53 protein-coding genes are annotated in these 56149 nt (G+C 63.9%); 30 read left to right on the top strand and 23 right to left on the bottom strand.

Annotated elements, in window-relative coordinates; all coding sequences use genetic code 11:
* Nucleotides 1-224: 224 nt before the first annotated feature.
* The 7 genes from ACH82I_RS09545 to ACH82I_RS09515 form a co-directional block, all read right to left on the bottom strand.
* Entirely contained in the window at nucleotides 225-1001 is a 777-nt protein-coding gene (locus ACH82I_RS09545; RefSeq protein WP_413332157.1) for an SDR family NAD(P)-dependent oxidoreductase, read from the bottom strand.
* A 27-nt stretch (nucleotides 1002-1028) separates the two neighbouring features.
* Entirely contained in the window at nucleotides 1029-2423 is a 1395-nt protein-coding gene (locus ACH82I_RS09540; protein ID WP_413332155.1) for a purine-cytosine permease family protein, read from the bottom strand.
* Between the two features lie 111 nt (nucleotides 2424-2534).
* Nucleotides 2535-4043: an aldehyde dehydrogenase family protein gene (locus tag ACH82I_RS09535; RefSeq protein WP_413332153.1), complete on the bottom strand. Its 1509-nt coding sequence runs from the start codon at nucleotides 4041-4043 to the stop codon at nucleotides 2535-2537.
* A gap of 66 nt (nucleotides 4044-4109) precedes the next feature.
* On the bottom strand, nucleotides 4110-5480 hold the full coding sequence (locus tag ACH82I_RS09530; protein WP_413332151.1) for an MFS transporter: 1371 nt from the start codon (nucleotides 5478-5480) through the stop codon (nucleotides 4110-4112).
* Between the two features lie 86 nt (nucleotides 5481-5566).
* Nucleotides 5567-6766, bottom strand: a complete 1200-nt coding sequence (locus ACH82I_RS09525; protein ID WP_413332149.1) for a M20 family metallopeptidase — start codon at nucleotides 6764-6766, stop codon at nucleotides 5567-5569.
* Nucleotides 6763-7446, bottom strand: coding sequence for a DUF1028 domain-containing protein (locus tag ACH82I_RS09520; RefSeq protein WP_413332147.1), 684 nt, complete (start codon nucleotides 7444-7446; stop codon nucleotides 6763-6765). Before ACH82I_RS09520 ends, ACH82I_RS09525 begins: the two co-directional genes overlap by 4 nt.
* Nucleotides 7443-7901, bottom strand: coding sequence for a RidA family protein (locus ACH82I_RS09515; protein ID WP_244223240.1), 459 nt, complete (start codon nucleotides 7899-7901; stop codon nucleotides 7443-7445). The genes ACH82I_RS09520 and ACH82I_RS09515 overlap by 4 nt, the downstream gene beginning before the upstream one ends.
* A 156-nt stretch (nucleotides 7902-8057) precedes the next feature.
* Between ACH82I_RS09515 and ACH82I_RS09510 the strand changes: the two genes are divergently transcribed.
* From ACH82I_RS09510 to ACH82I_RS09500, 3 genes are all read left to right on the top strand, one after another.
* Entirely contained in the window at nucleotides 8058-8990 is a 933-nt protein-coding gene (locus ACH82I_RS09510) for a LysR substrate-binding domain-containing protein (protein WP_413332144.1), read from the top strand.
* 222 nt (nucleotides 8991-9212) lie between these two features.
* Nucleotides 9213-10505, top strand: coding sequence for a flavin-containing monooxygenase (locus tag ACH82I_RS09505; RefSeq protein WP_413332142.1), 1293 nt, complete (start codon nucleotides 9213-9215; stop codon nucleotides 10503-10505).
* Entirely contained in the window at nucleotides 10505-12025 is a 1521-nt protein-coding gene (locus ACH82I_RS09500) for an aspartate ammonia-lyase (RefSeq protein ID WP_413332140.1), read from the top strand. Before ACH82I_RS09505 ends, ACH82I_RS09500 begins: the two co-directional genes overlap by 1 nt.
* A 54-nt stretch (nucleotides 12026-12079) precedes the next feature.
* Here the strand turns inward: ACH82I_RS09500 and ACH82I_RS09495 are convergent, their stop codons facing one another.
* Entirely contained in the window at nucleotides 12080-13126 is a 1047-nt protein-coding gene (locus ACH82I_RS09495) for a DUF2891 family protein (protein ID WP_413332138.1), read from the bottom strand.
* Between the two features lie 101 nt (nucleotides 13127-13227).
* Between ACH82I_RS09495 and ACH82I_RS09490 the strand changes: the two genes are divergently transcribed.
* The gene (locus tag ACH82I_RS09490; RefSeq protein WP_413332136.1) at nucleotides 13228-13548 is read left to right on the top strand and encodes a CHY zinc finger protein; all 321 of its coding nucleotides are present in this window, start codon (nucleotides 13228-13230) and stop codon (nucleotides 13546-13548) included.
* On the opposite strand, the gene ACH82I_RS09485 is transcribed toward ACH82I_RS09490, so the two are convergent.
* Nucleotides 13533-13991 carry a VOC family protein gene (locus ACH82I_RS09485; RefSeq protein WP_413332134.1) on the bottom strand — a complete coding sequence of 153 codons (459 nt, stop codon included), beginning with the start codon at nucleotides 13989-13991 and terminating at the stop codon, nucleotides 13533-13535. The two genes, ACH82I_RS09490 and ACH82I_RS09485, sit on opposite strands and share 16 nt — an antisense overlap.
* A 120-nt stretch (nucleotides 13992-14111) precedes the next feature.
* Here ACH82I_RS09485 and ACH82I_RS09480 point away from each other — a divergent pair, with 120 nt between their 5' ends.
* Genes ACH82I_RS09480 through ACH82I_RS09470 form a run of 3 tightly spaced genes read left to right on the top strand, consistent with a single transcriptional unit; the run spans nucleotide 14112 to nucleotide 16709 of the window.
* Nucleotides 14112-15074, top strand: coding sequence for a helix-turn-helix transcriptional regulator (locus ACH82I_RS09480; protein ID WP_413332132.1), 963 nt, complete (start codon nucleotides 14112-14114; stop codon nucleotides 15072-15074).
* Nucleotides 15071-15649: a YdeI/OmpD-associated family protein gene (locus ACH82I_RS09475; protein ID WP_413332130.1), complete on the top strand. Its 579-nt coding sequence runs from the start codon at nucleotides 15071-15073 to the stop codon at nucleotides 15647-15649. The genes ACH82I_RS09480 and ACH82I_RS09475 overlap by 4 nt, the downstream gene beginning before the upstream one ends.
* Nucleotides 15650-15695: 46 nt before the next feature.
* Nucleotides 15696-16709, top strand: a complete 1014-nt coding sequence (locus ACH82I_RS09470) for a cation diffusion facilitator family transporter (protein ID WP_413332128.1) — start codon at nucleotides 15696-15698, stop codon at nucleotides 16707-16709.
* Between the two features lie 95 nt (nucleotides 16710-16804).
* Here the strand turns inward: ACH82I_RS09470 and ACH82I_RS09465 are convergent, their stop codons facing one another.
* From ACH82I_RS09465 to ACH82I_RS09445, 5 genes are all read right to left on the bottom strand, one after another.
* On the bottom strand, nucleotides 16805-17998 hold the full coding sequence (locus tag ACH82I_RS09465) for a Fic family protein (RefSeq protein WP_413332126.1): 1194 nt from the start codon (nucleotides 17996-17998) through the stop codon (nucleotides 16805-16807).
* A 116-nt stretch (nucleotides 17999-18114) separates the two neighbouring features.
* Nucleotides 18115-18879 (bottom strand): enoyl-CoA hydratase, encoded by a 765-nt coding sequence (locus tag ACH82I_RS09460; protein WP_413332124.1) that lies wholly within the window; start codon nucleotides 18877-18879, stop codon nucleotides 18115-18117.
* Nucleotides 18876-20117, bottom strand: coding sequence for a CaiB/BaiF CoA transferase family protein (locus ACH82I_RS09455; protein ID WP_413332122.1), 1242 nt, complete (start codon nucleotides 20115-20117; stop codon nucleotides 18876-18878). The genes ACH82I_RS09460 and ACH82I_RS09455 overlap by 4 nt, the downstream gene beginning before the upstream one ends.
* Before the next feature lie 62 nt (nucleotides 20118-20179).
* The gene (locus ACH82I_RS09450; protein ID WP_413332120.1) at nucleotides 20180-23122 is read right to left on the bottom strand and encodes an FAD-binding and (Fe-S)-binding domain-containing protein; all 2943 of its coding nucleotides are present in this window, start codon (nucleotides 23120-23122) and stop codon (nucleotides 20180-20182) included.
* A 107-nt stretch (nucleotides 23123-23229) separates the two neighbouring features.
* On the bottom strand, nucleotides 23230-24393 hold the full coding sequence (locus ACH82I_RS09445) for a pyridoxal-phosphate-dependent aminotransferase family protein (protein WP_413332118.1): 1164 nt from the start codon (nucleotides 24391-24393) through the stop codon (nucleotides 23230-23232).
* A 217-nt stretch (nucleotides 24394-24610) separates the two neighbouring features.
* Between ACH82I_RS09445 and ACH82I_RS09440 the strand changes: the two genes are divergently transcribed.
* From ACH82I_RS09440 to ACH82I_RS09415, 6 genes are all read left to right on the top strand, one after another.
* Complete coding sequence (locus tag ACH82I_RS09440; RefSeq protein ID WP_413332116.1) at nucleotides 24611-26044, top strand: SLC13 family permease; 1434 nt, start codon at nucleotides 24611-24613, stop codon at nucleotides 26042-26044.
* A gap of 21 nt (nucleotides 26045-26065) precedes the next feature.
* Nucleotides 26066-26557, top strand: coding sequence for a helix-turn-helix domain-containing protein (locus ACH82I_RS09435; protein WP_413332114.1), 492 nt, complete (start codon nucleotides 26066-26068; stop codon nucleotides 26555-26557).
* 50 nt (nucleotides 26558-26607) lie between these two features.
* Nucleotides 26608-26949 carry a hypothetical protein gene (locus ACH82I_RS09430; protein WP_413332112.1) on the top strand — a complete coding sequence of 114 codons (342 nt, stop codon included), beginning with the start codon at nucleotides 26608-26610 and terminating at the stop codon, nucleotides 26947-26949.
* Between the two features lie 181 nt (nucleotides 26950-27130).
* The gene (locus tag ACH82I_RS09425) at nucleotides 27131-28228 is read left to right on the top strand and encodes a type I restriction endonuclease (protein ID WP_413332110.1); all 1098 of its coding nucleotides are present in this window, start codon (nucleotides 27131-27133) and stop codon (nucleotides 28226-28228) included.
* A gap of 121 nt (nucleotides 28229-28349) precedes the next feature.
* Nucleotides 28350-28727, top strand: coding sequence for a hypothetical protein (locus tag ACH82I_RS09420; RefSeq protein WP_413332108.1), 378 nt, complete (start codon nucleotides 28350-28352; stop codon nucleotides 28725-28727).
* Nucleotides 28724-29083 (top strand): hypothetical protein, encoded by a 360-nt coding sequence (locus tag ACH82I_RS09415; protein WP_413332106.1) that lies wholly within the window; start codon nucleotides 28724-28726, stop codon nucleotides 29081-29083. The genes ACH82I_RS09420 and ACH82I_RS09415 overlap by 4 nt, the downstream gene beginning before the upstream one ends.
* Here the strand turns inward: ACH82I_RS09415 and ACH82I_RS09410 are convergent.
* Nucleotides 29034-32189 (bottom strand): DEAD/DEAH box helicase, encoded by a 3156-nt coding sequence (locus tag ACH82I_RS09410; protein WP_413332104.1) that lies wholly within the window; start codon nucleotides 32187-32189, stop codon nucleotides 29034-29036. The genes ACH82I_RS09415 and ACH82I_RS09410 overlap by 50 nt on opposite strands.
* 240 nt (nucleotides 32190-32429) lie before the next feature.
* Here ACH82I_RS09410 and ACH82I_RS09405 point away from each other — a divergent pair, with 240 nt between their 5' ends.
* Both ACH82I_RS09405 and ACH82I_RS09400 read left to right on the top strand, forming a co-directional pair.
* Nucleotides 32430-33401 carry an alpha/beta hydrolase gene (locus ACH82I_RS09405; RefSeq protein WP_413332102.1) on the top strand — a complete coding sequence of 324 codons (972 nt, stop codon included), beginning with the start codon at nucleotides 32430-32432 and terminating at the stop codon, nucleotides 33399-33401.
* A 100-nt stretch (nucleotides 33402-33501) separates the two neighbouring features.
* The gene (locus ACH82I_RS09400; RefSeq protein ID WP_413332100.1) at nucleotides 33502-34515 is read left to right on the top strand and encodes a helix-turn-helix domain-containing protein; all 1014 of its coding nucleotides are present in this window, start codon (nucleotides 33502-33504) and stop codon (nucleotides 34513-34515) included.
* A gap of 7 nt (nucleotides 34516-34522) precedes the next feature.
* Here ACH82I_RS09400 and ACH82I_RS09395 read toward each other — a convergent pair whose 3' ends face one another.
* Nucleotides 34523-34729 carry a hypothetical protein gene (locus tag ACH82I_RS09395; RefSeq protein WP_413332098.1) on the bottom strand — a complete coding sequence of 69 codons (207 nt, stop codon included), beginning with the start codon at nucleotides 34727-34729 and terminating at the stop codon, nucleotides 34523-34525.
* A gap of 355 nt (nucleotides 34730-35084) precedes the next feature.
* Here ACH82I_RS09395 and ACH82I_RS09390 point away from each other — a divergent pair, with 355 nt between their 5' ends.
* From ACH82I_RS09390 to ACH82I_RS09375, 4 genes are all read left to right on the top strand, one after another.
* Nucleotides 35085-35726, top strand: coding sequence for a hypothetical protein (locus ACH82I_RS09390; RefSeq protein WP_230745213.1), 642 nt, complete (start codon nucleotides 35085-35087; stop codon nucleotides 35724-35726).
* Between the two features lie 62 nt (nucleotides 35727-35788).
* Nucleotides 35789-36466 (top strand): hypothetical protein, encoded by a 678-nt coding sequence (locus ACH82I_RS09385; RefSeq protein WP_230745212.1) that lies wholly within the window; start codon nucleotides 35789-35791, stop codon nucleotides 36464-36466.
* 447 nt (nucleotides 36467-36913) lie between these two features.
* Entirely contained in the window at nucleotides 36914-37246 is a 333-nt protein-coding gene (locus ACH82I_RS09380) for a hypothetical protein (protein ID WP_413332096.1), read from the top strand.
* 73 nt (nucleotides 37247-37319) lie between these two features.
* Entirely contained in the window at nucleotides 37320-37772 is a 453-nt protein-coding gene (locus tag ACH82I_RS09375; RefSeq protein WP_230745210.1) for a VOC family protein, read from the top strand.
* A 150-nt stretch (nucleotides 37773-37922) separates the two neighbouring features.
* On the opposite strand, the gene ACH82I_RS09370 is transcribed toward ACH82I_RS09375, so the two are convergent.
* A complete protein-coding gene (locus ACH82I_RS09370) occupies nucleotides 37923-38387 on the bottom strand; it encodes an SRPBCC family protein (RefSeq protein WP_230745209.1) in 465 nt (154 codons plus the stop codon).
* A 186-nt stretch (nucleotides 38388-38573) separates the two neighbouring features.
* Here ACH82I_RS09370 and ACH82I_RS09365 point away from each other — a divergent pair, with 186 nt between their 5' ends.
* Nucleotides 38574-38909, top strand: coding sequence for a biopolymer transporter Tol (locus ACH82I_RS09365; RefSeq protein WP_230745208.1), 336 nt, complete (start codon nucleotides 38574-38576; stop codon nucleotides 38907-38909).
* A 23-nt stretch (nucleotides 38910-38932) separates the two neighbouring features.
* On the opposite strand, the gene ACH82I_RS09360 is transcribed toward ACH82I_RS09365, so the two are convergent.
* Both ACH82I_RS09360 and ACH82I_RS09355 read right to left on the bottom strand, forming a co-directional pair.
* The gene (locus ACH82I_RS09360) at nucleotides 38933-39103 is read right to left on the bottom strand and encodes a hypothetical protein (protein ID WP_413332093.1); all 171 of its coding nucleotides are present in this window, start codon (nucleotides 39101-39103) and stop codon (nucleotides 38933-38935) included.
* 80 nt (nucleotides 39104-39183) lie between these two features.
* Nucleotides 39184-39933 carry a haloacid dehalogenase type II gene (locus ACH82I_RS09355; protein WP_413332091.1) on the bottom strand — a complete coding sequence of 250 codons (750 nt, stop codon included), beginning with the start codon at nucleotides 39931-39933 and terminating at the stop codon, nucleotides 39184-39186.
* Between the two features lie 95 nt (nucleotides 39934-40028).
* On the opposite strand from ACH82I_RS09355, the gene ACH82I_RS09350 reads away from it, so the two are divergent.
* From ACH82I_RS09350 to ACH82I_RS09335, 4 genes are all read left to right on the top strand, one after another.
* Entirely contained in the window at nucleotides 40029-40802 is a 774-nt protein-coding gene (locus ACH82I_RS09350) for a MerR family transcriptional regulator (protein WP_413332089.1), read from the top strand.
* 146 nt (nucleotides 40803-40948) lie between these two features.
* On the top strand, nucleotides 40949-41608 hold the full coding sequence (locus ACH82I_RS09345) for a small multidrug efflux protein (protein WP_413332087.1): 660 nt from the start codon (nucleotides 40949-40951) through the stop codon (nucleotides 41606-41608).
* 126 nt (nucleotides 41609-41734) lie between these two features.
* On the top strand, nucleotides 41735-42145 hold the full coding sequence (locus ACH82I_RS09340) for a hypothetical protein (protein ID WP_413332085.1): 411 nt from the start codon (nucleotides 41735-41737) through the stop codon (nucleotides 42143-42145).
* A gap of 93 nt (nucleotides 42146-42238) precedes the next feature.
* Entirely contained in the window at nucleotides 42239-42931 is a 693-nt protein-coding gene (locus tag ACH82I_RS09335) for a homing endonuclease associated repeat-containing protein (protein WP_413332083.1), read from the top strand.
* Between the two features lie 22 nt (nucleotides 42932-42953).
* Here the strand turns inward: ACH82I_RS09335 and ACH82I_RS09330 are convergent, their stop codons facing one another.
* Entirely contained in the window at nucleotides 42954-44123 is a 1170-nt protein-coding gene (locus ACH82I_RS09330; RefSeq protein ID WP_413332081.1) for a pyridoxal phosphate-dependent aminotransferase, read from the bottom strand.
* A gap of 115 nt (nucleotides 44124-44238) precedes the next feature.
* Nucleotides 44239-45693 (bottom strand): NAD(P)/FAD-dependent oxidoreductase, encoded by a 1455-nt coding sequence (locus ACH82I_RS09325; RefSeq protein ID WP_413332079.1) that lies wholly within the window; start codon nucleotides 45691-45693, stop codon nucleotides 44239-44241.
* A 145-nt stretch (nucleotides 45694-45838) separates the two neighbouring features.
* On the opposite strand from ACH82I_RS09325, the gene ACH82I_RS09320 reads away from it, so the two are divergent.
* The 4 genes from ACH82I_RS09320 to ACH82I_RS09305 all read left to right on the top strand — a co-directional run bounded on the left by ACH82I_RS09320 (nucleotide 45839) and on the right by ACH82I_RS09305 (nucleotide 49786).
* Nucleotides 45839-46195, top strand: a complete 357-nt coding sequence (locus ACH82I_RS09320) for a cupin domain-containing protein (RefSeq protein WP_413332077.1) — start codon at nucleotides 45839-45841, stop codon at nucleotides 46193-46195.
* A gap of 324 nt (nucleotides 46196-46519) precedes the next feature.
* The gene (locus ACH82I_RS09315; protein ID WP_413332075.1) at nucleotides 46520-47716 is read left to right on the top strand and encodes a pyridoxal phosphate-dependent aminotransferase; all 1197 of its coding nucleotides are present in this window, start codon (nucleotides 46520-46522) and stop codon (nucleotides 47714-47716) included.
* Nucleotides 47717-47930: 214 nt separating this feature from the next.
* On the top strand, nucleotides 47931-48881 hold the full coding sequence (locus ACH82I_RS09310; protein ID WP_413332073.1) for an ABC transporter substrate-binding protein: 951 nt from the start codon (nucleotides 47931-47933) through the stop codon (nucleotides 48879-48881).
* 32 nt (nucleotides 48882-48913) lie between these two features.
* The gene (locus ACH82I_RS09305; protein WP_413332071.1) at nucleotides 48914-49786 is read left to right on the top strand and encodes a siderophore-interacting protein; all 873 of its coding nucleotides are present in this window, start codon (nucleotides 48914-48916) and stop codon (nucleotides 49784-49786) included.
* A gap of 86 nt (nucleotides 49787-49872) precedes the next feature.
* On the opposite strand, the gene lgt is transcribed toward ACH82I_RS09305, so the two are convergent.
* Nucleotides 49873-50799: a prolipoprotein diacylglyceryl transferase gene (gene lgt, locus ACH82I_RS09300; RefSeq protein ID WP_413332069.1), complete on the bottom strand. Its 927-nt coding sequence runs from the start codon at nucleotides 50797-50799 to the stop codon at nucleotides 49873-49875.
* A 256-nt stretch (nucleotides 50800-51055) separates the two neighbouring features.
* Nucleotides 51056-53368 carry a DUF222 domain-containing protein gene (locus ACH82I_RS09295; protein WP_413332067.1) on the bottom strand — a complete coding sequence of 771 codons (2313 nt, stop codon included), beginning with the start codon at nucleotides 53366-53368 and terminating at the stop codon, nucleotides 51056-51058.
* Nucleotides 53369-53714: 346 nt separating this feature from the next.
* Between ACH82I_RS09295 and ACH82I_RS09290 the strand changes: the two genes are divergently transcribed.
* Together ACH82I_RS09290 and ACH82I_RS09285 are read left to right on the top strand one after the other, a co-directional pair.
* On the top strand, nucleotides 53715-54635 hold the full coding sequence (locus tag ACH82I_RS09290) for a LysR family transcriptional regulator (RefSeq protein ID WP_230748513.1): 921 nt from the start codon (nucleotides 53715-53717) through the stop codon (nucleotides 54633-54635).
* Nucleotides 54636-54826: 191 nt separating this feature from the next.
* The gene (locus tag ACH82I_RS09285; protein WP_230748512.1) at nucleotides 54827-56128 is read left to right on the top strand and encodes an MFS transporter; all 1302 of its coding nucleotides are present in this window, start codon (nucleotides 54827-54829) and stop codon (nucleotides 56126-56128) included.
* Nucleotides 56129-56149 lie beyond the last annotated feature (21 nt).

Below are 56149 nucleotides of genomic sequence, written 5' to 3'. Positions count from 1 at the left end.
CTTTGAGTTATACCGCAAAGAATTGCACGGACGCTCGCCGATTGACAAAGCAGCACCCATATCCATTCGCGCTCGCCCCAATCAACTCAAGTGATCGCTGGAACTATTGCATCCGCGCCTTTCAGCCGCAGTCCCTGCAGATGCGCAAAAACAAACTCGGCGTCAGCCCACTGAAGTGCTGACGCCGAGGATCAAGGACAAGTCCTTGTGATCGAGGGGTGGAACTACTGGATCAGGAAACCACCGTCCACCGGGAGAGAAACGCCAGTGATGAATGTTGAATCGGCAGACAAAAGGAACGCGATGCCAGCGGCGACGTCGTCTGGCTTGGTGAGGTGGCCCATCGGAATAGGAGCGGCAAGTTCCGCCTTTTCGGCTTCGAGTTCTGCGCCGGATTTGCCGATCAGTCCCTCGATCAGCGGAGTGTCAGCGTCGGCGGGGCAGATTGCGTTGACTCGAACCTTGTCTTCGGCATGTTGCAGTGCCATTTGACGAGTGAGGTTGATGACGGCTCCCTTGGAAGCCGCATACGCGCATTCGTCCTTATTGACAACGAATCCGAAGACCGATGCGATATTCACGACCGATCCTCCGCCCGCACGTGCGATCTCGGGGATCGCATACTTGCCAGTCAAGAAGATGCTCTTGACGTTGACCGCCATCATGGTGTCCCAAGCCTTTTCAGTGCAGTCCACTACTCCTCCCTCGCCGAGGGCAATGCCTGCGCAGTTGACGACTCCGTGGAGCGCTCCGAACTTCTTGACGGTGGCGGTAACCGCGCTCTGCACAGCTTCTGCGTTGGTGACATCGGCTTCAAGCGCGATCGCGATTTGCGTCGATCGTCCTTGATTGATCTCATCCGCAACCGCTTCAGCAGAATCGCGTTTGAGATCCAGGACACCGATCTGAGCTCCATCGGCCGCCAGTCGAAGGCACGTCGCCCTCCCTAGGCCAGAGCCGCCGCCAGTGACGATGAAGGATTTGTTCTCGAACTTTGTCATGGTGTTCTCCTTGCTTGTTGCTTCCGGTCAGTGGGTTGTTGTCAGATGTGTGTCTGACTCGAGTTCGTCGCTGATTCGGCGTGTTTTCCGCATCAGAACGAAGTAGATGATTCCTGGAAGTGTGAGTGCGATGATCCAGGCATAGTCGATTCCGCCGACAGCTTCGAAGAGGAATCCGGTAAAGAATGCGGTGCTCATGAAGGGGATCTCTACCAGGATTGTTACGCCATAGGCGATCAGTGCCCGAGAGTTGAATCGACCGTATCGCCCATTGGGGTCAAAGATGTCGCCGACGACATATCGACCCTTTCGAACGAAGAAGAAGTCGACGAGGTTGATGGTGGTCCATGGAAACAGCATGTAGCCGAGAACCAGCAAGAGGTTCTCGAAGAAGGTCATGAAGTCGCTGCTCGCCATTACGGCCACCAAGGTGGCGACAATAAAGACAATGAGGAAGAGCATCGCTCGCGCAGACAGGGTTGTCTTAACTCGTCTGAAGGTATCCACGATTGTGGTCAGGGACATGAACGCGCCATATAGATTGAACACGTTGGTAGCAATGACGCCGAGCACGATGAATATATAGACTGCCGGAGCCAGCGCGCTCGGAAAGAGCCCTGCAATAGTCTGGCTGGGCTGGGAACCGTACTCGGGGAATATCGTTGTCAGCATTGCGCCGAGCGTCATCAGCCATGTGGTGCTGACCACGAGGCCGAGATAAGTGAAAATGAAGGTCTGCTTCCCACTGGTGCTGCTCGGCAGGTATCGCGAATAGTCTGCAACGTATGGAGCAAACGTCAATTGCCAGGTTGCAGTCGCAGCAATGAGCAGGAGGAATGCGGTGCCGTTGAAATTGCCGACATTCCACGAGCCTGACGGCAGACCGTGCTGTATTACCACAACAGTCACAGCCAGGAACCCACCTCCGAGAATGATGGCGAACCAGCGTTCGATCTTATGAATGAGGTCGTGACCGTAGAAAGTGATCACGAGAATGACTAGGCCCGAAATGACAATGCCCCAGTTTTTTCCAATTGGCGTGCCCGCATCGATGGCGTCTCCGGCAATGACTGAGTTGCTGGCGAAGTAGCCGATGTACATGATGAGTACTGCGACCAAAGGGATAGCTGCTCCGAAGACTCCGAACTGGGCGCGGCTCTGTATCATCTGTGGGATTCCGAGGATCGGGCCCTGTACGGAGTGACCAGCGACAAAGAAGGCGCCAAGGAAATTGCCGCAGATGATTGCGACGACGCTCCAGAACATGTTGAGTCCAGAGAGAACCCCGATTCCTCCAGTCAGAGTGGTCAGCACCATCATATTGACGCTGAACCAGAGGGGAAATTGGCTGGCGGGATGTCCATGCCGCTCGTTGTGTGGAACGAATTCGACTGATCTGAGTTCTGGGACCTTCGCACTCATGTTCTGCTCACTTCTTTGTGGTCTCTATTGAGATTGTTTGTTGGGCAGTTTGTCCGCATCTCACCTTTCGCCGGTACGCGAAAGGTGAGATGCGGCGGACCAGGTGGAGGCTCACCCCCACTGCAGCCAGGTGGTCTTGAAGTCCGAGTAGTTCTCCAGGGCGTGGACTGAGAGGTCGCGGCCGAATCCGGACTGCTTGAAGCCGCCGAAGGGCGTGGTGAAGCCCAGCGCATCGACAGTGTTCACCGACACCGTGCCGGCGACCAGGCGCGACGAGACCCGGTGAGCCCGGGACAAGCTCCCCGTCCACATCGACGCAGCGAGACCATAGGGCGTTCCATTCGCCTTCTCGATCGCTTCCTCCTCGGTGTCGAAGGGCGTGACGAGGGCGACGGGCCCGAAGATCTCGTGCTGGTGGAGTCGGTGATCGGCAGGAAGGCCGGTGACGATCGTCGGGTCGATGAACGCCTTGGACCCGTTGATCTCCGGGCGATTGCCGCCCTTGACGATGATGCCGTCGGCCCGCGCCTCCTCGACGCACCCCCACACCTGATCGGCGTGCTTCTCCGAGACCAACGACCCGATCGCTGTGTCCTGATCCAGTGGGTCACCGGGCTTGAAGCCATCGGCCGCAGATTTGAACAGTTCGAGGAACTTCTCGTAGACGGGGCGTTCGACGAAGATGCGCGAATTCGCCGAGCACACCTCACCCTGGTTGTAGAAGGCACCGAATGCCGACTTGCTCGCCGCCGCCTCGAGGTCGTCGCAGTCGGCGAAGATGATGTTCGAACTCTTCCCGCCGGCCTCCAGTGCCAGACGTTTCATGTTCGAGGACCCGGCATACTGCTGGAGCTGCATGGCCACCTCGGTGGACCCGGTGAAGCCGAGCATATCGACGTCCATGTGCATGCCCAGCGCCTTGCCGACGACCGATCCGCGACCGGGGACGACGTTGAGGATGCCCGCCGGAACTCCCGCCTCGGCGGCGAGTTCGGCCAACAGCAGGATCGAGTGCGATGCCTCGACCGCGGGTTTGACGACGAGCGCATTGCCCGCGGCCAGAGCAGGAGCGATCTTCCACGTCGCGATCTCGAGCGGGTAGTTCCACGGCACGATGATGCCGATGACGCCGAGCGGCTCGCGGGTGACCAGCGCCGTCGACCCTGCCGGGGTGACCGGGATTTCGTCCGCGGTTTTCTCGATCGCCTCACCGTAGAACCGGTAGAGGGCGGCGGATCCGGGGGCATCGATCGTCGAGGATTCCCCGATCGGCTTGCCCATGTCGAGGGTGTCGAGAAGAGCGAACTCGTCGGCTCGCGCCTCGATGAGATCGGCCAGACGCAGCAGCACCTCACGACGATGCGTCGCCGAGACCCGCGACCACTCACCGGTCTCATACGCGGTGCGTGCCGCCTTCACAGCGGCATCGACATCGTCCTGCCCGCCGAGGTGGAGCTGCGAGATCGTCTCACCATTCGCCGGGTTTGTCTTCGCCTGAGTCTGGCCCGAGAGCGCGTCCACACGCTCGCCGTTGATCACGGGGCGCCCGTCGATGCTCAGGTTCGCTGCCTTGTCACGCCAGGTCGTGGTGGCCGTCGGTGCTGAGATGGTATCGGTCATGGGTGGTGCTCCATTCGTGTGGGTTGCTTCAGATGGTCGGAAATGACGATGCTCGGGGACCGCCGCTCATGATGCGGCCGGGTCGGTGGCCGTCCGGGCCGAGGTGGCCGTGGGAGTATCGAGATCATCGTCCTTGAGGAGATCGACGCCTTTGGTCTCGGGAATCGAGACCACGGTGATGATGCCGACGACGCCGACCACGGCGAGGAAGAATCCGGGGCTGAGCATGCTGCCGGTGTTCTCGATCAGCCAGGTCAGCGCGTAGGGCGCGGTGCCGGCGAACAGGGCGGCCGTGAGCGCATAGGCGATCGACAGCCCGGTCTGCCGGGTCCTTGTCGGGAAGAGTTCGACGACGGTCACGGCGTGAGTGCCGAGGATGATGGCGAGGATGAACGCGAGCCCGAAGGTCGAGACGAACGCGGCCAACGATGACTGAACCTGCATAAGCATGAAGAGTGGGACCGCGAGGACTGTGAGGGAGATCGCGGCGGTCATGAGCACGGGCTTGCGGCCGAACTTGTCCGAGGCGATTCCCGAGAGCGGAACGATGATGAGTCCGAGCGCCGAGGCTAGTGTCGAGAGCAGGGCGGCCCGGCCGGCGTCGAAGCCCAGCTCGGTCTCCTGATAGGTGAGCAGGTAGACGAGAACGACATAGAACGTGACGTTCATGAAGATCTCCATGCCGCAGGTCTGGAGGAACTGCTTCGGGTTGCGCGTGAAGACCTCGCGCAGGGGCGACTCGGAGACCGTCTCCATCTTCTGCAGCGCCTCGAACTCCGGGGTGTCCTCGATCTTGCGGCGGATGTAGAGGCCGACGAGACCGAGAGGCACGGTGATGAGGAATGGAATCCTCCAACCGCCGGCGAGCACCTGTTCGGGGCTGAGGGCCTGCGTGAGCACGAAGACGACCAGTGAGGCGAGGAGGAACCCGAGCAGGGAGCCGAATTCGAGCCAGCTGCAGCCGAAACCTCGGCGCTTGCGGGGTGAGAACTCGCCGAGGAATGCTGCCGCGCTGCCGAACTCACCTCCGGCCGCCAGGCCCTGGACGATACGGGTGACGATGAGCAGGATCGGAGCGAGCATCCCGATCGTCTCGTAGGTCGGCAGGATGCCGAGGACCAGCGTCGAGGCGGCCATCGCGAGGATGACGACGGAGAGCGTGACCTTGCGTCCGAGTTTGTCGCCGAGGCGGCCGAAGATGATCGCACCGAGCGGCCGGACGAGGAAGGAGACCGCGAAGACGGCGAAGGTCGCGAGCAATCCGGCGGTCTCGTCGCCCTCGGGGAAGAAGATCGCTGCGATCGTCGTCGCCATATAGGCATAGACGGCCCAGTCGAACCAGTGGACGAGCACGCCGATGGATCCGGCGGCGACGCTCTTCTGCAGCCCCTTCTTATAGGCCAGGTCAGTCGCATCGGCAGGGTGTGCACCGCTCATATCGAGTTCCTCCTTTGGAACCTCAGGTCCGCCCGGGACCGTCTGTCGTGGTGTTGCGGGAGTATCTGTGGTGTGGCTGCGCCCAGTCAGGCGCCCGCCCGGCGGGTGCTGACGTCGGCTGCGGTCCACGCCAGTGCCGTGGCACCGTCGAGCAGTGTGCGTTCGGCTTCTTGACCGACACAGGATTCGGCGAAGGCGGCCTGATGGTTGCTCGCCTCCCCGCCGACTCCGATATAGGGATGGATGGCGTTGACGATCTGCGACACATTGCCCATGTCCGTCGAGGCGCGGTTCATCGTGGCCGCGACTGGGTCGACGTCGAAGTTCCGTCCGAGTGCGGTGGCATTGGCCCGATACGACTCAAGTGCGTCCTCGTCGGTGCGCATCTCCGCATACCGCTTGCTCTCCGGGGTGATCTGGAGTGTCGCACCCGTGGCCAGGGCTCCGGCCTCGAAGCAGTCGATGACCCGCTTCTCCACCTCGAGGAGTTCCTCGGTGGTCTCGGCGCGGACATACCAGCGCCCTTCGGTTGTCGCCGGAATCGCGTTGGGGGCCTCCCCGCCATTGGTCATCACGCCGTGGACGCGCACGGTCTTCGGCAGCTGCTGGCGCAGCAGTCCGAGGGCGACCTGGGCGACGAGAAAGGCGTCGTTGGCGTTGATTCCGCGCTCCGGATAGGCCGCGGCATGAGCCGCCCGACCCGTATATTCGACGTGCCAATGGGTGACCGCGAACGGCTTCGCCTCGGCGACGTCGACAGGAGCGGGGTGAGCCATGAGGGCGAAGTCGAGGTTCGTGAAAGCTCCGCGTTCGAGCAGTTCGATCTTGCCGCCGCCGCCCTCCTCTGCAGGAGTGCCGATGACCTCGACGCTGATGCCCAGATCGTCTGCGACGTCGGCCAGGCCGATGGCCCCGCCGACGCTCATGGCGGAGATGAGATTGTGCCCGCAGGCATGGCCGAGGCCGGGAAGGGCGTCGTATTCGGCGAGGAATCCGATGGTGAGATCACCGGTGCCGAACGTCGCCCGGATCGCAGTCTCGAGTCCCAGGTAGGGCCGTTCGACGGTGAAGCCGTGACCCGCCAAGACGTCGGCCACCGAGGCGGAGGAGCGGAACTCCTGCCACCCGAGTTCGGGATCGTCGTGGAGCGAATTCGACAGGTCCACGAGGGCAGGGCGCACCTCGGCGAGGCGAGCGGCGATTCGGTCCTTCACGGACTGATCTGCGGTCGTCGTCAAACCGGCGTCCGGTTCCGTGGACCGTGCGACATCGGTGGACTGGCTCATCGGTCGTCTCCGGGGACGCCATAGGACGGTGAGGCGACGGGATTGAGGCCGCGGGTGATGTAGTCCTCGCGCTGGGGCATCCAGATGTCGAGGAGTTCGCCGAGCTCGCCGATGGGGTCCTCCTCGGCCCAGTCCACGCGCAGGTCGGTGACCCTCCAGCCGGCGTCGCTGACGACGGCGAGCCCGGCCGAATGCACAGGTCCGGCCTCTCCGCCGGCGGCGAATGCCGCTTGGAAGGCCTCGAAGAGTTGGTGTTCGATCCGCCCCTTTGACTCCAGTGCGGTCTCGATGAAGGCGTCGAGGACGTCGAGCGACTTGAGCATATTGCCACCGGCCACAGCGTTCTGCTCAGTGCGGGCACCGAAGATCCCGAGCGCCTCGGCACCGGAGTGGGCAGCGGTGTTGCCGCCGCCGTCGATGACGAGGATCTGGCGGTAGGCGATGATCTCGGACTCGACCTGGTCGACGATGGAATCGAGGGCCAGCTGCGCCGGCTTCCCGGTTGCCATCTCGTCGAGGATCCGTCCGCCGAGGCGGGGGTCGGTGACGTTCTGCGAGTTCACTCCGCCGATTCCGTCGGCCAGGTTGAGGCATCGGGCGGATACGGCAGGGGAGGACGAGGCGATCGCGGCACCGAACTCACCGGTGTCGGGATCGTGGAGGAGGAGGGAGAAGGTCACTTGGCCACCTCGGCGGGGGCGGTGGTCGCGGTGCTGGGTTCGCTGATGACGGCCGTGGCGTCGATCTCGACGAGCCATTCGGGGCGGGCCAGGGCCTGGACGACGATGCCGGTCGAGACGGGGTAGACGCCTTTGAGCCATTTGCCCACGGTGCGGTAGACGTCCTCGCGGTAGCGGGGATCGATGATGTAGATGGTGACCTTAACGATGTCCTCGAGTCGACTGCCGGCCTCTTCGAGGAGCATGGCGATGTTCGACATGGCCTTCTCCGCCTGCGCGGTGACGTCACCGATGCCCACCGACTCGCGAGTCTCCAGGTCCTGGCCGATCTGCCCGCGGAGATAGACGACACCACCGGCGACGACGGCCTGGCACAGATCGTTGTCGAGATTCTGTTCGGGGTAGGTCTCTTTGGTGTTGAACATTCTCAGACGTGTGTGCGTGGGTTCGGCCACGGGAGTCTCCTCTTCGAGCGGATCGGTCTGTGACGAACGGGGTGTGGCGCCGTTCGGGTCTGTGGTTCTATTCTGTGAAACATCGGAGTATCTGTGAAATAGTTATTATCTAGAGGCTCCATCTGATAAATAGATTTCCAGGACGGAGAGGCCGCCATGGTCCACAGATTCTCGATCACGCTCACCCAGCTCTCGTACTTCGCGGAGTGCGCGAAGACTCTGAACATGACGACGGCGAGCCAGGAGCTGCACATTGCGCAGTCGGCGGTGTCCACTGCGATCAATCAGTTGGAGAAGGCGCTCGGCGCTCCGCTCTTCGTTCGCCAGCATTCCAAAGGACTCGTCCTCACCCCGGCCGGCGAAGGACTGCTCCACGAGACCCGGCAGATCTTCGGGCTGATCACCGACGCGGTCGAGTCGATCCAGGCCGGGCAGAAGGAAGTCCGCGGCACGATCGTCCTCGCCTGCTTCAAGACGCTGGCCCCCTTCATCCTTCCCCAGCTCATCGGGCGGCTCAACGAACGGCACCCGGAGCTCACGGTCGATGTCGTCGAAGGTGATCACGAGGAGTGCCTGGCCGCGCTGCGCAGCGGGCGGGCGGAGATCGCACTCAACTACGACCTCACCGACGCCGACGGCATTGAGGCCCAACGGGTCGGGGAGGTGCGTCCGCACGTCATCGTCGACACGAACCATCGCCTGGCCGGGAAGAAGACCGTGAAGCTTTCTGCGCTCGCCGAGGACCCGCTCGTCCTCCTTGACCTGCCCGACAGCCGCGAGTACTTCCTCACCATTCTGCGCACCGCCGGCATCACCCCGAAGGTCAAATACCGTTCCTCGAACTACGAGACGGTGCGCTCGATGGTCGCGATGGGCCTGGGATTCTCGATCCTCAATCAGCGGCCCGACATCAGACAGACCTATACCGGGGCGAAGACCTCGATCCTCGAGATCGCCGACCCGGCACCGAGCCTCCACCTCGTCGTCTCCGCCCTGTCGCAGGCGGCCGGGACCGCGAAGGCGAAGGCCGTGACCGCGGTGATGCGCGAGATCCTCTCCGAGGCGGCCCCGAGTGAGGATTCCGCCTGAGGGCGGCTGTTCGGCCGAACATCAAGATACCCGGAAATGATTGACTCCTGTCGGCTGCATCTATCCAATAGATGCAATTGACCGTCAACAACTATTGGCATTGACACTCTCGTCTGCGGTTTGCTGGAACACGAGAGGGCGAGGCGCACCATCGCCCCACGAGCAAAGACGCAAGTGCCGTATCTGCTTATCAGACGCGGTTTTCGAGAACAGGAGTGTCCCATGCCGGGCAAGGAAACTGAGACCACCGAAGTCGTCATCATCGGCGCGGGCCAAGCCGGAATCGCAATGAGCGAGCATCTTCAGTCCAGAGGGGTGCCGCACATCGTCCTGGAGAAGAATCGGATCGCCGAGGCATGGCAGTCTCGGCGCTGGGACTCCCTCGTCGCCAACGGGCCGGCCTGGCACGATCGGTTCCCCACGCAGGAATTCGACGGCGTCGACCCCGATGGGTTCGCCACCAAGGACCAGGTCGCCGAGTACTTCCGGACCTTGGTCGAACGCAACGATCTGCCGGTGCGCACCGGGGTCACCGTGACTTCAGTGACCGAACGCGAGAACGCCCGAGGTTACCTCGTCGAGACCGATCAGGGCGCCATTGCCGCCGACTATGTCGTCGCCGCGACGGGTCCGTTCCAGACCCCGGTCATTCCGACGATCATTGACGAAAGCTCGGGAATCACTCAGATCCACTCGAACTCGTACAAGAACCCCGCGCAGCTCGACGAAGGCGCCGTGCTCGTCGTCGGCGCAGGATCGTCGGGTGTGCAGATCGCCGCCGAGATCCAACAGGCCGGCAAGAAGGTCTACCTGGCAGTGGGACCCCACGATCGCCCGCCGCGTGCCTACCGCAACCGCGACTTCTGCTGGTGGCTGGGGGCCTTGGGCAAATGGGATCTGGCTGCCCCACCCGTCGGCGCCGATCACGTCACCATCGCCGTCAGCGGTGCCGACGGCGGACACACCGTGGACTTCCGCAATCTCGCGGCCTCGGGGATCACCTTGCTGGGGCGAGCGAATTCCTTCGTCGATGGGAAGTTGCAGATCGGCTCTGATTTGGGGGCAAACATCGCCCGCGGTGATGACAACTATCTGTCCCTGCTGCGTGAGGCCGATGACTACATCGAACGCAATGGGCTCGACCTTCCTCCTGAGCCAGAAGCCCATGAGCTCGGTGCCGATCCCGAGTGCGTGACCAACCCGATCCTCGAACTCGACCTCGCCGAGGCGGGTGTGCGGACCGTGATCTGGGCGACCGGATTCGGTGTCGACTATTCCTGGCTGCACGTCGACGGCGTCCTCGACGAACGCGGATACCCGGTTCAGCAGCGTGGCGTCACCCCCGTTCCCGGGATGTATTTCCTCGGACTGCCGTGGCTGTCTCGTCGCGGCTCGAGCTTCATCTGGGGAGTGTGGCACGACGCGAAATACCTCGCCGACCAGATCGATATCCAGCGGAAATACCGCGACTATGAGCCGGACCACCAGACCGCGCTCGCCTCAGCAGCATCGTGATGACCGACAGCGCCTTCTCACGCACTCGGACAGAAACAGACTCCATCGGGAGTCTCGAGATCCCGATGTCAGCGTACTGGGGTGTGCACACGGCCCGAGCTGGTGAGAACTTCCCGATCGCGCGCCGGCCGGTCTCCGTCTACCCGGACTTCGTTCGTGCCTTCGCCTGCGTGAAGCAGGCGGCGGCGCGGGCGAACCTCGAGATCGGGGCGCTCGACGAACAGCGGGCGAACCTCATCGATGCCGCCTGTGAGGAGATCAAGGGCGGCAAGCTCCACGACCAGTTCACGGTCGGCGTCATCCAGGGAGGCGCGGGCACCTCGACGAATATGAACGCCAACGAGGTGATCACGAACCGTGCCCTCGAGATCGCGGGTCACGCGAAGGGCGACTACTCGTTCATCAACCCCAACGACCATACGAATCACAGCCAGTCCACGAATGACACCTACCCGACGGCGATCAAGATCGCACTGGCCTTCTCACTGCAGAACCTCCTGAGCGAACTCACGCTCCTCGCCGATGCCTTCGCGGCCAAGGGACGGGAGTTCTCCTGCATCATCAAGGTCGGTCGGACTCAGCTTCAGGACGCGGTGCCGATGACCCTGGGGCAGGAGTTCACGGCCTTCGCCACCACTCTGCGCGAGGATGTGCAGCGTCTCGAAGAAGCCGTCGCCCTCCTCGGCGAGGTCAACATGGGTGCCACGGCGATCGGCACGGCGATCAACGCACCGGTCGGGTACAAGGAAGCGGTGATCAAGCACCTGCGTGCCATCACCGGGCTTGAGCTCGTCACTGCCGGCGATCTCGTCGAATCGACCTCGGACACCGGTGTCTTCATCACCTTCTCCGGGGCGCTCAAGCGCAGTGCATTGAAGATGTCGAAGATCGCCAACGATCTGCGCCTGCTGTCCTCGGGGCCGCAGGCGGGTCTCGGTGAGATCAACCTGCCTGCCCGTCAGGCGGGGTCGTCGATCATGCCCGGCAAGGTCAACCCGGTGATTCCCGAGGCCGTCTCCCAGGTCGCCTACTCGGTCGCCGGAGCCGACGTCACCGTGTCCATGGCCGTCGAGGCCGGCCAGCTGCAGCTCAACGCCTTCGAACCGGTCATCGCCCATTCCCTGTTCCAGTCGATCACGTGGCTCGAGCGTGCCTGCCAGACCTTCCGCGTCAACTGCGTCAACGGCATCACCGCCAATGAGGCGGCGCTCGAGGACACCGTGGCCCGTTCCGTCACCGTCATCACCGCGCTCGCCCCGGTCATCGGCTACGCGCCGGCCGCGCAGCTGGCCAAGCAGGCATTGGCGACGAATGAGCCGATCTCCGACCTGGTGGTCGCGCAGGGGCTCCTCGACAGGGCCCAGCTCGAGGAAATCCTCAAGCCGGAACGCCTGACCGGACTGCCCGCCGATCACAGTGGTGAAAACACAGCCGACAGCGCCGAGGCGGTTCCCCGCGATGAGATGACCTCGGAGATTCCGGTGGTGCCTGAGGCTCCTGGGGCGTCATCCGCGGAGTGAGGTGGGTTCGGTGTTCCCCGGGAGTTCGCGCATGCCGCGAGATTCCGGGGTGCATCAGCTCGACTTAAGCGCCAGCGCCTCCCACGCGAAGGTCGCCACCCAATGCGAGGACATGTACTCGTCCGACACGGCCGCCTCGAGTCCCGGTGCCATGAGCCTGTCGACGCGGGTGAGCATGCCTTTGGCCTGATCGGTCAGACCAGGGGAGCCTTCTCCGCCGGCCTCGCCGATGCGTTGCAGTCGCGGTGCCAACCGCATGATCGACGCGGCCACTGACAGGCCCAGCCCGTAAAGATGACTCTGCTGACCGTCGGTTGGGTCGAGCACCTCGACCGGGGTCAGTGCCGGTGATTCGGGCGAGAGTTCAGAGAGGAAGCCGGGCAGCCAGACGGCGAGCTCATCCTCGGTGAGCAGGACGGCCATGAGGTCGGCCTCGCACAGTCCGGGAGAGAGGAAGTCGTGGCCGCTGCGTTCCTGGTGGAAGTTCCATGCACGGTCCTCGGCGAAGAAGCGACGAGCGGCACCGGCGATCGTATCGACGACATCATGGCGGTCCGCAGCTCTGGCCCCTATGAGTATGCGCCGCAGCGCGAACGCCGTGTTCGAGTGCACCCCATGCCGCACCGGTTCGGCAACCCGCGGCAGCCAGTCGCTGACGAGGGTGAATACCGTATCGGCGAGCACCCGAGTGTGCTCGGCCAACCCGCGCAGCTTCGGGACGTCACTGGTGTGGAGAACCCGGTTGAGCTCGACCGCCCACGCCCATCCGTACGGGCGCTCCCACGACGGATTGTCACGGAGGAAATCCGCCTCGGCGAGCATATTTACCTCGCTCAGATGCGAGGTGAGCACCTCGATGGCCTGATCCCGCCACGAAGCCTGACGTCCCGCCTCGGTGCCGAGCAGGGACGCCAACAAGTAGTGCATGTGCACGCTCGAATGCCAATCATAGGAATTCGCGAACGCGGGATTCTTCTCGACAGCCGGCACGATGTCGGCGAGGCTGTTCGCCGTGTGATGAGCCGCGAACGGGTAGTCGCGGGTGATGTTAGCCAGGGCCACCTCGGCGAATGGGTGAACGAATTCTTCTGGGGATGTCATGGGTCCTCTTCGGCTCGGGGTCCCCACTCTACTCGGACGACCCTGACGGACCACTAGGCTGGAAGCGCAGAGCACCCAGCACGGGAAGGAGGCGAACCGCTATGTCAGACGTCCGCGTCTTCGGCAAGACCGTCGACGAGCACACCCGGTGTGAGCACTATTCGACCGACTTCGACATCATCGCGATCTGCTTCGCCTGCTGCGACAGGTACTACCCGTGCCACCTCTGCCACTCCGAATGTGCCGACCACCAGGCCGAACAATGGCCCCGCGATCAATGGGAGCAGCCCGCCATCCTCTGCGGAATGTGCCGGAGGCAGCTGACGATCGAGACGTACAAACGCGTCGACGCCTGCCCGGGATGCGCCGCGCCCTTCAATCGTCGCTGCGCGGCGCATTCGGATCTCTACTTCGCCGGCTGAACGTCCACCACCCAGGTGACGCCGAACCGGTCGGTGAGCATGCCGAAGCCGGGGCTCCATTCTGAGGCGGCGAGCGGCTCGATGATCGCGGCCCCCGCGCTCAGCCCCTCCCAGTACGCGGCCACCTCGGCGAGGGTCTCACCGCGCACGGAGAGGAAGAACGGCCGGTCGGTGATCGTCATCCCCTGCTCGCGGCGGGCACCCGGAGCGGGCGCCGACTTGGTGGGAGAGCTGCCGGGGATGTCGTAGGCCATGACGGTGAAACCGCTCGCCGAGGTGAGGCTGCCGAAGACGATCCGATCGGCGTCCGGGGAGCCCTCCGGTGCGCCGAGCTGTTCGTAGGTGGTCGCCTGCACCTCGCCGCCGAAGACCTCCCGGTAGAAGTCGAGGGCGGCACGCGCGGTGCCGGTGAAGTTGAGATGAGTGGTCGTCGAGATGGTCATGAGTGTTCCTCTCCGTGCAGTCGCCTGCATCGTGTCAACGGCGGCCTGAGCGCCGCCGAGGCTCACTCTCACATCCGTAGAGGACAGATCCTGTCCTCTACCTGCGGCACAATTGAAACCATGACCGGACCCTCGTCACGCATGCTCGACCTGCTCTCGCTGCTGCAGGTGCGGCGGGACTGGTCCGGCGCCGTCCTCGCCGAACGCCTCGACGTGACCACCCGCACCGTGCGCCGCGACGTCGACCGGCTGCGCGAACTCGGCTACCGGATCCGCACGCTCAAAGGACCCGACGGAGGCTACCGGCTCGAAGCCGGCTCCGAACTGCCCCCGCTGAGGTTCGATGACGAACAGGCCGTGGCCATCGCGATCGCGCTGCAGAACTCCCCGCAGACCGGAGTCGCAGTCGACGAAGCGGCCGACCGTGCCCTCGCGACGATCCGTCAGCTCCTCCCGGCCCGACTGCGCACACGGATCGACCACCTGACCTTCACGACCACCGACGGGGACGACCATGCCGACCCGGGCGTCATCGAGGTGATCAGCACCGCCGTGCGCGAAACCATGGTGCTGCGCTTCGACTACGCCTTCGGGAGTGCAGACGGAACGACAACGAGCCGACCGCCTCGGCGCGTCGAACCTCACGACATCATCGCCCGCTCAAGTCGCTGGTACCTCCTCGGCTGGGATCTCGATGCCGAGGACTGGCGGATCTTCCGCGTCGACCGGATCACCCCGCGCATCCCGACCGGACCGCGCTTCCGGCCGCGGGAACTGCCGGACGGCGGTGCGACAGTGTTGCTCGAGGCCCGGTTCAAAGGCTCGGACACCGAGGACCGGTGGCCGTGCATCGGGACGGTCGACATCGACGCCCCCGCCGCCGAGGTGGCCCGCTGGCTCCACGACGCCCACGTCGAGGCGCTCACCGAGGAAACGTCTCGGGCCACCCTCGGCTCATGGTCGTGGACCGGCCTGCTCGCCCATGTGCTCCGACTCGACCGCGACTTCCGGATCCACGGGCCCAGTGAGCTGATCGATGCGGCGAGAACCCTGGAGAACCGACTGAGGAGGTCCCACCGATGACCGACACCACCCCGGAGACACCGCTCATCGTCGCCGACCTCGACGCCTGGCACGACTGGCTGATGGCCAATGATCGCTCCAGCGACGGTGTGGGGGTGCTGCTTGCGAAGAAGGGGGTCACCACGCCGACCTCGCTGAACTACCAGGATGCTCTGGAGGAGGCACTGTGCAGCGGATGGATCGACGGGCAGCGCCGCCGGTTCGATGACACGAGCTACGTCCAACGGTTCACGCCCCGCCGACCGCGATCGACCTGGTCACAGCGCAACGTCGACATCATCGAGCGCCTCGAGTCCGCTGGGCGACTGCGTGAACGCGGCCGCGCCGAGGTGGCGGCGGCGCAGGCCGATGGCCGCTGGGACCGCGCTTACCTCGGACAGTCGCAGGTGACGGTCCCCGAGGATCTGGCCACGACCCTCGCCGAGGCGCCTGCCGCCTCGGCGGCGTTCGATGCCCTCACCCGAGCACAGCGGTTCCAGGCGATGCTGCCGATCCTCACCGCACGCAGCGACGAGGCCCGCGCCCGAACCATCACTCGACTCGTCGACCGCCTGCTGCGGGCATCGCGGTCGTAAGCTGGGACCGAGTGACACCCCAGACGACCGCGCGAGAGGAACAGCCATGGACGAGCACGACCGCGCCGACACGAAGGAGCACTCTGCAGAGTCGACGGATTCCGGTGGGGACAGTCTGCTCACGGTCATCATCGCCTTCGTCGCGAACCTGCTCGTGGCCATCGCCAAGACGGTGGCAGCCGTGCTCACCGGGTCTGCGGCGATGGTCGCCGAAGCTGCGCACTCCTGGGCCGACACCGGCAACGAGATCTTCCTCATCATCGCCGAGCGCCGTGGCGGGAAGCCCGCCGATGCCGAGCACCCGCTCGGGCACGGACGCGAGGCATATGTGTGGTCGATGTTCGCCGCCTTCGGGCTCTTCTCCGTCGGCTCGGCCGTGTCGATCTGGCACGGCATCCAGTCGCTGACCGCCGACGAATCCGAGACCAGCTACCTCGTCGGCTATATCGTCCTCGGCGTCTCGGCGCTCTTCGAGGGCTTCTCCTTCATCCAGTCGGTGAGGCAGGCCCGGGGCCGCGCCCTCGTGCTGCGCCGCCACACCGTCGACTACGTGATGAACGGATCGAACCCGACCCTGCGCGCGGTGTTCGCCGAGGATGCCGCGGCGCTCATCGGCATCGCCATCGCCCTGCTCGCCATGGCACTCCACCAGATCACCGGCATCGCCGCCTTCGACGCGATCGGGTCGATCCTCGTCGGAGTGCTCCTCGGCATCGTCGCCGTCGTCCTCATGGACCGCAACCGCCGATTCCTCGTCGGCGAGACCGTCAGCCCCGCGGTGCGCGATGACCTCCTCGCCTCGATGCTTGAGAACCCAGCGATCGCCAGCGTCTCCTACCTCCACATCGAGTTCGTCGGCGCCGGTCGCGTCTACGTCGTCGCGGCCGTCGACCTCACCGGCGATGACCGGGAGAGCGCGCTCGCCGTACGCCTGCGAGAGGCCGAGGTCGAGCTCGAGAGGCTGCGAATGATCCAGGAGGTCGTGCTCACTCCCTCGGCCCCGGGGCGGGAGCCTCTCAAGGTCGGCAGCACCGACACGGGCCCCGAACAGCTGTCGTGACCAGATGATCGCCGAGGTGGGTGCACGGTGGTCGTCCGCTGCCCCGGTCCACTCCGCTGGGGTTGCGGTGAGGGAGCCATCGACGGCTTGAGCCCTCAGAGTGGCTGATCGGCGTTCTCGAGGGTCGCGAGATGTCTGTCCGCAGTGAAGCAGACGATCTTCCCTTTGTGATTCTTCGTGCGGCTGAGAATGCCTGCGTCGACGAGTTCGGTCAGGGCGCGGTAGGCGGCGGCAGGGGAGACTCGGTGAACCTCGACCACGGAGGCGATTTTCTGAACCGGCGCGCGTGAGAGGTCGTCGAGTATGGCGAGCACAACCGAACCCGCACGCGGCCGGGCAGGAGCCTTGCCGAGGCTTCGCCGGTAGGCGATGACCTCGGCGAGAACGGTGCGGTCGAGAACGTCGACATCGTGGGAGAGGGCGATCGATATCGCGGCCGCCCGCTCGAGTGATTCGGCAAACGAGATGATCCACCCATCGAGAGCTTCCGGTCCGGAACGGAATGCGGTCAGTCCGTCGATGTACGCGTCGGTGTCGTGTGAGAAGACCGTGCTGATCGGGACCAGCACATTGCGTACGGCGTCACCGCGGTGGAGCACCGTATGGATGAGAGCGCGGCCGGTTCTCCCGTTGCCGTCGATGAACGGGTGGATGGCCTCGAACTGCGCATGCGCGATCGCCGCTCTGACCACGGGATTTCCCTCGGTCGAGGTGAGGAACGCGGCGAGGTCGTCGACGAGTCTGCGCACCTCTGACTCCGGCGGTGGGACGAACTGAGCGCGCAGCGGACTGTTGCCGGGGCCGCCGACCCAGTTCTGCTCGGTGCGCAGGCCCCGGGGCAGCCGTGGCTCGATTGTGTGCTGCAGCGCCTCGATGTCGGCTGTGGTGATCGGCCGGTTCGGATCGGAGAGCTCGGCGATCGCGTCCTCGGTGGCGCGGACGTTGCCGATGACGTCGAGTGCCACGCGGTCACCCTGTTCGAGGAGCTCGGCGATCGCGAGCTTCTTCGGGCTCAGCCGATTGCCCTCGATCCACGATGAGGAGATGCTCTCCGATCTGATGAGCAGGTGGTTGAGATACCGATCGGCCGCCTCTCCGATTCGTTCGTCGAGGCGGGCGAGGGCGGTCAGGGCCTCCTCTGCGGCGGAACTCGCCGCCTTGCCGATGGCGGGCAGGTCGGTGCCGAGTTCGTCGGGCGCGAAGGCAGCGTAGGTGCCCGACGCACGATCTTTCCGGCTCAGACCATCAGGGTTCGGATGCGCCCAGGTACGCCTGATCGTTCGCGGCACGGCAGCCTCCTTCGACGGAGATAAGCTCACCACCTCGGTGAGAATATTTACTTTAGCCCGGTTAAAGTAAATATTCTAGATCGGTGTTTGACGCTGTGCCGTCCCCGCAGTGCCGCCTACTGCCCGGTCCACTGCACGGGGGTCTTCGTGAGGAAGCCCTCGACGGCGGCGGCGAAGTCCCGGCTGCCGTAGACGGTTTCGATGACATCCGAGTCATCGACGGGTCCACCCGACTGCAGTCGTCGCAGGTTCTCCTTGATCGCCCACTGAGTCAGCGGCGCTCCGGTGACGGTCCGCTCGATGAGCTCCTCGGCAGCAGTGTCGAGATCCTCGTCGACCGCGGTGAGGAACCCGGAGGCCAGCGCCTCCTGCGCGTCGACCTTCCGTGCGGTGATCAGCATCGACGCTGTCCGCGGCTCACCGAACGCCCGCACCAGACGGCGGAGCGTATTCGCCGAGAGCGTGTTGCCCAATGTTCTGGCGATCGGCACGGAGAACTTCGCGTCCGGAGAGCCGATGCGCAGATCGGCGCAGCAGGCGATGCCCAGCCCACCGCCCACACAGTGGCCGTCGATGACGGCGACCACCGGCTTCTCCACGGCTGCGAGCGCACCCAGCACCTCGTCGATCCGCTGTTCGTACGCCACTCCGTCGGCCCCGGTGAACCCGCGGAATTGGGCGATGTCCGTGCCCGCGACGAACGCTCGACCGCCGGCGCCGCGGAGCACAAGAGCCCGCAGGTTCGGATCCGCATCGACCTGTGCGCACGCCTCGGCGAGGCCCTGATACATCTCGAACGTCATTGCATTCCGGGCCTCGGGACGGTTGAACGTCACCCGCAGGGTGGCCCCGGTGATCTCGGTGAGCAGGTGCTCGCTCATGATTCGTCTTTCGTCGAGTCGTGTGATGCCGGTCCGTCGGCCGCCCGTTCGCTCGCCGTTGTTGCCCGCTCTTCGCCGGCGAACTCGGCGAGCACTCGGTCGGTGTCGGCGCCGAGCGAGGGACCGGCCGGCCCTTCGGTCAGCTGCGAGCGTGAGAAGCGCATCGGATTGCCCACTTGGGTGACCTCGCCGAGGCGGGGGTGCTCCGAGGTCCAGAAGAAGTTCCGTTCACGAAGATGATCGTCGGTGAAGACTTCTCCGTAGTCGTTGATCGGCGCGGCCGGCACACCCACACGATTCATCTCCTCGACCACCTCGGCGATGGTGCGAGTGCGCAGACGATCCTCGATGACGGCGATGAGCGCCTCCCGGTTCTCGAACCGCAGCGCGGGCTCGGCGAAATTCTCCCGGTCCTCAAGATCGGCGAGGTCGAAAGCCGAGCAGAACCGCGACCAGGTCGCCGGGGTGTTCGCTCCGATAGTGACGTAGCCGTCGGCGACCTGCACGGCCTGGTAGGGCGCCTGCGCCTGATGGGCGGAGCCGTTGGGGCGGCTGACCGCACCGGCCCCGAAGTAGCTTCCGGCCTCCCACACGGCCAAGGACACCGCGGACTCGAAGAGGGACACATCGAGGTACTGGCCGTGGCCCGACTCTTTGCGCTCGTGGAGGGCCGAGACGATGCCCAGTGCCACATAGAGCGCCGTCGTGAGATCGGAGATCGGCACGCCCACCTTCGCCGGAGGCATATCCGGGAATCCGGTGATGCTCATCAGCCCGGAGCGCGCCTGCGCCATGATGTCGAGTCCCGCCAACGGAGCGAGGGGACCGTCCTGACCCCATCCGGAGGCCGAGGCGTAGACGAGACCGGGATGGTCGCCGCGCAGCTCCTCGTAGCCGAAGCCCATCTTCCTCAGCGCCCCCGGGCGCATGTTCTCGACCAGCACATCCGCCTCGGCGAGCAGTGCGCGCAGGCCCGCGCGACCCGCATCGGACTTGAGGTCGAGAACGACGGATTCCTTGTTGCGGTTGAGGCGGATGAAGGGACTCGACTCGCCGTCGAGGAACGGACCCGAGGCGCGCATCGGATCGCCGGCGGGCGGTTCGATCTTGATCACCCGTGCCCCCATATCGGCCAGCTGCATCGTCGCGTAAGGTCCGGCGATGAAGACTCCGAGTTCGAGCACGGTGACCCCGGACAGAGGTCCCGGCTGCGGGTCCGTCGATGCTGTGTCGGTCATGGTCTCCCTCGTCGTTGTCGTGTCCTCGGCTCACATGCCCGCAGGCTCAGTCGCTCGCTGTCTCACACGCCAGCTGTCTCCGGCAGACGTGAGGCGCGGGCCGAATGCCTGCCCGCCTCGGCGGATCCGAGGAGGAGCTGCGGCAACGTGAGTCCGTTGACGTTCGCCAGATCGTTCGCCTGGATCCGACAGGAGAAGCCGTCGGCGAGGAAGATAGAATCCGGCGGGGCGTCTCTCAGCGCGGGCAGCAGGGCGTTTTCCGCGACCGCCACCGAGGTCTCATAGTGTCCGGCCTCCATGCCGAAGTTTCCGGCCAGCCCGCAGCATCCGGCGAGTTCGCGCACGCTCGCTCCGGTGCGCTCGAGCAGTGCCCGATCCGCAGCGAATCCCATCACGGAATGCTGATGGCAGTGTGGTTGGACGACCACCGTGCGGCCGGTGAGGTCGGGCACCTCGATCTCGGCATCGGTGAGCAGCTCGGCCAGGGTCGACGTCCGCGCGGCGATGAGTGCGGCCCGCGGATCATCGGGGAAGAGATCGCCGAGGTCGCTGCGCAGAACCGCGGTGCAGCTCGGTTCGATGCCGACGATGGGGATGCCCTTGCGCGCATAGGGTGCGAGCACCTCCATCGTGTGCGTGAGCTTCTTCCTCGCGCCGTCGAGCTGTCCCGTCGAGATGAGCGTGAGACCGCAGCAGGCCCCGGATTCGGGGAGCAGGATCTCGAAGCCCGCGCGTTCGAGGAGGGCCACGGCGGTGCGCGCACCCGCATCGGAGAGGTATTCGGTGAACGAGTCCGCCCACAGCAGCACCTGCCTGCCGCGTGCACTCACGGTCGACGAGCTGACGTATTCGCTCTCGACCAGGTCATCGCGCACCTCGGCAGGATCGCGAGTCTCGGCAGGATCGCGCACCTCGGCGGGGGAGACGTGGGACATGGCCCAACGGGAGAACCGGGTCTCGTTGAAGCGGACCATGCCGCGCCGCGAATCCATGCCGCCACCGGCGAGCACGAGCTTCGCCAGCGGGCGGAAGGACAGGGCGGCGTTCGCGAGCGTGCTCACCCCGGGCACCGCGGTAAGCAGTCGGCCCCAGGTGGGCAGCCGGCCCAGGGAGTAGTGGGAGAGGGGACGGAGCTTGCCCCGGTAGGTGCGGTGGAGGACCTCGGACTTGTACTGGGCCATGTCGACGCCGGCGGGACAGTCGGAGGAACAGGCCTTGCAGCTCAGGCACAGGTCGAGGGATTCGGCCACCTCGGCGCTGTCCCAGGAGTCGAACAGGCCGCCGTTCGTGACCTCCTGGAGGACCCTGGCCCGACCCCGGGTGGAGTCCTTCTCGTCCTTCGTGGCCAGGTAGGACGGGCACATGAACCCGCCGGAGCCAGAGGTGTCGGCGCGGCACTTGCCGACTCCCACGCACCGGTGGACGGCGTTGGTGAAGCTGCCCTTGTCGTGGGCGAAGGCGAAGCCGCCGGTGGTGGCGCCGATCGAGATGGCCTGCGGGCGTCGCAGGTCGGCGGTGATCGGCAGCGGATCTGCGATGATGCCGGGGTTGAGGAGATTCTCGGGGTCGAAGAGTCGTTTGACCTGTTCAAGGGCGGTGATCGCCTCGGCGGAATGCTGGAGGGAGAGCAGTTCGGAGCGGGCTCGCCCGTCTCCGTGCTCTCCGGAGGCCGAGCCGCCGTACTTCGTGACTAGGCGGCCGGCGTCCATGACGAAGTCACGGAAGACCTCGGTTCCGCCGGGTCGGTCGAAGGGGAAGTCGGTGCGCATGTGCACACAGCCGTCGCCGAAGTGTCCGTACGGCAGACCGCGGACTCCGTAGCTGCTCATCAGCTCGTCCTGCTCGCGGAGGTAGTCGCCGAGAACCTCGGGCGGCACCGCGGCATCTTCCCACCCCGTCCAGGCGGGGTCGCCGTCCTCGGTGCGACCGGCCAGACCGCCGGCGTCGGCGCGGATGCCCCACAGGGTGCTCGCCTCCTTGCCGGCCGGGATGATCCGGTAGTGCTCGGTGCCCGAATCATCGGCGATGATCTGGGCGTTCGCCACGGCCTCCTTCGCGGTGGCTCCGGCGACCTCGATGAGCAGCCAGCCGTTGCCGGCCGGGAGTTCGGGGACGGCATCCGCACCCTTGGCGGCCCGGACCATGTTCATCAGCCGCGAGTCGATGCCTTCGACCGCCAGCGGGCCGTGCGGCAGCACGCGGGGGACCGCATCGGCGGCCTCGAACATGTCCGGATAGCCGAGTGCCAGCACGGTCGGTGAGTTCGGAAGATCGCCGAGGTTGACGACCGCCTCGGTGATTGTCGTCAAGGTGCCCTCGCTGCCGACGAGGAAGCGGGCAAGGTTCGGTCCGTTCTCCGGGAGCAGATGTTCGAGGGCGTAGGCCGAGGCCTGGCGGCTGAAGCGGCCGAACTCGGTGCGGATCACGGCCAGATGCTGCGCCGCGATGTCAGCGAGCCCGGGAACGACGTCGAGGCCGTCGCCTGCGAGGAAACGGCGACCGGTGCCGTCGATGACGGTCATCTCGATGATGTTGTCGACCGTGCGACCGGCAGAGATCGCGTGGGGGCCGCAGGAGTTGTTGCCGATCATTCCGGCGATCGTCGCGCGGTTCTTCGTCGACGGGTCGGGTCCGAAGGTCAGTCCGTGGGGTTTCGCCGCCTTCTGCAGCTCGCTCATGAGCACCCCGGGCTCGACCCGAGCGGTCTTGAGCACAGGATCGATGTCGAGGATGCGATTGAGATGGCGGGAGAAGTCGATGACGATGCCCGAGCCGATGGAGTTGCCCGCCTGCGAGGTGCCGCCCCCACGGGAGGTGATCGGCACCTCGTGCGAGCGGGCGACGTCGAGGATCGCGGTGACGTCGGCACTCGTCTTCGGGAACGCGACGACCTGAGGCACGACGCGGTAGTTCGAGGCATCGACCGCGTACTCGGCGCGCCGTCGGTCGGAGGTGTCGACCGTGCCTGCGATGCTGTGAGTGAGATCTGCGATGAAGCCACTCATGGCGCTTTCACCATCCTGTCGGAAGAGAACGGATGTCGTGGAGCTGTCTGCCTGACTACCTGCCGTTGAGCTGTCTGCCGTTCGGGATCACGTGGTCGTGAGTGGGTCTACGTGCCCTTGAGGATCTCGAGTGCCGCGTCGACGCCACCGGTCCTGATCGGCACGCCGGCCAGCTGCAGTCCCATCTGCACTCCGGCCAGGGTGCCCGCGAGGGTGAGGTCGCTGAGATCGCCGAGGTGGCCGATCCGGAAGACCGTTCCCTGCAGTTTCGACAGTCCTGCGCCCAGCGACATGTTGAACTTCTCGAGAATGAGGGCTCGGAGAGCATCGGCGTCGTGTCTCTCGGGCATGATGACTGCGGTGAGGACGGGGGAGTGCTCGTTCTCGTTCGTGCACAGGACCTCGAGTCCCCAGGCTTCGACGGCGGCGCGAGTCGCTTGGCCGAAACGGATGTGCCGGGCGAAGACGGCGTCGAGACCTTCCTCGTTCAGCAGCCGCAGGGATTCCTTGAGCCCGTAGAGGATGTTCGTGCTCGGGGTGTAGGGGGTCATGCCGTTTCTGCCGGCGGCGAGCATCTCGGTCCAGTTCCACACGGACTTCGGCAGGGTCGAGGTTTCGTGGGCGGCGAGTGCCTTGTCACTGATGGCGTTGAAGGACAGCCCCGGGGGAAGCATGAGGCCCTTCTGCGAGCCCGAGACCGTGACGTCGACCTTCCATTCGTCATGGCGGTAGTCGACCGAACCGAGCGAGGAGATCGTGTCGACCATCAACAGGGCAGGATGAGCCGCCTCGTCGATGGCTGCGCGGATCTCCGGGATTCGGCTGGTCACGCCGGTCGAGGTCTCGTTGTGGACGACGCAGACGGCCTTGAAACTGTGGTCCGTGTCGGCGGCGAGGGCCTCCCGGATCTTCTCCGGGTCGGCGCCGGTGCGCCAGTCCCCGGCGATCATCGTGGGTCTGAGGCCCCATTTCTCGGCCATCGCCTTCCACAGGGAGGAGAAGTGGCCGGTCTCGTAGCAGAGGATCTCGTCGCCCGGGCTGAGGGTGTTGACGAGGGCGGCCTCCCAGCCGCCGGTGCCGGTCGCCGGGTAGATGACGACCTGATTGGAGGTTCCGAAGACTTCGGCCATGCCGGTGAGGCAGTGGGTGAAGAGCTCTTTGAAGTCAGGGCCCCGGTGATCGATCGTGGGCATGGAGATGGCGTGGAGAACGCTGTCGGGAACATTGCTCGGTCCCGGGATCTGCAGGAAATGCCGTCCGCTGGTAGTCATCGTCAAAGAATCCTCCTTGATTCCACGATGCGGTACATCACTTTCATTCGACGCTACCACAGGAGAATCGAAAGCAGAATGGGTTCTCAGCATTCCGGAATGAAAGGTCGGTTGCGGCCGATTCCTGTTTGGCGGGAAAGCCGGAAGTGGGGGTTGACGGTCGATTGTCGCTCGGGCAGACTTTCACCAAAGCGCGGAAAGATTTCCGCATTGTGGAATGTTGGAAGCGGCAATGGGGTCGTTTCCGACTGATTCACACATCGCATTGGAGCGAATTGTGTCTTTGGAAATAGCTTCGATCCTCGTCCTGGTGGCCTTATTCGTCATCGCCACCTTCGTCTCGGTCCACATGGGTGCGCTCGCCCTCATGGCGACCTTCCTCTTCGGGACATTCGTCCTCGGGGAGGACGTCGACACTTTGCTCTCGGGATTCCCTGCCGACCTCTTCCTCATTCTCGTCGGGGTGACCTATCTCTTCGCCCTGGCCAAGGACAACGGGACGGTCGACTGGCTCGTCCATATCCTCGTCAAGGCCGTGGGCGGCAGGATCGCGCTCATCCCCTGGGTGTTCTTCGTGGTCACGGCGATCCTCTCGGGTTTCGGCTCCGTGGTGCCGGCCGCAATCGCGATCATCGCGCCGATGGGGATGGGTTTCTCCAGGCGCTATGGGATCAGGCCGCTGCTCATGGGTCTCATGGTCATCAACGGGGCGACTGCGGGTGGCTTCTCTCCGCTGAGCATCTTCGGCACGATCACCAACCAAGTCGTCGAGCGCAATGATCTGCCCGGCAGTCCCGTGCTGCTGTTCCTCGCCTCCTTCGTCTTCAACTTCATCCTCGGCCTCGTCTGCTTCTTCCTCTTCGGCGGGCGGGAGCTGCTGGGCAAGCGGGACAGAGGACATGGTCTCGAGGACAAGGACGGGGTCTCCGATGACGAGCCTGTGGGTGGTGCGCCGACGGCGTCCTACCATGACCCGGAACGCCGAGCCGCTCGCCGTTCGGTTCAGACGACGATGGTCAAGGACACCGATGATGATGTACAGGTCACCAGCCTCGATCGCAATCGCGTGGTCACTCTCATCGGCCTCATCGTGTTGGCCGTCATGGTCGTCCCACCGCTCAATCAGGATGTCGGCTTCACGGCGATCAGCATCGCCGTGGTCATCTCGTTCTTCTCACCACGGGTGAGCAAGGGCGCGGTGAGCAAGATCGCCTGGCCGACCGTGCTCCTCATCTGCGGCATCGTCACCTATGTCGAGCTGATGGAACGTCTCGGCACGATCGACTGGCTGGGCAACCAGGTCGCCGGCATGGGTGCTCCGCTCTTCGCCGCGCTCATCATCTGCTTCATCGGTGCCGTGGTCTCCGCGTTCGCCTCGACGACCGGCATCCTCGGCGCACTCATTCCGCTTGCGGTTCCGTTCCTGCTCACCGGCAGCGTCGGCGAGATCGGGCTGATCATCGCCCTGGCGATCTCCTCCTCGGTGGTCGACTCGAGTCCCTTCTCGACCTCGGGTGCACTCGTCGTGGCGAACTCGCCGGAAGATCAGCGGGACAAGGTATTCAAACAGCTCATGGTGTGGGGCTTCTCCATGGTCGTCATCGCCCCGATCGTCACGTGGCTGATCTTCGTCGTCCCCGGATGGGGGTGAGGCCCGGCCGCCCTCAATAGCATGAAGCTTTATTTGAGGGTATGGCACGGTTTCAAGCGGACGATCCCGGTGGAACTCATTCGCAGCGCCCGCCTCGACGCTGGATTGACGCAAGTCGAGCTTGCTCGGAAAGCTGGACTGCGCCAGCCCAGCCTGGCGCAGATGGAGGCCGGTGTGCGAAATGTGTCTCCTGCGATGCTCGAACGCGTGCTCAAAGCTGCCGACTACAGACCGAATCTCGCCTTGGAGCGAACGTTTCAGGTAATCAGGGAACTGGCGGCGGATCTCGGGTTGCAGAACGTGCGAGTCTTCGGCTCAGTCGCCCGGGGGGAGGACGGGTTCGACAGCGATATCGATCTTCTGATGACACCTGACAAACACGTCACTCTCTTTGACATCGCCTTCTTCGGCGAGGAGGTTCGTCGGATCACTGGGTTCCCTGCCGATGTCATTGTCGACATCGGGTCTGTACTTCCCGGTTCGACAGTGCTGGAAGAAGCGATACGAGTCTGATGGCTTCGAGACCTTCCGACGACCCATATGTCAGGCAGCCTAGGCGGCACGTGGGAAATTCCTCGGGGCACGACGAGGAGAATATTCGTGGTGAACTTGCTCGTATTCTCCAGCGTTCGCAGTCCGTAGCCTCCAGCCCGCGGGCTGAGTTCGCGGATGGCTCTGTGGCCTACGATGTAGCCAGCATGGTGATGGTCAGGCTTGCTTCCCTGACCGAGAGATCCGAATTCGCTCCATGGTCAGAGTTGTTGACGGCCCAGGAACTCACCTCTATTCGGGCCATGCGAAACATCGCGGCTTATGCGGGATACGCAGCGATGGATGACGACCTGTTCTGGGAAGCCGTGACGGAACTGGTGCCTGAAGTTGTGAAGCGGCTGCTCTGTCGATGAATCGATTCGCGAACGTCCGCATCTGAGCTCCCCTTCGTCTCGATTCCGTTGACGCCGTCATTGCTGGCAAATGTTCTTGGTGGCAGTCTCAATTTCAGGTCGACGATCATCTCACAACATCCATTTCGGGCTACAGTTTGATGTACATGTACTACTGAAGATGTTCCGAAAAGGAGAAAATATGGAGTTCGAGGAACGATTGTCGGCGTTGGCCGCTAAGGTGCAGAATCAGCGCGACGCCATTCAGACGGAGGAAGCGACGAAGAATGCATTCGTGATGCCCTTCATCTCCACGATTCTCGGCTACGACATTTTCAACCCGCTCGAGGTAGTGCCGGAGTTCACTGCCGACGTCGGCGTCAAGCGCGGTGAGAAGGTTGACTACGCGATCATGCGTGATGGTGAAGTGCAGATACTCATCGAGTGCAAGAAGTCGACCGAAGCGCTCCGAATTGAACATGCCTCACAACTGTTCCGATATTTCTCCGTCACCAACGCGCGAATCGCGGTGCTGACGAACGGTGAAGTCTACAATTTCTACACCGACCTCGACGCGCCGAACAAGATGGATGATCGCCCGTTCCTGGTGTTGGATCTCAACGACATTGACGAGACGCTGCTTCCGGAGCTCCGCAAACTCTCGAAGGAGGTGTTCGACCTCGACTCGGTCATCAGCGCCGCCGAAGAGCTCAAGTATGTTGGAGCGATCAAGCGTGAAATCGCGGCCCAGTTCAAGGAACCGGACGAGGCGTTCGTCCGGCTCTTCACCGGCAGAGTCTATGACGGTCGTTTCACCCAAGACGCGAAAACGCAGTTCACCCTACTTGTCGCCAAGGCTGCAAAGCAGTATCTGAATGAACAGGTGAACGATCGCCTCAAGGCGGCGCTGGGTGCTTCCTATTCTGCTCCGCTCGAGAGTTCGGCTCAGGCTGAGGCCGTGACGAGTGAAGCCGTCGCCGAGTCTGATCTGGCACAAGACCCCGAGATCGAGACCACGCTTGAAGAGCTTGAGGGCTATCAGATCGTCAAGGCCATCGCCTGCAGCGAGGTCAAACCTGAGCGAGTGGCCCAACGTGATGCGAAGTCCTACTTCGCTGTGCTCCTCGATGACAACAACAGAAAGCCGATAGCCCGATTGCACTTCAACGGCAAGAAGCAGAAGTATCTTGGCCTGTTCGACGAGAACAAGGTCGAGACTCGTCATCCGTTGGAGGGGCTTGAAGGAATCTATGAGCATGCTGAGGTCATCCGCGAGGCAGTGCGTCGCCACAACGACTAGCGGATTGAGAAGTGGCCTTTCATAGCCGTCAGCTGTGCTGAGTCGTCTCCGCCGCGCAGGAGACCACGACGCACGCGAACCCCGCCGGCGCAACCGCACAACCTTGGTAGTGTGATCGACCATGGACCTGCCATTTCTCACTGGCACCGCGACGGGGATTCTGACACCGATGCTGTGTTGCCTCATCGGCCTCGTGATCTTCGCCTGGCGCTGGCGCGGCAGAACTCGACTGCTCGGAATTCTCGGGACCGCACTGCTGTTCTGCGGGCTGGTGTTCGCCCCGATCGGAATGGTTCTCGGCCCGATGCTGGCCCTGGACACCGGTATTCGCGCGATCGAATGGATCGCCATGACATTGACGGTGATGCTCCAGGCCGGCGGACTCGTCCTCATCGGATTCGCCATTGCGGCCAGAAGTGAGCCTGCCTCGGTCGCCCGTCCTCTGCGCGGGACCGGCCCCGCGGGGGCCGGTCCGGATCCCTTTCGAAGCTCGCCATGATCGCCTCGTCGCTCGCCGGAATCGGAGGGACGGTGGTGTTGAGTCTTGCGGCGGTCTTCATCGCCGTCATGCTCATCATCCATCGCCGAGGTGGTGCCCGGGTGGCAGGCCTCCTCGGCGTCTGCTCGGCGATCGTGGGAATCATCTTCCCGCATGTCATCGACTTCATCGGAGTCGGTGCGGAGGCAGCTTCCGCCGACTCCGTGCTCGCGGGAGAGCAGGGCGATCCCGTGCTCAGCTTCATCATCCCGGCCGCACCCGGACTGCTCCTGGGCGTGGGCATCGTTCTGATCTGCATCGCCGCCGCTACCCCTCGAGCAGCCCCCGAATATCCTCGGCGCTCACACTCTGGCTGAACGCCTGACCCTCCGGGCCACGGCCGGCGAAGGTGCCGCCCTCGGTCATGAGGGAATCGAAGAGCTCGGCCTTGCGCTTCTGCAGGGCGAGCACCTTCTCCTCGATCGTGCCCTCGGTGACATACCGGTAGACCATGACGTTCTTCGTCTGCCCGATCCGATGCGCCCGGTCGATGGCCTGATTCTCCGAGGCGGGGTTCCACCACGGATCCATGAGAAAGACGTAGTCCGCCTCGGTGAGGTTGAGACCGAACCCGCCGGCTTTGAGGCTGATGAGGAACACGGGTGCGACCCCCGTGCGGAACTCCTCGACGACCTGCCCGCGATTGCGAGTGGAACCGTCGAGGACGACATAGGGGACGCCTCGGCGATCGAGTTCCGCGGCGACATGGGACAGGAATGAGGTGAACTGGCTGAAGATGATCGACCGGTGCCCTTCGGCGAGGACATCGTCGAGGCGTTCGAGCATCGCGGTCAGCTTGGAGGAGGGCACCTCTGCGTGTTCGGCATCGACGATGCTCGGGTCGAGGGCGAGCATGCGCAGCAGCGTGAGCGACCGGAAGACGATGAACCGCTGCTTGTCGTAGTCGCTGTCGATGAAGCCGAGGATCTTCTTCCGCTCCTTCTGCAGCACCCGATCGTAGAGTCTCCGGTGCGCGGCGCTGAGCTCGACCGTGATGACCTGCTCCTGCTTCTCCGGCAGATCGGCGGCCACGAGGTCCTTCGACCGGCGCATCATGAACGGGCGGATCCGTCGTTGCAATCGCAGCATCCGGCCCGGATTCTCCCCGCCCTCGATGGGTCGCACGTACTCGTCGTCGAAACGATGCGCCGAGGGGAAGAGACCGGGCGCGGTGATGGCGAAGAGCGACCACAGATCGCGCAGCGAATTCTCCAGCGGAGTCCCGGTCAGCGCCAGGCGGAAGGGAGCATTGACAGCCAGCGCCGCCTGGTGGGCCTGCGAGGAACTGTTCTTGACGAACTGGGCCTCGTCGAGGATGAGGCCTGCCCACTCCAGTTCTGAGATGGGCTCCTCCTCGAGCCTGAGCATCGCGTAGGAGAGGACGATGACATCGGCCCCGGCGACCACCTCGGCGAGGGTCGTCTTCCTCTTTTTCGTCGACTCGGCCACGACGCGGACGTCGAGGTCGGGGGTGAATTTCGCGGCCTCCTTCACCCAGTTCGGGACCACCGAGGTGGGGGCGACGACGAGGAAGGGCGGCAGCGGCTCGGTCGGGTCCGAGGACGAATCGTACGACGCGGAGGCCGCGTGCTCAGCCTGCGCGTGTTCGGACCGTGCGTGCTGGATGAGTGCGAGGGTCTGCAAGGTCTTGCCGAGGCCCATGTCGTCGGCGAGCACTCCGCCGAGGCGGCACCGGTAGAGCAGTGTCAACCAGCGGAATCCCTGCACCTGGTAGGGCCGCATCCGGGCCCCGCCCAACTCGGGCACCTCGGTTGCCGGCAGGTGCTCGATATCGGCCAGGGCCTGCGCGGATTCGCGCCAGGTCACAGCCGGTTCGGACTCGTCGGCGAGGTCTTCGAACTCGGACCACAGGCCCACGTGCAGGCGCGAGATCTTCGGGGATTCGGGTTCCCACTCGGGGATGAGGTCCGCCTCGGCGAGGAGGGCCTTGAGCCGGTCGAAGACGGCTTTGTGCAGGGACAGGAAGGTGTCGTCGGCGAGTTTGATCTTCTTCGTCCCCGCAGCCAGAGCCTTATAGAGCTTGACGAACGGGACCGCGTGGCCGTCGACGGTGATCTGGAAACCGAGGTCGAACCAGTCGTTCTTCTCCGATTCGACCGTGGTGATCTTGACGTTCGGTTCGCCGCCGAGCTCCCGGTAGGGCTGCTTCTTCCCGCGTTCGATGACCTTGAGGTGGGCGATCTCGGTCAGGCCGGGAAGCACGTTGACGACGAAGTCCGCGGTGTCGGCATCGCGCAGTTCGGTGTCGACGGGGCAGCGCAGCCGCGAGCCGGTCTCATAGGTGTCGGCCAGCACTTGGTTGACCTCGCCGAGAACGGCGGCTTCGTGCTCGGGATCGCGGAGCCCATTCGCCGGGGCGGTGCCGACTCTGCCTGCTGAGGTCCCTGTCTTGGCCGGCGAACTCCCCGCATTGCCGGCTCTGCTTGGAGCGTCGATCGGATAGGTGCGCCGCGGGCCTGAGTATTCCCAGTACCAGCGCACGCTGAGGTCATCGATGCCGGCGTAGGTGAGGAAGAGGACGAGCCGGGGCTCGCGGTACTGCGGGAACGTCACGGAGTCGTCGCTGCTGACCACCTCGGCGCTGGTGCGCAGCTGGGGGTAGTACTCCTCGAAGAACTCCTCGGTCTCAGCCGCTGGGATCGTGATCGGTCCGGGGGAGGAGAACACGAGCAGCGCCGAGGTGGTCGTCGGCTTCTCCGCCGGCGCCAGTGTGACATTGAATCCGGATCGGACGTCGACGCCGAAGAATCCGTGCGTCCAGATCGGTTTGACCAGGCCCGGAGCGAACTCGCGCTCGTCGATCGTCGTCCGCGGCTGTACACGCAGCTGACCCTGTACTCGGCGGACGTCGATGAGGCCCTTCGCCCGGCGGCCGATGCGCACGTCCATGCCCTGATTGACGCCGACGTATTCGATCCCGAGGCTCCGGCCCTGCTCGAAGAGCTCCCAGAGCAGAGGAGTGTGGAAATCGCCGAGGTTGTACGGCGCCCCGTCGGGAGTGAAGTCGGTCTTGTCTCTGGTGCGCAGCCCGGCGAGTTGATTGAACCATTCCTGGTGGCGGGGGTCGACGTCGAACTGGCGGGCCATGCGGTCGATGGTGCGCCAGGTCAGGGACTTCTTCACCCAGTTGCCGGATTCGCTGAGCAGGAGAGGGCGAATCGCCAGGGCGGGATTCGCCCCGGGGGTGACCTCGTGGCTGTCGAGGAGATTCGTGTGCTTCGGCTCGAACCAGGTGCGGGCGACGATCTCGACGAGCTCGAAGCCCAAGGCCACAGGCGTGTGCTGCTGGGGAACCGCCTCGGCGAGGGGAGCGAAGGCCTCACGCCAGTCGGTGGGGATGCCGGTGCCGCCGGTCGCGGAGACTCTGCTCTCCGCAGCGGGGGTTGGTCGGTTCTCGGGCACCCGTCCATCCTCTCACCTCACCCTGACACGGCGAATTGATTCGCCAAGCTGTGACTATTGCCGGCACCGGAATCGGGCATGCCGGCTCAACGTCTGAGTCGAATCCCCACACCTCACCCGCCATTCGGCGGCCAATAGGCCAAATATCGAGCGCATTCGGCGGAGGCGGTAGTCAAACGGTTTACGTAAAATCACAATACAGACGTCGTGAAGAGACGATGCGGATCAAAGGAGATCACCATGACAGAGTCGAAGACGTACAACAGGCCACCATTCGACCCGGAATTGGAAGCCGTGCTGGACGCAGTAGGTGAGCAGTTGCCCTCGACGATCACACCGGAGATGATCCCGATCATGCGAGAGTCGGATGTGACGGCGCCGATCGCCGAGGTGCTCGAAGGTCGCCCGGTCATACACCGCGAGATCACCCTCCCCGGATATCAAGGTGCCGACCTGGTGGCTTCGATTTTCACCAGGTCAGACCATGAGGCCAGCGGCCCCGGAATCTTTCACACACACGGTGGCGGCATGATCATCGGTGACAGGTTCACCGGAATAGAAGTGATGCTTGATTGGGTCGAGCAATTTGACGCAGTTTGCGTCTCTATCGAGTATCGTCTTGCGCCCGAGTTCCCAGACCCATTCCCCGTTGAGGATTGTTACGCGGGTCTGGTCTGGACAGCTGAGCACGCAGATGAACTCGGCATTGATCCCAGTCGACTGCTCATCGCCGGAGCCAGCGCGGGCGGAGGACTCGCGGCTGGAGTCTCTTTGCTCGCCCGGGATCGAAAAGGTCCTCCTCTGTTTGCTCAATGTCTTATCTATCCGATGATCGATGACCGCAACGGCACAGCCTCATCACGCCAGATCGAAGGCGAAGGAGTGTGGGACCGCACCAGCAACTTCACGGGTTGGGATGCTCTTCTTGGTGATCGTCGCGGGACGGAGGATGTATCGATCTATGCTGCTCCGTCTCGAGCGGTCGACCTGAGCGGACTACCCCAGGCTCACATTGATGTCGGTACGGCCGAGGTGTTCCGCGATGAGGACGTAGCCTACGCTTCACAGATTTGGGCCGATGGTGGTGTTGCAGAACTGCACGTGTGGCCCGGAGGGTTCCACGGTTTCGACATGATGGCACCGCACACTGCGCTATCACAAGCAATGATGACTACTCGAACCGCTTGGCTGGCGAGAATTCTCGGAGTCTGAGGGCGACGTAGTCGGCACCTGGCGCGCGAGGTCCTCTTAGAGCCCTGCGCACTAAACTGAGACGTGGACGCAGCGCTTGTCACACGGAGGTGGAGGTGCGATGCAGGAATTGGTCGGGAAACTGTCGGCGCTTGATCCTGAGTCAAGCGAGTCCCTGAAGGTCATCGGGTTCTTCGATAAGCTCGTCAGCAGTCAGGCGAATTTGGCTGCTCTCGCGCGTAGTGCCGCAGTTCTTGCGGGAGTCCCCGCAGGCTTGATGGACAGCTCCACGGGGCGAGTCGTCCGAGCGACTCCGACCGGAGCGCACAGCGGCAATGGAGACCGTGCAAGCTGGCCGTGCCTGAACGGACGTGACAGCGTCACTGTCTGGATTGAACGCGAAGGCGCTCCGCACATCAACGACGCGATGTTGCTGGAGCGGTTCTCCCTTTCCGTCTCAATCACACTTTCACGGGTGAACTCGGATGCGAGAAATCGTGTCGCGGAAATCGTGGTGGATGCGGCTGCTTCGCCGGAAGAACGAGCAGCGGCGGTCACGCGACTGCGACTCGATCTTCACCGCCGAGTGCGCGCAATCGCGTTGTCAGCCGGTACGCCCTTGCCTAGTGGGCAGGTGAGCGGCTTGCTGTCCACACCGTTCGGATTTGCCCAGGTTCTCATCGTCAGTGAGTCATTGAGCGGACCATCCACCGAGGTCGGCGGGCGAACGGGGGTCGGTCTTCCGGTCGAGCACACTCGTCTTCCCGTCTCGTGGGCCTCGGCGTTGGTCGCTCTCCGGCTCAGTGACCATGCGAATCCGATTGTTCGGGCGGACGAACTCGGTCCGCTGCTCTTGCTCGCAGACGCGGCCGATGCGAGTCCGGAGCCGCATCCCGATGTCGTCAAACTGTCAGAGCTCGCTAGCGACAGCTCTGCTCTACCGACCCTCGATGCGGTCATTGACAGAGGCAGCGTCCGGGGAGCTGCATTGGTTCTCGGTCTCCATCACTCGACGGTACAGGCACGGTTGGCGGCCCTGACGGAGTCCTTGGGATACGACGTGCGATCAACTATTGGCGGTATGAGATACACGCTTTCCCGTGCGTTGCAGCGACTGCGCGACGCCCGGCTCTGACGTTCGGTCAGTGCCGATCGGCTTTGAGGAAGTGCACGACGAGCTCGAAGCCCAAGGCCACGGGCGTGTGCTGCTGGGGAACCGCCTCGGCGAGGGGAGCGAAGGCCTCACGCCAGTCGGTGGGGATGCCGGTGCCGCCGGTCGCGGCGGTTCGTTTCTCTGCGGCGAGGCTCTGTTTGTTCTTCCTGGCGGCGTGTGGTCGGTTCTCGTACACCACACCATCCTCTCACTGGCAACTGACACCGGCGGCGAAACCGCAACAGCGAACTCCGGTTGAACGGAATGTCACGAAATGATAACGGATGTCGCGATGATGAGGTCGCCCGATCCTTGCGGATTCAGCGGATGCCGGGAATTAGCTGAGCGCTGAGGTATTCATCAATTCCTTCACATGTGTTGTCTACATCACAACTCGCTTCTTAGGGTCGAGAGCAGGTTGGCGAACTCGGCAGCCGCAGGTGATGAAGCGGAAAGGACACGAGATGACAATGACAGCGACAACTGCGACCAATGGCAGCTCTCCGGACCAAACGATGCCACAAGGTCAACGAACCAGGATGAGACGGTGGTTGACCCTGCTTCTCGCCGTGGTGTGCGCCGCAGTGTTCGGCGGCGGTCTCAATGCGGGTCCTGTGCAGGCACAGGACTCGACGCAACCCGCTCAGAGACTTGGCCAGCAGCTCAGTGCGCAGCGGGCAGACTCGCTGGCAGCCAAAGCCGATCTGACGTCAGTGTCGAAATCGGGCGAAGAGATCGATACCTCCAGCGCTCAAGCCTGGGAGCTCGACGACGGAAACGTCTACGTCAACTATTCCTTCGCGAGTGACGTCGAGGGTGTCTCCAACATCGGTGCCGTGGTCTCTCCGGACGGAGACGTGCTCGCAACAGCAGAAATCGTCATGAAGGCCACGTCTGAGAACTCCGGCCATGTCGAAGCCTGGAACAACGGCGCGAAGACCGCGGACCGTGAGGTCACGTCCGACGACGCCTCCTCCGGCAAGCTGAGTCCACAGGCGGACGGCTTCTGGAGCAAGCTCAATGACTGCCTGTCCTCGGCGGGAATCTCCTCATGGGTTGTCGCCGGAATCAGCGTGGCCTGTGGAGCCGTCTGCGTCGGGACAGCGGGATTGGGATGCGTCGCCTGCATTGCCGCTGCGGCCGGAGTGACCGGCGGCACCGCCGGCTATTGCATCGACCAGGCTCAGAAGTGACAGCTGACCAGCTCACAGAGACTCACAGACAACATCGATCGCCAGTTGATGAGGAGAAGACAATGAAGATCCGAAGCAAACGACCCGCGACGACTGCCATCGCAGCCTTCCTCGTCGCGTCCGTCGCCGTACTCAATCCCACTGTCTCGATGGCATCCCCGAGCGAGGGGAGTGCTTCTCAGCCGCCGGAGACGGTCATGCTCGAAACAGGTGACGACGATGCGCAGAGAGCAATCGACGCGGCCACGCCTGTACTCGAGAGTCTTCCGCACGGTGCCCGAGCCGACTTGGACAAAGCCAAGGTATCGCAGCCCGAGGGCAGCGAATCACTGATGGTGGCTGTTCAGCTCACGGGTGAAGGGTACGACGAGGGCTCATTTGCAGGTGTCGTGGTCGATCCCGCAACCGGTGAACTCGCGGACCAGGTGCAAGTCAAAGCCACCCAATCATCCGGATCAGAGGCGCAGGTGACCACCTGGGTCAACGGAGATTCCCAAGGCACGAATGCCGTTGACACGAGCGGTGAAGCAGTTGACGCTCAGTCGATTGAAGCCCAAGGCGCAGACCCTGATGTCATCGACTGCCTGAACGCTCTGGGCGTTTCAACAGCAGTCGCACTGATCATCATCAGTACTTGCGCCTCTGCATGCGCCGTGACAGTCGGCGTGGGTTGCATCGTCTGTGTTGCAGGCTTCACCGCAATCGGTGGAGCAAGCGTCGGTAAGTGCTTGAGCACCTGATAAACGGGGTGATCGAGCGGTGTATTGTGATTGGCCCTTCATCGTAGAAGTCCGACAACCGGAGGAGATATGAGACTCCCGCTGAAAGTCAGATGGATCGTTGCACTGCTGCTTCTCGCGATCGGCAGCCAGGCCCTCGTCTTTGCCCCAGGTCTGCACGATTTCGCTGCCGTGTTCTGGGGTCTGTCGTTCGTGCTGCTGGTTGGAGCACTGGTGCTTGCTGTCCAGCGTTACAGAGCTGGACGACAGGAAAGGAGAAGTTAGCTTCCTGCCGCAATGCCGATGGGGCCGTGTTGCCCGCTCCGCGCAGACGGGCGGACGATGCGGCCCCGTCGTCCAGCCATGCAGAAGTGAGATTGTGCGAGAGCCTCGGACAGCAGATCCGTACATCCCGGGAATCTGCCTCGATCATTCTCTGCGTCCGCGGGAAGCGCTAACCTCGGTACTATGGATGAGAACAGCGATGTCGTCAGCCAGTTCTTCGCCGCCTATGCCAAAGCCCTGCTCGACCGAGACGTCGAGGCGATCGCCGCGCACTACGCGGTTCCCGCGCTCATAGAATTTCCGGGACAGCGCATCGTCGTCACCGAGGCTGCGCAGACCGTAGATTTCTTCGCCAGGGCCCTCGCCCAGTACGTCAAGGTCACCGAGGCCGATGCCGTCTTCGAGATAGCCGCCGCGGCTGACCACAGCATTTGGGTTGAGGTCACCTGGGACTATCACGGTGCTGTGCTGGGTGAGAGGAATATGTACCAGCTGGTGCGGATCGATGGCGGATAGGAAGATCGCCGTGCTCACGCCTTTGAGTCTGAGCTGATGGCGCGTGACTCGCGGATGAGCGGATGGCCCGACAATGTCTGACTACCCCGAACTGCTGCACACCGTCATCGACACCACCGACCCTCGGACGCTCGCCGAGTTCTACCGGCACCTGCTCGGCTATGTCTACCGGCCCGGTGACGAGCCGCCGGAAACCGTCGAGGTGGACGGCGAAAGCGGGTCGCGCGCGGCCGACAGTGTCGCCGATGACGCCGATTGGCTTGTGCTCACCGACGGCAACGGGGTTCGCAAGCTCGCCGTCCAGAAGGTCGCCGAACTCACCCCCACCACGTGGCCCGACGACAAGGTGCCCATGCAGCTGCACCTCGATTTCACGGTCTCCGATGCCGAAGAGCTCGAACGACAGCGACGGCGGGCGGTAGTTTTGGGGGCGACGGTGCTCTTCGATCGCACGGACGATCCGGTTGAACCGCTCTATGTATTCTCCGACCCGAGCGGGCACCCCTTCTGCATCTTCGTGGCCTGAGCCAAGCGTTGTCTGCCTGTCCGAGTATGTCTGAAGACTGCCACGCTCGCTGGAGTCCACCGGTTTCAGGCTGAACGCACGTGGCGAGCACCCGAAGGTGCTCGCCACGTGCGTTCGACCGCGGTGTAGGTTGTGCTTGTCCGCTTGACCTCAGGAGTCGGAGACTGCTGCAGCCAGGTTGGCCAGTGAGGATTCGAGATCCTCCTCGCTGACCACGGGGAAGCTCACCTGCTTGAGCACATCCTTATCGGTGACCGAACTCCAGTCATAGGTGATCGTCACCTCGGTGGAATCCGAGCCCTGCGGGGTGAGTTCCCAGACCCATTCCCATCCGTCGGGCTCCTGGCCGCTGGGCGCCGTGGTCCACGCGAGGAGTTTGTTCTCGTCGTAGCCGACGACATGGTTGTCCGTCTTGTAGTCCCCACCCATCTTGTCCCAGTGCATGTTCATCGTGAAGACCTGTCCGACGGCGGTGATGCGGTCGGTCTTGTCATCGGAGACCACCATGTCCGAGCCGTCGATCTCAGCGTGACGTTCCGGGTTCGACAGCACGTCGAAGATGTCTTCGTTGGCTGCGTCGATGGTTCGCGTGGCGCTGATTTTCGTCTCTGTCATCGTTTACGCCTTTCCTCAGCAGTTGGGGATGTGCGGAGCATCTGCTCCTGCGGTCCACGCTATACCCTGTGCCTCTCCTCTGTCTGTGCCCACCACGTCATTCACACCGATCGCCGAGACTGCACTCCGAGCGCGATCAGCGGATAAGTCGGTCAAGATCGATCCGGAGACGCATAAGGTGGGGGAATGGACGCAGAACCCGACCCTCGGCGATTGCCGGACAGTGAAGACGAGTCGGCAGTCGATGAGGACAGATGGATCGTCGTCAAAGGGCGGCGCTGGCGCCGTACCGATCCCGGGCTCGACCAGCAGATCGTCGACGAACTCAAGAGCCATCTCGGCAGAGCTCGAAATGCGGTGAAGGCCGCCAAGGGATCCGGCAGCGAAGAGGAGCTCAGGCATGCGCGGGACCGGGTGAACACTGCCAAACACGGCCTCGGGGAGCGCGGTGATTATTGGTGGGACATGTCCCTGGCCGATCGAGTCGAACGCGCCGAGGAGGCACTGGAGCGACTCGGATGACCGTGTTCGGCCAGTGACTCTGTTCAGGCGGTGAACAGTTCGATCTGATCGGCGGGGTAGTAGTTCTGCGTGGAGCCGCCGATGCGAACGAGGTACTTCTCCCGCGGCACGTCGAGATAGACGACTGTGCCCACGCTGTGCTTCATCGCGCCGTCGATGATCTGGACGGTGTCGCCGATCTGGAATTCAGTCATACTCAAGTGTAGGCCTCTGACCGTAATGGCGCTTTTCAGGTCAGGAGGTTTCACTTCGAGAAGTCTCAACTGAGCCGCGCTCAGAGGAGCTGGTTCGCTAGGTCCTCGAAGTCCTCCGCGACCAGGTCCCACGCACCTTCTGGCTCGAGATCGCTGGTCTGGCCCGGTCCATGTTCGGTCGGCCGACGGACGAAGGCGGTGCGCAGCCCGCAGTCCTGTGCCGCAGCGAGATCGGAGTTGTGGGCCGCGACCATCATCACCTGGCCCGGCTCGAGACCGAGGATCTCGGCCGTGCGCAGATAGGCGGCCGGTTCCGGCTTATAGGCCCCAGCCACCTCGGCGCCGAGGATCGCATCCCACGGCAGCCCGGCACGTTTGGCGACGTCGAGGGCCAAGCGCACATTGGCGTTCGAGAGCGGAGCGATGATGAAACGGCGGCGCAGGCGGGTCAGGCCGGGGACCGCATCGAGCCAAGGATCGAGACGATGCCAGGCGAGGTTCGCCTCGGCGAGGTCGGGGGACGGCACGGTCCCAGATGGCACGCCGAGGCGGTCGAGCACGCTCTCAAGATTCTCCCGGTGCAGCGCGTCGAGACGGACGAAAGGCCGACTGCCGTTGCGGACCCGCTCCATCGACGGCTGGTATTCGCCACGCCACGCATCGGCGAATTCGTGTGGATCGACGCCGGGCAGCCACTGTTCGAGGAGGTCTGCGACATCGGCGGCCACGCTCTTACGCCAGTCGACGACGGTCCCGAACATGTCGAAGACCAAGGCCTCGACCGCGTCGATCGCGCTGGCCCGACCGCCCCGGTCGAATTCTGCATCCATGGGTTAACCCTAGTTCGCGGGCGGCGGGCGGCCAATAGAATGGTTCTCATCCGAGCTCTTGGAAGGAACGACCAGTGGGGTGGAGCACCAGCGAGTTGGCGAAACTGACCGAGACCACGGTCAACACGATCCGCCACTATCACAAGCTCGAGCTGCTCGCCGAGCCCGAGCGGATGAGCAATGGATACAAGCAGTACGGGACATCGCACCTGCTCAGGCTCCTGCAGATTCGTCGGATGCGAGAGCTGGGAATTCCGCTCTCCGACATCGACTCGGTTCGCGATGACCATGAACAGCAGCAGCTGGCACTCAAGCATCTCGACAGAGAACTCGAGGAGCAGATCGCCGAACTGGTGCGTGCTCGCGAGGAGGTCGCACAGCTGCTCGAGCACGGTGCCCCCATCGACACGGCCTCCGGATTCATCGACATCGCCGCCACCATGTCCGGACCCGACCGCAGTCTCATGTCTCTCTACTCACGTCTCTACGATGAGAAGACGATGTCCGAGTTCAAGACGGTGATGTCTCAGACGACTCCCTTCGACCGGGAGATCGATGACCTCGCCGAGGATGCCGACGAAGCCACCCGGGAGCGTCTCGCCGAGGCGATCGCGCCGAACATGAGGGACCAGCTCGAGTCGAACCCGTGGATGCTGGCACCGACGCACGGGATGCGCGGCGATGCCGAGATGAGCCAAGCGGCGATCATCGGCTCAATCCTCGAGCTCTACAACTCCGCTCAGGTCGATGTCATCCAGCGAGCCTTCATCAAGATGTTCCCCGACCTCGACATCCCCGACGAACATCGCGAGCGGTTCCTGGAGTTCATCCAGGCCCAGGTGGCCAAGGAGCAGGCCGAAGGCCCCTGAATTCGGCCGCGAAAACTGAGTGAATCCTGGATTCGCTGATCCGGGCTTGACCCTGTTCCGAGAACACAGTCTGTACTGAATGTAGTCAGCAGACGGATCCGACTCGAGCGAGTGGGAATCCGAAAAGTCTACGTTCGGAGGACACCATGAACGGCATCATCGAATTCTTCCAGGGCCTTGCCTCGCATGTTCCTGACCTGCTTCAACCCGTCATCATCGCCATGGCCGGAGCGGTCCCCTTCGTCGAGGGCGAGATCTCCTCGGTCATCGGCGTCTGGGCGGGACTCAACCCCGTCATCGCCGGCCTGGCCGGAGCCATCGGCAACTTCATCTGCGTGACCGTCATCGTTCTCCTCGGTGCCCGGGCGCGTAAGGCAGTCGTCGCCCGTCGCGATGAGAAACGCACCTCAAGCGCCGAGGCTGCCGTCCCCGCGACCATGGCCGCCGGCTCTTCGGCCGATGCCGAACTGCACACCGCGGGCACGGGCCCACATCACCTCGGCGGGGTCGACCTCGACCGCACCGACCACCTCGGCGAGGCCGATCTCGATGCCCAACCTCGGCGAGACGGCAAGCCCGAGTCCAAGGGGCGGGTCAAGTTCAAGCGCTTCCTCACCCGGTTCGGGGTTCCCGGTGCCAGCCTGCTTGGGCCCCTGGCCATTCCCACCCAGATCACCTCGACCATCCTCGTCAGCGCGGGGGTCAAGACCTCGTGGATCCTGCTGTGGCAGGGCATCGCGATCGCGGCCTGGACGACGCTGACGACGCTCATCGCCACCGGCGCGCTCGCCTTCTTCGCCGGCTGATCGGGCCGCACCCGGCCACACCGGCAGCCGGGCACACCCGCACCCGCGGAATCCGCTGTATCCCGCACCCCCGCCACTCCCGCTCCCGCCAGTCCCGCCACATCAGAAACTCAGAGAGGAAAACCCATGACCACCGCCTACCGCCACCGAAAAGTCCTCAGCTACTCGGCCCTCGTCGTGGTGGCCCTGGGACTTCCCACTCTCGTCCCCTTCTCCGCCACGCTGCTCGGCTGGGTGATGCACCTGCCGATGCGGCTGAGCCTCAACGAGTCCCTGCTGGCGACCGTCGGCGTCTTCGCCGCATGGTTCGTCGTCTCGCGACTCATCGACGTCATCCTCGACAGCAGCGATCTGGGCGGCACGCTCACGGGTCGCGTGGTCTCGGCCTTCGCCTCGATGGCCGTGCTCGGCGGCGGGTACCTGCTCATCGTCGACTCGGTCGTGCTGTCACTGCTCATGGCCGGAGTCGTCTGTGGACTCTTCTTCGCACTGAGCACAATGATCGATCGGTCGGCCCAGCGGACGCGGGGGACCTGAGACGAGGTGTCGGCCCGGCCACAGTGGCCAGGGCCGGGCACGGAGGACCGGTCACGCCGTAGAGAGCAGGCCCGGCCACGTAGGATGGGTACGATGAACGACCACACTGCGGACAGATCCCACACCTCCTCGCCGGCCGTCCTCGGCGCGCTGCTCTATCTTGCCGCCGAAGTCCTCGAACCGGGGTTCGCTGCGAAGGCGTCAGGGACCGATGCGAAGTCGGCCGGGGCTGGGACGAAGGCCGACGCAGCGGTATCGAAGCTCAATCCTCGTGACCAGGAGATCCTCACCGAGGTTGAGCTGGCTTTGGCTTCCCAACTTCCGGATGACTCGCCTGCGGTGACGCGGACGCTGGCCGAGGTGAGCTCGGCGATCGGCTTCATCCGCAGCCGATCCGAGAAGCCGAGTCTGACCGCAGCCAAGTACGACGCGCGGCGAGCGGATGCGCTCACCCGCATCGGGGCGCGCTCGACCAAGGGCGCGAGTGTCTGGCCGCCGACAAGTCAGACAGCAGTGCAGCGCTTCGGCTCCTGGAACGACGCCCTCAAGGCGGCCGGACTGGCGATCAGTTCGGTCGGACGGGCGCGCGGTCAGCTGCGCTTCGATGCCGCGGCGTACGACACGGCGATTGCCGCATTCGTCGCCGACTGCGAATCGCGAGAAGCCGCGGCTACCTATCAGTCGTACACCGAATACGCCGCCGAGCACAAAGGCGCGGTGCCCTCGGCGGCCGCGGTGCGGAAGTTCTATGGAAGCTGGAACTCGGCACTCGCCTCGGCAAGATGAACGATCGTCGATTCGTCGACTTTCACCGACTCTCGGCGAAGGCCTCCAGTCGATCGCACGCCTCGTTGATGGTCTCAGGGGACACGGAGAACGTCAGTCGCAGATATCCCTCGCCCTGCGGTCCGAACGCCGAGCCCGGAATCGTCGCGAGCTCCTGCTCTTGGAGCAGCCGGATCGCCAGATCCCACGAGCTCAGTCCCCACTCGGAGATATTGACGAAGGAGTAGAACGTCGCCTCAGGGCGGATCAGGGACAGTCCGTCGATCGCGGAGATCCGGTCCGTGATGAGGTCGCGCCGCTGGGCATAGGAGGCCACCATCTCCTGGACTGGATCCTGGTCACCGGTGATCGCGGCGACCGCAGCGTCCTGGACGAAACCGGGCAGCGACGAGGTGATGCCCTCCTGGAGGAAGGCCATCGGTGCGATGAGATCTGTGGGGCCGATGAGGAACCCGCAACGCCACCCGGTCATCGCATAGGTCTTCGAGAAGCTGTTGACGACGAGGAAACGGTCGAACCCCTCGCGGATCTCGGCGATGGAGGTGAACTGGGCATCGTCGAAGACGATCTCGTCGTAGACCTCGTCGGAGATGATCGTGAACCCGTGCTCGACCGACAGGTCGACGAGCGCCTCGAGATCGCTGCGATCCATCACCGATCCCAGGGGATTCGAGGGGCTGTTGATGATGATCGCCGCGGTCTTGTCGGTGATGGCCGCAGCGATATCTGCGGCGCGAAGTTTGAAGTCGTTGTCCTCGGTCACGGCCACCGGCACGGACACCCCGCCGAGGCGGTGGACTTGGCCGACGTAGTTCGGGAAGCTCGGATCGGGGATGATCACCTCCTCGCCGGGAGCGACCGTGACGTCGAGCGCGAAGGTCAGCGCCTCCATCGCACCGAAGGAGACCATGACATTGTCCGAGGTGATCGGCCGGTTCCAACGAGCCGTGTACTTCTGTGCGATCGCCGAGCGCAGGTCCGGGATGCCGGCATTGGCGACATAGCGGGTGTGGTTGTCCTCGATGCCTTGAATGCCGGCGGCCTTGACGTGCTCAGGGGTGTTGAAGTCGGGTTCGCCGACGGTGAGCTTGACCGCGTTCGGGTAGTCGAGTGCCAGGGTGAACATCTTCCTGATGTCCGAGGCCGGGTAGCTCGCGGCCATCTGCGTGACGCGGGGGTGGGTGTTCGTCATCGTGTTCCTTGGACGTGTCGGGGGCGTGTCAGGGTCTGGTCGGGAAGAGAGTGTCGTGTCGGGGAGGGGGTGTCGTCTCGGTTGTCCGCGCAGGCCGGTCGCTCGTGCCCTCCTGTCACTCGTGCAGTCCTGCCAGACGTGAGCCGAACCGGGCGAGCAGGCTGGTCCGTTTGGCGCCCGTGACCCGCTCCCACTCGTCGGCGATGTTGAAGATCCGATACATCGAGCGGATGCCCAGCCAGCGGAACGGCTCGGGTTCCCACTGACCGGAATAGTGATCGTTCCACGGCAGGGCTGTCAGCGGAGTCGACTGGCCGGAGGCCCGGTCCAGCAGGGTCTTCGCCGCCAGGTGCGTCGCCGTCACGCCGTGTCCGGCATAGCCGCGGGCCACACCGATGCGCTGATCGGCGTCGAAGAAGATCCCCGCGCACCAGTCCCGGGTGACGCCGAGCGCCCCTCGCCATGCGTGGGCGACTTCGACCTCGAGGTCAGGGAACAGCGAGGACAGACGGGTGCGGAGCAGTTCGACCACCTCGGCGGGGACCCTGCCATCACCGGGCAGACCTGAGCCGAACGCATAGGGTGCTCCGCGTCCGCCCAGGGCGATCCGATCGTCCTCGGTTCGCTGGGCGTAGATGAAGGTGTGCGCGGTGTCGCCGAGGCATTCCCTGCCCTCCCAGCCGATGGCATCCCACGCGTCGGCGGAGAGCGGTTCGGTCGCGATCATCGATGAGAAGACGGGGATGACCTGACGTCCTTCCAGCCCCGGGAGGTCGCCGGTCACGGTGTCCGAGTAGCCCTCGAGGCAGACGAAGATCGTGTCCCCGCTGACCGGGCCGCGATTCGTCGAGACCTGGCCCTTGCCGATATGACCTGCCGAGGTGTCCTCGCATATTCTCACGCCCTGATTCTTCAGGACGCGGGCGAGTCCCTCGGTGAGCAGCGCGGGGTCGATGCGCGCTGTACCTGGAAAGAACAGGCTGCCCTGAGCGTTGTCGACGTTGATATGAGCCCGGGTCTCCTCCACGTCAAGGAATCGCATGTCCTCGCGGCCATAGCCGTATTCTTCGTTGCCGTCGAAGAGTTCACGCAGTCGGGCCATGCCCGCCTCGGATTGGGCGATGTCGATGTGTCCGCCGCGGACCTGGTGGGCGTCGATGCCCTCCTGTTCGAGGACTTCGAGTACCTCGTCAATCGAATCGAAGAGCGCGGATTGGAAGGACCGGACGGACTCCACCCCGCTCAGCCCCGCAGAGCCGACCGGGCCGGTCGGATCGGTGGCCCGGGCCCTTTCGACCGCCTCGGCGTATTTGGCTCTGTTGCCAGGAAGCAGCGTCGAGAGCCAGCCGCCGTTGCGGCCCGAGGCGCCGTAGCCGATGTGCTTGGCTTCGACGATCGTGATCTGCCAATCGGGGTGAGCCTGGCGGGCATAGTAGGCCGACCAAAGTCCGGTCATGCCGCCGCCGACGATGACGAGGTCCTGTCTCTCGGTGGGGAGGGGCGAAGGGGACGAGGAGTGGGGAGGCGACAGGGCCAGCCAATGGGAGGACTCGCCGTTGAGATAGGGCATGGAATCAGTTCTATCTCACGGCCGAGGGAGAAGTAAATGCCCAACGCAGATGCTCTGTCTGTCCGTGGGGGCGTGGGCGGCTGGTCCAGAAGGTACGGACTTCTGGCCGGGACGGCGGGAACTGCTGCCCGGATACACTGTCCCCATGAGCGCAATGGAGCCGATCGAGACCCACGATTTCCCGCTGACCCATGAGGCGATCGAGGACTGGCAACGGGTGGAGCAGGCGGACACGACGACAGGATTTGCCGAACTCGGAACCATCGGCGGAGTCGACTACGGGCTGTGGGAGATGAGCGCAGGCACCATGCGCGATGTCGAAGGCGACGAGGTCTTCCTCGTCATCTCGGGCCTGGGCCGGATCGAGTTCGACGAGCCCGCGCGCTCGCCGATGGAGCTGCGTCCTGGATCCTTGGTCCGCCTCGAGGGCGGGACGAAAACCCGTTGGTACATCGACGTGGGTCCCCTGCGGAAGCTATTCATCGCCGAACACGAGGAGTGAACGTGGTTGGAGTGGGCCGTTGGCGAAGTTGCGGAGTCGCAAAATCGCACCTGAATACCTGCCGTCCGCATTGTGGATGGTGAGAGTCTTAACCTCGGTGCCGAATTCCTCTAGTGTGTGAGTACGGCCAGGTGATCACATCGTTGACCACCGGAAACGCCGCCTCACCGCCTCGGTGTGGTGCTGGGGCAACGCCGTCCGAGACATCATCATCCATCCGAACCATCAGCACCGCCACCCGAAACATCACGCACCGACCAATCAGCACCACGAATCCCCGAACCACGCGCACCACGCGCTTCACCTCGCACGAAGGAGTCGACAATGAAGACAGCTCGACGCTTGAACGATCTGGGCACCGAAACCGCATTCCGGGTCGCCCAGGCCGCCGCTGACTGGAAAGCTCAGGGGAATCGGGTCTATCCGTTCCACCTCGGCGATCTCAATTTCCCCATGGCCGGCCACATCGTCGAGGCGATGGACAGGGCGATCCGCGATGGGAAGACCGGATACTGCCCCGGCCCCGGCATTCCTGAACTGCGCGCGGCCCTGGCCGAGGACATCGGGTCGCGGAGAGGGATGACGATCGACCCCGCCGAGGTGGTCGTGACCACCGGTGGCAAGCCCGTGATCACGAAATTCCTCCAGGCGGTCATGGATCCCGGGCAGGGCGTGCTCTACCCGAATCCCGGGTTCCCGATCTACGAATCGCAGATCGACTACCTCGGCGGCACCGCTCTGCCGTATCGCTATGTGCCCACCGATGACGGCTTCGCGATCGATCTCGACCACTTGCGGGCTTCGATCGACGAGAACACGACGGCCATCATCTACAACGATCTGCAGAACCCGATCTCGGCGGAATCGACCGATGCCGAACGTGAAGCGATCGCGGCGATCGCGCAGGAGTTCGACCTCTGGGTGCTCTCCGACGAGGCCTATTTCGAGATGCGCTACAAGGGCAAATCGAAGTCGATCGCGGCCCTGCCGGGCATGCGCGAACGCACCGTCATCCTCTACACGTTCTCGAAGAAGTTCGCGATGACCGGGTCCCGGCTCGGCTGCGCGGTGGCTCCGCGTGAGGTCGCCGAGGCGATCTCGACGATGAACACCAACGACGAATCCTGCACCACCCACTACGTCCAGTGGGCCGGCATCGCCGCACTTCAGGGACCACAGGAACCGGTGGGACGGATGCTCGAGGTGCTGCGCAAACGCCGCGATGCGACCTGCCGACTGCTCAATGACATCCCCGGCATGGGCGTGGCCGTGCCCGGTTCGACGTTCTACGTCTTCCCCGACGTCACCGAGGCGATGACTGCCAAGGGAATCGCGACCCTGGCCGATTTCTCCACCGAGGCGCTGCACGCGACCGGTGTCTCCTTCTGCACCCGTGAGCACTTCGGCTCGCCCCAGGCAGGGGAGGACCGGTCGTACATCCGCCTGGCCTACTCCGGCATCGACGAAACGGATATCACCGAAGGCCTCGGCAAGCTCAAGGAATGGGTCGAGCAGGGGTGAGGCGGCTGGGGTGACGTCGCTGGTGACCGACTATCTCGGCGATGGCGGCCAGACACCTCGGCGCCGGCGGCGGCCCGCCTCGGCGCTGCCGGCCGGCCACCTCGGCGAGATCCGGGGAATGAGACGGACGATGCATCTCGGGTAAGGCCAGGGTAACCTCATCTCTGGCCTGGTCGATGCTGGTTTCGACCGTTCATCCAGACGAAAGATCTCCATGAACTCGCTCGAAGTGCGCCCCAAAACGCGCGCAGCACGCTCCAAGACAGTGGCCCTCGGCCTCGCCGTCGTCGGTTTCGTCGCCTCCCTGGCTGCCTGCGGCGGTCCCAGCGATGGGAAGAAGGCGGAGGAGGGCGGCGGCACCCACACGGTCGAGCACGCTCGCGGAGTTGCCGAGGTCATTGCGAAGACCGACAAGGTCGTCACCCTGGAACCACTCGAACTCGACACGGCGGTCGCGCTCGGGATCACGCCGCTCGGCGCCGCGGTGGCCAGCAATGTCGACGGCATCCCGGACTATCTCGAGGTCGAGGGCGTCGAATCGGTAGGGACGGTGCCCGAGCCCGATCTCGAAGCCATCGCTGCGCTCGATCCGGATCTCATTCTCGGCACGGAGTCTCGGCACTCGGCGCTGTTCGAGGAGCTCGATTCGATCGCGCCGACGGTCTTCATCGCCAGTCATGCGGATTCGTGGAAGGACAATGCGCTGCTGATCGGTGATGCTCTTGATCGCAAGGAGGACACCGAGGCGCTGCTCGCCGAGGTCGATGAGCGTTGCGAGAGCATCAAAAGCACGTACGGCATCGACGGCGAGACCGCGCAGATGATCCGCCCGCGCGATGAGACGACGCTGAGTCTCTACGGCCCCGCATCGTTCGCCGGAAGTCTGCTCGAATGCGTCGGATACACGATTCCCGAGCAGGACTGGGCGGACGGGCTGCAGGCTGATCTCTCCCCGGAGAACGCCATCGATGCGAAGGCCGACGCTGTGTTTGTGACCGCCGAAGATGTCGATGATCCTGCCGCGATCCCCGAAGTGGTCGGCGGAAACACCGACGCGTTCCCCTCTGTAACACCCGTGGACACGAGCTACTGGGTCTCCGGCGTGGGACCGAAGGGCGCACACAAGGTCCTTGACGACATCGAGAAGTACCTCGACGCTCGATGACGGCGGCGAGCCGACCTCGAGGGCCGAGTGCATTGGCAGCTGCGCCCTCGGATTCGACCCAAGCCGCGGGAGTGCCACGGCCCTGGGCCTATACCGCCTTCCCGGTCGAGGTCTCCGCGGTCGCCCGAGTCACTCCGAACTTCGTGCGCATCACATTCACCGGGGATACACTCGAGCAATTCGCCCCGTGGGGCCTGGATCAGCGGATCAAACTCGTCTTTCCTCACCCGGACGGCAGGTTCGCCGACTTCGGTCTCTTGGCTGACCCGACTCCGCATCCCTCGCACTGGTATGCGCTGTGGAAGCAGCTGCCGGCCGAGGAACGCAACGTGCTGCGGACCTATACGCCCTCGGGAATCCGTCCGGCAAAGCGTGAAGTCGATGTCGACATGCTCATCCACGATCCGCCGGGGCCCGCATCGCAATGGGCTCAGTCCGCCGAGGTGGGAGATCGGCTCGTCATCAACGGCCCCGATGCTCGCAATGGGTACACCGGGTACGGGTTGCATTGGTCTCCCGGAGAGGCCGCGAACCTGCTGCTCGCCGGTGATGAGACGGCTTTTCCGGCGATGGCGAACATTCACAGCAGCCTCGGCGGAGGGATGACGGTCGAAATCCTGGCTGAATCCTCGGATCCGCTCGACGGTGACCTGCTGCCCACCTCGGCGAACGTCGTGGTGCGGCAGCCGAACACGGAACCCGGCACCGGATTGGAAGAACTGATCTGGGAGTGGGGAGCCCGTCAGAACCTGGCGACGCTGGATGACGATGTGTATATATGGATCGCCGGGGAGTCCGATGCGGTCGTGAGGATCAGGCGCTATCTGACAAGGCAATTGGGAGTCGCGAAGAGTCGCATCGCGTTCTTCGGGTACTGGAGAGCGGGAGGGCCTTTGACCGGCTGAGTGCACGCGGACGGCGCGTTGAGCATTGCTGTTGCGCTGTCGGGCGGAGGTCGGGTCGCCGGAAGTGCGTGCGGCGCTCAGGCCGGCTAGGACTCCACCGCCTCCGGCTTCGGCTCCCTGCCCTTGAGGAACGGTGATTCTTCCGGTTCGGGGTGCCGTTTCCATTGCACGATCATGATGATCACGCCCAAGGCCACCGCGCCGATCGCGCCCCACACGTTCGTGCGCAGGCCGAGGACGACGAAGCTCGGATCGAGACGGATCGACTCCCACACGATGCGCCCGGCGCCGTACCAGATCAGGTAGGCAGCGAACAGGCGTCCCCACTGGAAGAAGATGTGTCGTCCCAGGAAGAGCAGGGCCAGGGCGCCGAGGCTGTTCCAGATCACCTCGTAGAGGAACGTGGGGTGGAACAGGGTTCCGACCGGTGTGCCCGGTGGGATCGCGGGATTGCCCGGATCGATCTCGAGGCCCCAGGGCAGTGTGGTCGGCAGTCCGAAGAGCTCCTGGTTGAACCAGTTGCCGAAGCGTCCGCAGGCCTGGGCGAGGATGAGTCCCGGTGCCAGCGCATCGAGCAGGGCGGTGAGGCGGATGCCGCGCCTACGGCACATGATCCAGGCCCCGAGGGTACCGCCGATGAGCGAGCCGAAGATCGCGATCCCGCCCTCCCAGATTGCCCACACCGAGCCGGGTTCGAAGATGTTCCAGGGGTTGCGACCGGGTCCGAAGTAATCGGTGTAGTGCGTGATGACGTGGTAGATCCGGGCGAAGACGATGGCCATCGGAACGGCCAGGGTCGCGATGTCGAGGACCTGCCACTCTTCGACTCCGCGCTTGGTCAGCCGGTGATTCGCGAGCATGATCGCGATGACGATTCCGACGAGGATGCACAAGGCATAGAAGTGGATCGTCAGCGGTCCCAGTTGGAAGCTGGAGACGCTCGGGCTGGGGATCGCGGCCGAGATGTCGAACGGCATCGTAGTCGCGCTGGCGGAAGTCAGGACTGCGGGCATGAGCCCAGTCTATTTCTCCGGGCCGGAAATCCCGCATGCGCCTGAGAAGTTCGCATTCGGCAGAGTCAGCGCTGATAACGTGGGCGGCTGCTGAGCTGGATACTCAAGAGCTGGTGACGGCGCAGTTCAGTTGCTGTGGTCCATGATGGGGCGCGGTAAGAGTTCCATTGAGCCAGAACGTCGCCGAGTACGGAGTCGAGCACAGAGCTGTGGCTGGGTGTGGGCGCACTTGTCCCCTCACACTCTAGGTGTGGTGTTAATCGTTGAAGAGGGTCTCGATGATGTCATCGGCGATGAATCTCGAGTGCAGGATCGGGCGTTTCGCTGGATCGATACTCGGTGGTGGGACCGCGGCGGGTCGACCACAGTTGAGCATTGTGATTTCCCAGTCCGACCGGTCCAGCAGGTGATGGTGCGCTGAACACAACAGGCAGAGGTTGTTGATATCGGTCTTTCCACCGGCCGCGTGGGGCAGGACATGGTTGACGTCGCACCATCCGGGTGGGGAGTCACAGCCGGGGAAGATGCAGCCGCGGTCGCGGGCGGTGATGATCGCGGTTTGGTGTTTGTTCGCGAACCTGTTCTCGGTCCGCACGGCCACGGTTCGTCCGGTGTCGTCCATGAGGTTGAAGAACACGCGTCCGTCCAGTCCCCGGGAGGTGACTTCGCCCAGTGGGATCCGGTCTCCGGCCCCGGTGCGGGCTTCCCCGGTACCGGTGGCGATATCGGTGGCTTTGGCGGTGATGACCAGGGCGTAGGGAGAGCCTTTCTCGGCTTCTTTCATACTGATACGCCCGATGAGGGTGGCGAAGCGTTCGTAGATCCAGGTCCGTGCCGTGGGTTGGGCGTCGGTGACGTTGACCTCGGTGCCATCGGTACGGACCCCGTATCCCGGACGCTCCGACGTAGCAGCGCTGCTGGTTGTGCAATCGTCTGTGTTGGCAGGAGCGTCGGTGGTCGCGCCAGTGGGGTCGGGGGTGGTGGCGTCGAAGACGGCCCAGGGTGGGGCGTCGTGGCGGTCGCCGGTGAACACGGCATCGAGAGTGTTGAACCGTTCCTGCCCGGGGATCTGGGGCAGTCCACCATTGGGGGCGAATGCGCCACCATCGACAGACTCGTCGCCGGCAGTTGGGGTCATCGGGTTAGCGTCTGGGGTTTCGGTGCTGGTGGTGGGGGTTGGTTGGGTGGATTCGATGCGGGAGGTGAGGAGTCCGTGGAGTTCGGCACCGGTGGTGGGGTCGAGGATCCCGTCGAGTTTCCAGTCGCCGTTGCGTGTGGGGCGGGCGGTGACGAAGTAGTTCTCTCGTTTGGTCTCATCGATCGGTTGGGTGCCGTCGGGGTCGAGGTGGGCGAGGATGCGGCGGAAGATCTCGCGCAGTTCCCGTACGGCGACTTTCGGGGCGTAGGCGACGAGGTCGGCCTCGACTTGGGCCTTCATGTCCTCGGTCGCGGTGAAGGGCAGGTCGGCGAGGCAGGCTTCGATGGTGGTGACCTGGTCGGTGGAGAGTGTTCCGTCGTGGAGTTTGTCGGCTACGACGGGGTGTTGGGGTGGCAGTGCTTGTCCGTTGGTGTTGACGCGGCCGCCGAGGTTCTTCGCGAGTTTGGCTCTGCGGTCGGCTTCGCGTCCGGTGAGGTTGAGGCGGTCGCGGATCAACGCTTTGGTGTCTTTTGCTCCGCTGTCGGTGGGGGTGCCGATGCGTTCGTAGACGGACAGGGCGGTGGTGGAGAGTGCTTGGCTGATGCGGGTGAGTGCTTCAGCGGCGTCGATGATCTTCAATGCCTCGCCGGGTCCCATGGGGCGGGTGAAAGTACGGAGGTCGGTGTTGAGGCCCATGAGGGTGGTGATGGAGTCGGTGATCTCGGGGGCGAAGTGGGTGAGGTCACTCCAGGTGTCATTGGCGATCAAGGGGTGCGGGGAGACCGGACGCTGTGTGGATGCCTGCTCGTCGTCGCTGGTGGGCCCGTCGTCGCTGGTGGGAGTGTCCTCGTCCCAGGCGGGAGCCTCGTCAGTGCCCTGGTCATCGTCGTCGAGTGGTTCATTGGTCGTCCAGGGCAGAGCTCCGGCCTCATCGGTGTTCTCAGGTTCCGCACCATCGTCGGTTTCAGAGCTGCTCCTGCCGGAATCAGGGCTGTCGCCGGGTTCGGTGCGGCTGCAGTCGGACGCAGTGCTGGTGTCACCGGGTTCAGTGTCAGCGTCTGTGGCGACATCGGTGGGGTCCTCGAGGTTATCCGGGCTAGTGGTGGGTACGGGGTCGAGGTTGTTGAAGACGTCGGCGAGTTCGTGGTTGGTGAGGTCGAGGCCGGCGTCTTTGAGTTGCTCGGCCAGGGTTGCCGCGCCGTTGTTGGTATCGGGTGTATTTGTCGGTGTGGTGTCCTCGTTGGTGCCGGGCGCTTCACTGTTATTCGGAGGGGGTTCTTCGCTGCGGGCGGGGTCGAGGGTCCCTGGCTTGGGTGTGGGGAGGGTGGGGTTCGTGGCCTTCTTCCGTGCCGCGCGGAGGCGCGGGGCGAGGGTGGCGCGGCGTGCGCGCTGTCCTGCCTGACGTTTCCTGCGATCGGGGGTGAAGGTCATGGTCTGAAGCTCCGTTCTCCGTTGAAGGGCTCTTTTATTCAGTGTACATCAGTATTGCTGTTTTGCGCCTTTTAATTTCGGATTATTTTCGATTGTTACTGTCTACGCATGATTGTTGTTGTTTGTGCTGGTGGGATAAGTGGGTGTGTATCGAATGGTGTCGTTATATGGTGTGAGTGAATGAGGTTCCACCCTATAAGAAGGCACTGACATAGTCGTCGGCACCGACATGGACGCGGTGAGAATCCGGGGCGCCATTGAGCCTGCGAGGTCGTTCGGCGGTATGGGGTCGGCCTCCTTCTTGCACGCGCTGCTACTGCGGCCTGCGCATGCGATGATGACCTTTATGGCCCTCGATTTCACTCTCGTCCAGCTGCGCTACTTCCAGGAAGTCGCACGGCGAGAGAACATGACCGAAGCGGCCAAGCGCCTCAATGTCACGCAGTCGGCGATCTCCACGGCAATGGGGCAGCTCGAGCGCACCTTGGGCATCGACCTCTTCATCCGCCAGCGCAACCGCTCCGTGGTGCTCTCGCCTGCGGGTCGCCGATTCCTCGCCGAGGTGGAATCGGTCCTCGAGTCCACCGAAGCCCTCGGAGAGACCGCGCTCGGGCTCTCGCGTTCGCTCAGCGGGGACCTCACCGTCGGTGTCTTCTCGCCGATCGCGCCCACTCGCCTCCCGCTCATCCACCGGGAGTTCGAGAAGCGCTACCCCGATGTCCGAATCAACTACCTCGAGGCGAATCTCCAGGAGCTGCAGGCCGCTGTCGTCGCCGGCGACTGCGATCTCGCGCTGACCTACACGCTGGGAATGACCGATCGCTTCGATCGATTCCTCATCGACCTCGTGAAGCCCCACGCCCTCGTCTCACTCGACCACCGCCTCGGCGGGGGTGGCAGGCGGCCGCGTCCGATCCATCTTCGGGAACTCGCGGACGAGGACTACATCCAACTCGACCTGCCCTACAGCAGGCAGTACTACGACGAGCTCTTTCGGATCGCCGGCGTCGAACCGGTGGTGCGGCACACCTTTGCCGGCTACGAGACGGTGCGGTCGTTCGTGGCGATGGGGCATGGGTATTCGCTGCTCAGCCAGAGCGTGTCCTCGGGAACCTATATCGGTTCGAAGACCGTCGATGTGCCGCTGCTCGACGATTTTCCGAGCATCGATCTCGCGCTCGTCTGGCCCAAGGAGCTTCGGCTGAGCAGAAGAGCGCGGGCATTCTGCGAACTGGCCAGGGAGATTCTGGGCCCCGACGGCAGCTGAGTCGGGCGAAAGTCCCGGCATGCCGGTTGAAGAGGTCCGACACGCTGGTTGTACAGGATCGTCGGTAAGGACGGACCACCTCGGCGATTCATCGATTTTGCTCATGCCGAGCTTCAAAAGTATCTGTTGGACTGATGTGACGTAGGCCGCAATGATGGTGCTCACGCGATCGCCACAACAGGGGAGCAACTATGTCAGCCACCGCAGTCACAACAGGGCGCAAGTCCACGAGCATGCAGAAGAAGGTGCTCGTCGGCGGCAGCATCGGCCAATTCGTCGAGTTCTACGATTTCACCCTCTACGGCCTCTCGGCCGTCATCCTCTCCGAGTACTTCTTCCCCGACGGCGACCGAGTCACCGGCTTGCTCGTCATCTTCGCGACCTTCGGAGTCGCCTTCGTCATGCGTCCCCTCGGCGGCCTGTTCTTCGGCGCGCTCGGCGACAAAGTGGGCAGACGGAAGACCCTGACGATCACGATCTTCCTCGTCGGAATCTGCACCGCGCTCATCGGCGTCCTGCCCGGATTCGACCAGATCGGCTGGTTCGCTCCCATCCTGCTCATCCTCGCCCGCCTCGGGCAGGGATTCTCCGCAGGAGGCGAATCGGTGGGCGGCCCCTCCTTCGTCTACGAACACGCTCCCGTCGAGAAGCGCGGACTCTGGATCAACATCACCCTCGCCGCGACCGCCCTGCCCTCGGTCTTCGCCGGCGGTCTCATCCTCGCGCTCTCGACCATGATGAGCGATGACTCCTTCGCCTCCTGGGGCTGGCGGATCCCGTTCCTCCTCGCTCTGCCTCTCTCCGCCGTGGGCCTGTGGATCCGGTCCCGGACCGACGAATCCGAGCTGTTCAAGAAGACCGCCGCCGAACGCCCCAAGGAATTCAGCCCGATCCGCGACTCCTTCCAAGAGAACTCGGTGGGGATGCTCCAGGTCTTCTTCGTCCTCGGCCTCACCGCGCTCGGCTTCTACATGCTCTCGGCCTACTTCGTCACCTACATCCAGACCACCGGCGACCTCAGCCGAGAGCAGTCGCTGGCGACGAACGCGTTCGCCATGGCCAGCTACACGATCTTCCTGCCGATCGCCGGAGCCATCGGCGACAGAGTCGGACGCAAGCCCATGCTCATTGCCGGTTCGATCCTGCTGGCGGCCACCTCGGTGCCGGCCTTCGGGTTGGTGACCAGCGGAAACATGGCACTGGCATTCATCGGGCAGACGATCTTCGTCATCTCTCTGTGCTGCTACGGCGGCGGCTGCTACACCTTCTTCTGCGAGCGGTTCTCGACGAAGACGCGCTTCACCTCGGCGGCGATCAGCTACAACATCTCCTACGCAGTACTCGGCGGAACCGCGCCGTTCGTCGGCACCTGGCTTGTCGACGTCACCGGGGTCAACACCGCGCCGGGCTTCTACATGGCCGCCTGCGCCGTCGTCGTCCTCGCGCTCATCTTCATCACCAGGCTGCCCGAGACCCGCGGACGCCTCGGGTGAAACGGCTGGCCATGCCGGCGA

Origin of the sequence: Brevibacterium sp. GP-SGM9, assembly GCF_047300845.1 — a bacterium.
GTDB lineage: Bacteria > Actinomycetota > Actinomycetes > Actinomycetales > Brevibacteriaceae > Brevibacterium.
This window is presented reverse-complemented; position numbering and strand designations above follow the sequence as displayed.

Excerpts from the sequence above, each read along its gene's own strand:
- ACH82I_RS09545 (WP_413332157.1), bottom strand. The coding sequence starts at position 1,001 with ATGACAAAGTTCGAGAACAAATCCTTCATCGTCACTGGCGGCGGCTCT.
- ACH82I_RS09540 (WP_413332155.1), bottom strand. The coding sequence starts at position 2,423 with ATGAGTGCGAAGGTCCCAGAACTCAGATCAGTCGAATTCGTTCCACAC.
- ACH82I_RS09535 (WP_413332153.1), bottom strand. The coding sequence starts at position 4,043 with ATGACCGATACCATCTCAGCACCGACGGCCACCACGACCTGGCGTGAC.
- ACH82I_RS09530 (WP_413332151.1), bottom strand. The coding sequence starts at position 5,480 with ATGAGCGGTGCACACCCTGCCGATGCGACTGACCTGGCCTATAAGAAG.
- ACH82I_RS09525 (WP_413332149.1), bottom strand. The coding sequence starts at position 6,766 with ATGAGCCAGTCCACCGATGTCGCACGGTCCACGGAACCGGACGCCGGT.
- ACH82I_RS09510 (WP_413332144.1), top strand. The coding sequence starts at position 8,058 with ATGGTCCACAGATTCTCGATCACGCTCACCCAGCTCTCGTACTTCGCG.
- ACH82I_RS09505 (WP_413332142.1), top strand. The coding sequence starts at position 9,213 with ATGCCGGGCAAGGAAACTGAGACCACCGAAGTCGTCATCATCGGCGCG.
- ACH82I_RS09500 (WP_413332140.1), top strand. The coding sequence starts at position 10,505 with ATGACCGACAGCGCCTTCTCACGCACTCGGACAGAAACAGACTCCATC.
- ACH82I_RS09495 (WP_413332138.1), bottom strand. The coding sequence starts at position 13,126 with ATGACATCCCCAGAAGAATTCGTTCACCCATTCGCCGAGGTGGCCCTG.
- ACH82I_RS09490 (WP_413332136.1), top strand. The coding sequence starts at position 13,228 with ATGTCAGACGTCCGCGTCTTCGGCAAGACCGTCGACGAGCACACCCGG.
- ACH82I_RS09485 (WP_413332134.1), bottom strand. The coding sequence starts at position 13,991 with ATGACCATCTCGACGACCACTCATCTCAACTTCACCGGCACCGCGCGT.
- ACH82I_RS09480 (WP_413332132.1), top strand. The coding sequence starts at position 14,112 with ATGACCGGACCCTCGTCACGCATGCTCGACCTGCTCTCGCTGCTGCAG.
- ACH82I_RS09475 (WP_413332130.1), top strand. The coding sequence starts at position 15,071 with ATGACCGACACCACCCCGGAGACACCGCTCATCGTCGCCGACCTCGAC.
- ACH82I_RS09470 (WP_413332128.1), top strand. The coding sequence starts at position 15,696 with ATGGACGAGCACGACCGCGCCGACACGAAGGAGCACTCTGCAGAGTCG.
- ACH82I_RS09460 (WP_413332124.1), bottom strand. The coding sequence starts at position 18,879 with ATGAGCGAGCACCTGCTCACCGAGATCACCGGGGCCACCCTGCGGGTG.
- ACH82I_RS09455 (WP_413332122.1), bottom strand. The coding sequence starts at position 20,117 with ATGACCGACACAGCATCGACGGACCCGCAGCCGGGACCTCTGTCCGGG.
- ACH82I_RS09450 (WP_413332120.1), bottom strand. The coding sequence starts at position 23,122 with ATGAGTGGCTTCATCGCAGATCTCACTCACAGCATCGCAGGCACGGTC.
- ACH82I_RS09445 (WP_413332118.1), bottom strand. The coding sequence starts at position 24,393 with ATGACTACCAGCGGACGGCATTTCCTGCAGATCCCGGGACCGAGCAAT.
- ACH82I_RS09440 (WP_413332116.1), top strand. The coding sequence starts at position 24,611 with ATGTTGGAAGCGGCAATGGGGTCGTTTCCGACTGATTCACACATCGCA.
- ACH82I_RS09435 (WP_413332114.1), top strand. The coding sequence starts at position 26,066 with ATGAAGCTTTATTTGAGGGTATGGCACGGTTTCAAGCGGACGATCCCG.
- ACH82I_RS09425 (WP_413332110.1), top strand. The coding sequence starts at position 27,131 with ATGGAGTTCGAGGAACGATTGTCGGCGTTGGCCGCTAAGGTGCAGAAT.
- ACH82I_RS09420 (WP_413332108.1), top strand. The coding sequence starts at position 28,350 with ATGGACCTGCCATTTCTCACTGGCACCGCGACGGGGATTCTGACACCG.
- ACH82I_RS09415 (WP_413332106.1), top strand. The coding sequence starts at position 28,724 with ATGATCGCCTCGTCGCTCGCCGGAATCGGAGGGACGGTGGTGTTGAGT.
- ACH82I_RS09405 (WP_413332102.1), top strand. The coding sequence starts at position 32,430 with ATGACAGAGTCGAAGACGTACAACAGGCCACCATTCGACCCGGAATTG.
- ACH82I_RS09400 (WP_413332100.1), top strand. The coding sequence starts at position 33,502 with ATGCAGGAATTGGTCGGGAAACTGTCGGCGCTTGATCCTGAGTCAAGC.
- ACH82I_RS09385 (WP_230745212.1), top strand. The coding sequence starts at position 35,789 with ATGAAGATCCGAAGCAAACGACCCGCGACGACTGCCATCGCAGCCTTC.
- ACH82I_RS09380 (WP_413332096.1), top strand. The coding sequence starts at position 36,914 with ATGGATGAGAACAGCGATGTCGTCAGCCAGTTCTTCGCCGCCTATGCC.
- ACH82I_RS09375 (WP_230745210.1), top strand. The coding sequence starts at position 37,320 with ATGTCTGACTACCCCGAACTGCTGCACACCGTCATCGACACCACCGAC.
- ACH82I_RS09370 (WP_230745209.1), bottom strand. The coding sequence starts at position 38,387 with ATGACAGAGACGAAAATCAGCGCCACGCGAACCATCGACGCAGCCAAC.
- ACH82I_RS09365 (WP_230745208.1), top strand. The coding sequence starts at position 38,574 with ATGGACGCAGAACCCGACCCTCGGCGATTGCCGGACAGTGAAGACGAG.
- ACH82I_RS09360 (WP_413332093.1), bottom strand. The coding sequence starts at position 39,103 with ATGACTGAATTCCAGATCGGCGACACCGTCCAGATCATCGACGGCGCG.
- ACH82I_RS09355 (WP_413332091.1), bottom strand. The coding sequence starts at position 39,933 with ATGGATGCAGAATTCGACCGGGGCGGTCGGGCCAGCGCGATCGACGCG.
- ACH82I_RS09345 (WP_413332087.1), top strand. The coding sequence starts at position 40,949 with ATGAACGGCATCATCGAATTCTTCCAGGGCCTTGCCTCGCATGTTCCT.
- ACH82I_RS09340 (WP_413332085.1), top strand. The coding sequence starts at position 41,735 with ATGACCACCGCCTACCGCCACCGAAAAGTCCTCAGCTACTCGGCCCTC.
- ACH82I_RS09335 (WP_413332083.1), top strand. The coding sequence starts at position 42,239 with ATGAACGACCACACTGCGGACAGATCCCACACCTCCTCGCCGGCCGTC.
- ACH82I_RS09330 (WP_413332081.1), bottom strand. The coding sequence starts at position 44,123 with ATGACGAACACCCACCCCCGCGTCACGCAGATGGCCGCGAGCTACCCG.
- ACH82I_RS09325 (WP_413332079.1), bottom strand. The coding sequence starts at position 45,693 with ATGCCCTATCTCAACGGCGAGTCCTCCCATTGGCTGGCCCTGTCGCCT.
- ACH82I_RS09320 (WP_413332077.1), top strand. The coding sequence starts at position 45,839 with ATGAGCGCAATGGAGCCGATCGAGACCCACGATTTCCCGCTGACCCAT.
- ACH82I_RS09315 (WP_413332075.1), top strand. The coding sequence starts at position 46,520 with ATGAAGACAGCTCGACGCTTGAACGATCTGGGCACCGAAACCGCATTC.
- ACH82I_RS09310 (WP_413332073.1), top strand. The coding sequence starts at position 47,931 with ATGAACTCGCTCGAAGTGCGCCCCAAAACGCGCGCAGCACGCTCCAAG.
- lgt (WP_413332069.1), bottom strand. The coding sequence starts at position 50,799 with ATGCCCGCAGTCCTGACTTCCGCCAGCGCGACTACGATGCCGTTCGAC.
- ACH82I_RS09295 (WP_413332067.1), bottom strand. The coding sequence starts at position 53,368 with ATGACCTTCACCCCCGATCGCAGGAAACGTCAGGCAGGACAGCGCGCA.
- ACH82I_RS09290 (WP_230748513.1), top strand. The coding sequence starts at position 53,715 with ATGGCCCTCGATTTCACTCTCGTCCAGCTGCGCTACTTCCAGGAAGTC.
- ACH82I_RS09285 (WP_230748512.1), top strand. The coding sequence starts at position 54,827 with ATGTCAGCCACCGCAGTCACAACAGGGCGCAAGTCCACGAGCATGCAG.